The organism is Sodalis sp. RH20, from assembly GCF_047324205.1.
In the GTDB taxonomy this organism is placed as follows: Bacteria; Pseudomonadota; Gammaproteobacteria; order Enterobacterales; family Enterobacteriaceae; genus Acerihabitans.
Map to the genome: position 1 here is coordinate 5,530,436 of NZ_CP178733.1, position 56,651 is coordinate 5,587,086.

51 protein-coding genes, 1 tRNA gene, 1 other RNA gene, 4 pseudogenes and 1 riboswitch (2 of these 58 running past the window's edge) are annotated in these 56,651 nt (G+C 56.8%); of the genes and pseudogenes, 27 read left to right on the forward strand and 30 right to left on the reverse strand.

Translation table 11 applies throughout. From position 1 onward, the window contains the following. On the forward strand, positions 1-171 hold the 3' end of the coding sequence (gene elbB, locus ACL2XM_RS25260) for an isoprenoid biosynthesis glyoxalase ElbB (protein WP_410013377.1). It extends 483 nt beyond the left edge of the window; the window shows 171 of its 654 coding nt (coding positions 484-654); its start codon lies beyond the left edge, outside the window; the stop codon is at positions 169-171. Continuing rightward, positions 168-896 (forward strand): monofunctional biosynthetic peptidoglycan transglycosylase, encoded by a 729-nt coding sequence (mtgA, locus tag ACL2XM_RS25265; protein ID WP_410013378.1) that lies wholly within the window; start codon positions 168-170, stop codon positions 894-896. Before elbB ends, mtgA begins: the two co-directional genes overlap by 4 nt. 41 nt (positions 897-937) lie before the next feature. Here mtgA and dolP read toward each other — a convergent pair whose 3' ends face one another. The 4 genes from dolP to ACL2XM_RS25285 are packed head-to-tail and all read right to left on the reverse strand — an operon-like array spanning position 938 to position 4,459. Further along, complete coding sequence (gene dolP / locus ACL2XM_RS25270) at positions 938-1,513, reverse strand: division/outer membrane stress-associated lipid-binding lipoprotein (RefSeq protein WP_413721520.1); 576 nt, start codon at positions 1,511-1,513, stop codon at positions 938-940. Between the two features lie 9 nt (positions 1,514-1,522). Further along, on the reverse strand, positions 1,523-2,113 hold the full coding sequence (gene diaA / locus ACL2XM_RS25275) for a DnaA initiator-associating protein DiaA (RefSeq protein WP_410013380.1): 591 nt from the start codon (positions 2,111-2,113) through the stop codon (positions 1,523-1,525). Between the two features lie 37 nt (positions 2,114-2,150). Next, positions 2,151-2,546: a YraN family protein gene (locus ACL2XM_RS25280; protein WP_413721519.1), complete on the reverse strand. Its 396-nt coding sequence runs from the start codon at positions 2,544-2,546 to the stop codon at positions 2,151-2,153. After that, positions 2,504-4,459: a penicillin-binding protein activator gene (locus ACL2XM_RS25285; RefSeq protein ID WP_413731873.1), complete on the reverse strand. Its 1,956-nt coding sequence runs from the start codon at positions 4,457-4,459 to the stop codon at positions 2,504-2,506. The genes ACL2XM_RS25280 and ACL2XM_RS25285 overlap by 43 nt, the downstream gene beginning before the upstream one ends. Positions 4,460-4,521: 62 nt before the next feature. Here ACL2XM_RS25285 and rsmI point away from each other — a divergent pair, with 62 nt between their 5' ends. Both rsmI and rnpB read left to right on the forward strand, forming a co-directional pair. Further along, positions 4,522-5,391, forward strand: a complete 870-nt coding sequence (gene rsmI, locus ACL2XM_RS25290) for a 16S rRNA (cytidine(1402)-2'-O)-methyltransferase (protein ID WP_413721517.1) — start codon at positions 4,522-4,524, stop codon at positions 5,389-5,391. Between the two features lie 25 nt (positions 5,392-5,416). Beyond that, an RNA gene (gene rnpB, locus ACL2XM_RS25295) (RNase P RNA component class A) lies at positions 5,417-5,793 on the forward strand. A gap of 65 nt (positions 5,794-5,858) precedes the next feature. Here rnpB and ACL2XM_RS25300 read toward each other — a convergent pair. Further along, positions 5,859-6,587 carry a pirin family protein gene (locus tag ACL2XM_RS25300; protein ID WP_410013384.1) on the reverse strand — a complete coding sequence of 243 codons (729 nt, stop codon included), beginning with the start codon at positions 6,585-6,587 and terminating at the stop codon, positions 5,859-5,861. A 196-nt stretch (positions 6,588-6,783) separates the two neighbouring features. Here ACL2XM_RS25300 and ACL2XM_RS25305 point away from each other — a divergent pair, with 196 nt between their 5' ends. Continuing rightward, positions 6,784-7,674 (forward strand): LysR family transcriptional regulator, encoded by an 891-nt coding sequence (locus ACL2XM_RS25305; RefSeq protein WP_410013385.1) that lies wholly within the window; start codon positions 6,784-6,786, stop codon positions 7,672-7,674. A gap of 44 nt (positions 7,675-7,718) precedes the next feature. On the opposite strand, the gene ACL2XM_RS25310 is transcribed toward ACL2XM_RS25305, so the two are convergent. The 9 genes and pseudogenes from ACL2XM_RS25310 to ACL2XM_RS25350 form a co-directional block, all read right to left on the reverse strand. After that, complete coding sequence (locus ACL2XM_RS25310; protein ID WP_410013386.1) at positions 7,719-8,720, reverse strand: glutathione S-transferase family protein; 1,002 nt, start codon at positions 8,718-8,720, stop codon at positions 7,719-7,721. 612 nt (positions 8,721-9,332) lie between these two features. Further along, positions 9,333-9,725 (reverse strand): DoxX family protein, encoded by a 393-nt coding sequence (locus ACL2XM_RS25315; protein ID WP_413731874.1) that lies wholly within the window; start codon positions 9,723-9,725, stop codon positions 9,333-9,335. A gap of 228 nt (positions 9,726-9,953) precedes the next feature. Then, entirely contained in the window at positions 9,954-10,238 is a 285-nt protein-coding gene (locus ACL2XM_RS25320) for a YqjK-like family protein (protein ID WP_410013388.1), read from the reverse strand. A gap of 74 nt (positions 10,239-10,312) precedes the next feature. Further along, positions 10,313-10,696 (reverse strand): annotated as a pseudogene (locus ACL2XM_RS25325) (phage holin family protein); the annotation flags it as partial. Positions 10,697-10,700: 4 nt separating this feature from the next. Then, the gene (locus ACL2XM_RS25330) at positions 10,701-11,006 is read right to left on the reverse strand and encodes a DUF883 family protein (protein WP_162366294.1); all 306 of its coding nucleotides are present in this window, start codon (positions 11,004-11,006) and stop codon (positions 10,701-10,703) included. Between the two features lie 153 nt (positions 11,007-11,159). Next, positions 11,160-11,549, reverse strand: coding sequence for an EnvZ/OmpR regulon moderator MzrA (mzrA, locus tag ACL2XM_RS25335; RefSeq protein ID WP_413723560.1), 390 nt, complete (start codon positions 11,547-11,549; stop codon positions 11,160-11,162). Further along, positions 11,546-12,226 (reverse strand): DedA family protein, encoded by a 681-nt coding sequence (locus ACL2XM_RS25340; RefSeq protein WP_413721516.1) that lies wholly within the window; start codon positions 12,224-12,226, stop codon positions 11,546-11,548. Before ACL2XM_RS25340 ends, mzrA begins: the two co-directional genes overlap by 4 nt. Positions 12,227-12,637: 411 nt before the next feature. Continuing rightward, a complete protein-coding gene (exuR, locus tag ACL2XM_RS25345) occupies positions 12,638-13,414 on the reverse strand; it encodes a transcriptional regulator ExuR (RefSeq protein ID WP_410013392.1) in 777 nt (258 codons plus the stop codon). Positions 13,415-13,686: 272 nt separating this feature from the next. Continuing rightward, positions 13,687-14,985: an MFS transporter gene (locus ACL2XM_RS25350; RefSeq protein ID WP_413731876.1), complete on the reverse strand. Its 1,299-nt coding sequence runs from the start codon at positions 14,983-14,985 to the stop codon at positions 13,687-13,689. 555 nt (positions 14,986-15,540) lie between these two features. Between ACL2XM_RS25350 and uxaC the strand changes: the two genes are divergently transcribed. From uxaC to ACL2XM_RS25370, 4 genes are all read left to right on the forward strand, one after another. Continuing rightward, positions 15,541-16,950: a glucuronate isomerase gene (gene uxaC / locus ACL2XM_RS25355; RefSeq protein ID WP_410013393.1), complete on the forward strand. Its 1,410-nt coding sequence runs from the start codon at positions 15,541-15,543 to the stop codon at positions 16,948-16,950. A gap of 84 nt (positions 16,951-17,034) precedes the next feature. Beyond that, positions 17,035-18,486, forward strand: a complete 1,452-nt coding sequence (locus ACL2XM_RS25360) for a tagaturonate reductase (RefSeq protein WP_413731877.1) — start codon at positions 17,035-17,037, stop codon at positions 18,484-18,486. An 18-nt stretch (positions 18,487-18,504) separates the two neighbouring features. Further along, positions 18,505-19,992 (forward strand): UxaA family hydrolase, encoded by a 1,488-nt coding sequence (locus tag ACL2XM_RS25365; RefSeq protein ID WP_413731879.1) that lies wholly within the window; start codon positions 18,505-18,507, stop codon positions 19,990-19,992. Between the two features lie 96 nt (positions 19,993-20,088). After that, positions 20,089-20,631, forward strand: coding sequence for a YgjV family protein (locus ACL2XM_RS25370; RefSeq protein WP_413729371.1), 543 nt, complete (start codon positions 20,089-20,091; stop codon positions 20,629-20,631). Here ACL2XM_RS25370 and ACL2XM_RS25375 read toward each other — a convergent pair. The 3 genes and pseudogenes from ACL2XM_RS25375 to ACL2XM_RS25385 all read right to left on the reverse strand — a co-directional run. Then, positions 20,628-21,569 carry a TerC family protein gene (locus tag ACL2XM_RS25375; RefSeq protein WP_413721515.1) on the reverse strand — a complete coding sequence of 314 codons (942 nt, stop codon included), beginning with the start codon at positions 21,567-21,569 and terminating at the stop codon, positions 20,628-20,630. The two genes, ACL2XM_RS25370 and ACL2XM_RS25375, sit on opposite strands and share 4 nt — an antisense overlap. Positions 21,570-21,851: 282 nt before the next feature. Continuing rightward, complete coding sequence (locus tag ACL2XM_RS25380) at positions 21,852-22,583, reverse strand: glutamine amidotransferase (protein ID WP_413731880.1); 732 nt, start codon at positions 22,581-22,583, stop codon at positions 21,852-21,854. 77 nt (positions 22,584-22,660) lie between these two features. Further along, a pseudogene (locus ACL2XM_RS25385) lies at positions 22,661-23,635 on the reverse strand (Gfo/Idh/MocA family protein); the annotation flags it as partial. 212 nt (positions 23,636-23,847) lie between these two features. On the opposite strand from ACL2XM_RS25385, the gene rlmG reads away from it, so the two are divergent. Together rlmG and ACL2XM_RS25395 are read left to right on the forward strand one after the other, a co-directional pair. Further along, positions 23,848-24,975, forward strand: coding sequence for a 23S rRNA (guanine(1835)-N(2))-methyltransferase RlmG (gene rlmG / locus ACL2XM_RS25390; RefSeq protein WP_413721514.1), 1,128 nt, complete (start codon positions 23,848-23,850; stop codon positions 24,973-24,975). 139 nt (positions 24,976-25,114) lie between these two features. Continuing rightward, a complete protein-coding gene (locus ACL2XM_RS25395) occupies positions 25,115-25,420 on the forward strand; it encodes an MbeD/MobD family mobilization/exclusion protein (protein ID WP_410013400.1) in 306 nt (101 codons plus the stop codon). 2 nt (positions 25,421-25,422) lie between these two features. Here the strand turns inward: ACL2XM_RS25395 and ACL2XM_RS25400 are convergent, their stop codons facing one another. Continuing rightward, complete coding sequence (locus tag ACL2XM_RS25400) at positions 25,423-26,748, reverse strand: hypothetical protein (protein WP_413731881.1); 1,326 nt, start codon at positions 26,746-26,748, stop codon at positions 25,423-25,425. Between the two features lie 630 nt (positions 26,749-27,378). Here ACL2XM_RS25400 and ACL2XM_RS25405 point away from each other — a divergent pair. Beyond that, complete coding sequence (locus ACL2XM_RS25405; RefSeq protein WP_413731882.1) at positions 27,379-29,043, forward strand: methyl-accepting chemotaxis protein; 1,665 nt, start codon at positions 27,379-27,381, stop codon at positions 29,041-29,043. 435 nt (positions 29,044-29,478) lie between these two features. Continuing rightward, positions 29,479-29,940, forward strand: coding sequence for a DUF5680 domain-containing protein (locus ACL2XM_RS25410; RefSeq protein ID WP_413729376.1), 462 nt, complete (start codon positions 29,479-29,481; stop codon positions 29,938-29,940). A gap of 355 nt (positions 29,941-30,295) precedes the next feature. Here ACL2XM_RS25410 and tnpA read toward each other — a convergent pair whose 3' ends face one another. Both tnpA and ACL2XM_RS25420 read right to left on the reverse strand, forming a co-directional pair. Further along, positions 30,296-30,589, reverse strand: coding sequence for an IS66 family insertion sequence element accessory protein TnpA (tnpA, locus tag ACL2XM_RS25415; protein WP_410013404.1), 294 nt, complete (start codon positions 30,587-30,589; stop codon positions 30,296-30,298). A 302-nt stretch (positions 30,590-30,891) separates the two neighbouring features. Next, a complete protein-coding gene (locus ACL2XM_RS25420; protein WP_413731883.1) occupies positions 30,892-31,533 on the reverse strand; it encodes a glutathione S-transferase family protein in 642 nt (213 codons plus the stop codon). Positions 31,534-31,928: 395 nt separating this feature from the next. Between ACL2XM_RS25420 and ACL2XM_RS25425 the strand changes: the two genes are divergently transcribed. The 5 genes and pseudogenes from ACL2XM_RS25425 to ACL2XM_RS25445 all read left to right on the forward strand — a co-directional run bounded on the left by ACL2XM_RS25425 (position 31,929) and on the right by ACL2XM_RS25445 (position 35,442). Continuing rightward, entirely contained in the window at positions 31,929-32,333 is a 405-nt protein-coding gene (locus ACL2XM_RS25425; RefSeq protein WP_413731884.1) for a YybH family protein, read from the forward strand. Between the two features lie 97 nt (positions 32,334-32,430). Continuing rightward, positions 32,431-32,925 carry an N-acetyltransferase family protein gene (locus ACL2XM_RS25430; protein ID WP_410013407.1) on the forward strand — a complete coding sequence of 165 codons (495 nt, stop codon included), beginning with the start codon at positions 32,431-32,433 and terminating at the stop codon, positions 32,923-32,925. Between the two features lie 19 nt (positions 32,926-32,944). Then, positions 32,945-33,070, forward strand: a pseudogene (locus ACL2XM_RS25435) (ogr/Delta-like zinc finger family protein); the annotation flags it as partial. A 437-nt stretch (positions 33,071-33,507) separates the two neighbouring features. After that, a pseudogene (locus ACL2XM_RS25440) lies at positions 33,508-34,823 on the forward strand (tyrosine-type recombinase/integrase). A gap of 4 nt (positions 34,824-34,827) precedes the next feature. Next, positions 34,828-35,442, forward strand: coding sequence for a Fic/DOC family protein (locus tag ACL2XM_RS25445; RefSeq protein ID WP_410013408.1), 615 nt, complete (start codon positions 34,828-34,830; stop codon positions 35,440-35,442). On the opposite strand, the gene ACL2XM_RS25450 is transcribed toward ACL2XM_RS25445, so the two are convergent. Continuing rightward, positions 35,439-35,597, reverse strand: coding sequence for a hypothetical protein (locus ACL2XM_RS25450; RefSeq protein WP_410013409.1), 159 nt, complete (start codon positions 35,595-35,597; stop codon positions 35,439-35,441). The genes ACL2XM_RS25445 and ACL2XM_RS25450 overlap by 4 nt on opposite strands. A 243-nt stretch (positions 35,598-35,840) precedes the next feature. On the opposite strand from ACL2XM_RS25450, the gene ACL2XM_RS25455 reads away from it, so the two are divergent. Beyond that, positions 35,841-36,997, forward strand: a protein-coding gene (locus ACL2XM_RS25455) for an IS3 family transposase (RefSeq protein WP_413731885.1) whose coding sequence is annotated in 2 segments (ribosomal slippage) — positions 35,841-36,093 and positions 36,093-36,997 — 1,158 coding nt in all. Because the reading frame shifts where the segments join, the coding sequence is not laid out codon by codon here. Positions 36,998-37,107: 110 nt separating this feature from the next. Here the strand turns inward: ACL2XM_RS25455 and ACL2XM_RS25460 are convergent. Next, positions 37,108-37,184, reverse strand: a tRNA-Ile gene (locus ACL2XM_RS25460). Between the two features lie 133 nt (positions 37,185-37,317). Between ACL2XM_RS25460 and mug the strand changes: the two genes are divergently transcribed. Next, a complete protein-coding gene (gene mug, locus ACL2XM_RS25465) occupies positions 37,318-37,824 on the forward strand; it encodes a G/U mismatch-specific DNA glycosylase (RefSeq protein ID WP_410013411.1) in 507 nt (168 codons plus the stop codon). Positions 37,825-38,020: 196 nt separating this feature from the next. Here the strand turns inward: mug and rpoD are convergent, their stop codons facing one another. From rpoD to rpsU, 3 genes are all read right to left on the reverse strand, one after another. Next, complete coding sequence (gene rpoD, locus ACL2XM_RS25470; protein ID WP_410013412.1) at positions 38,021-39,862, reverse strand: RNA polymerase sigma factor RpoD; 1,842 nt, start codon at positions 39,860-39,862, stop codon at positions 38,021-38,023. A gap of 154 nt (positions 39,863-40,016) precedes the next feature. Further along, on the reverse strand, positions 40,017-41,765 hold the full coding sequence (gene dnaG / locus ACL2XM_RS25475; RefSeq protein WP_410013413.1) for a DNA primase: 1,749 nt from the start codon (positions 41,763-41,765) through the stop codon (positions 40,017-40,019). Between the two features lie 124 nt (positions 41,766-41,889). After that, a complete protein-coding gene (gene rpsU, locus ACL2XM_RS25480) occupies positions 41,890-42,105 on the reverse strand; it encodes a 30S ribosomal protein S21 (RefSeq protein WP_001144069.1) in 216 nt (71 codons plus the stop codon). 450 nt (positions 42,106-42,555) lie between these two features. Here rpsU and tsaD point away from each other — a divergent pair, with 450 nt between their 5' ends. Next, a complete protein-coding gene (gene tsaD, locus ACL2XM_RS25485) occupies positions 42,556-43,569 on the forward strand; it encodes a tRNA (adenosine(37)-N6)-threonylcarbamoyltransferase complex transferase subunit TsaD (RefSeq protein WP_413731886.1) in 1,014 nt (337 codons plus the stop codon). Between the two features lie 11 nt (positions 43,570-43,580). Here tsaD and plsY read toward each other — a convergent pair whose 3' ends face one another. Continuing rightward, the gene (gene plsY / locus ACL2XM_RS25490; protein ID WP_413729384.1) at positions 43,581-44,276 is read right to left on the reverse strand and encodes a glycerol-3-phosphate 1-O-acyltransferase PlsY; all 696 of its coding nucleotides are present in this window, start codon (positions 44,274-44,276) and stop codon (positions 43,581-43,583) included. Between the two features lie 105 nt (positions 44,277-44,381). Between plsY and folB the strand changes: the two genes are divergently transcribed. Both folB and bacA read left to right on the forward strand, forming a co-directional pair. Further along, on the forward strand, positions 44,382-44,741 hold the full coding sequence (folB, locus tag ACL2XM_RS25495; protein ID WP_413721506.1) for a bifunctional dihydroneopterin aldolase/7,8-dihydroneopterin epimerase: 360 nt from the start codon (positions 44,382-44,384) through the stop codon (positions 44,739-44,741). A gap of 144 nt (positions 44,742-44,885) precedes the next feature. Beyond that, a complete protein-coding gene (gene bacA, locus ACL2XM_RS25500; protein WP_410013417.1) occupies positions 44,886-45,704 on the forward strand; it encodes an undecaprenyl-diphosphate phosphatase in 819 nt (272 codons plus the stop codon). A 108-nt stretch (positions 45,705-45,812) separates the two neighbouring features. Here bacA and ACL2XM_RS25505 read toward each other — a convergent pair whose 3' ends face one another. Then, positions 45,813-47,066 (reverse strand): multifunctional CCA addition/repair protein, encoded by a 1,254-nt coding sequence (locus ACL2XM_RS25505; protein ID WP_413731887.1) that lies wholly within the window; start codon positions 47,064-47,066, stop codon positions 45,813-45,815. A gap of 158 nt (positions 47,067-47,224) precedes the next feature. After that, a complete protein-coding gene (locus ACL2XM_RS25510) occupies positions 47,225-47,845 on the reverse strand; it encodes a TIGR04211 family SH3 domain-containing protein (RefSeq protein ID WP_410013419.1) in 621 nt (206 codons plus the stop codon). Positions 47,846-48,263: 418 nt separating this feature from the next. Between ACL2XM_RS25510 and ACL2XM_RS25515 the strand changes: the two genes are divergently transcribed. The 3 genes from ACL2XM_RS25515 (at position 48,264) to hldE (ending at position 54,019) form a co-directional block, all read left to right on the forward strand. After that, on the forward strand, positions 48,264-49,571 hold the full coding sequence (locus ACL2XM_RS25515; protein ID WP_413721504.1) for an inorganic triphosphatase: 1,308 nt from the start codon (positions 48,264-48,266) through the stop codon (positions 49,569-49,571). A gap of 45 nt (positions 49,572-49,616) precedes the next feature. After that, positions 49,617-52,481 carry a bifunctional [glutamate--ammonia ligase]-adenylyl-L-tyrosine phosphorylase/[glutamate--ammonia-ligase] adenylyltransferase gene (gene glnE, locus ACL2XM_RS25520; protein ID WP_413731888.1) on the forward strand — a complete coding sequence of 955 codons (2,865 nt, stop codon included), beginning with the start codon at positions 49,617-49,619 and terminating at the stop codon, positions 52,479-52,481. 104 nt (positions 52,482-52,585) lie between these two features. Further along, complete coding sequence (gene hldE / locus ACL2XM_RS25525; protein ID WP_410013422.1) at positions 52,586-54,019, forward strand: bifunctional D-glycero-beta-D-manno-heptose-7-phosphate kinase/D-glycero-beta-D-manno-heptose 1-phosphate adenylyltransferase HldE; 1,434 nt, start codon at positions 52,586-52,588, stop codon at positions 54,017-54,019. Between the two features lie 85 nt (positions 54,020-54,104). Here the strand turns inward: hldE and ubiK are convergent, their stop codons facing one another. Continuing rightward, positions 54,105-54,506: a ubiquinone biosynthesis accessory factor UbiK gene (ubiK, locus tag ACL2XM_RS25530; protein WP_413721502.1), complete on the reverse strand. Its 402-nt coding sequence runs from the start codon at positions 54,504-54,506 to the stop codon at positions 54,105-54,107. 129 nt (positions 54,507-54,635) lie between these two features. Next, positions 54,636-54,811: riboswitch (FMN riboswitch) on the forward strand. A 109-nt stretch (positions 54,812-54,920) separates the two neighbouring features. Here ubiK and ribB point away from each other — a divergent pair. Next, positions 54,921-55,574, forward strand: coding sequence for a 3,4-dihydroxy-2-butanone-4-phosphate synthase (gene ribB, locus ACL2XM_RS25535; protein WP_410013424.1), 654 nt, complete (start codon positions 54,921-54,923; stop codon positions 55,572-55,574). 214 nt (positions 55,575-55,788) lie between these two features. Here ribB and tehB read toward each other — a convergent pair whose 3' ends face one another. Next, a protein-coding gene (gene tehB, locus ACL2XM_RS25540) for an SAM-dependent methyltransferase TehB (protein ID WP_410013425.1) crosses the window boundary here: on the reverse strand, positions 55,789-56,651 show its 3' portion. The gene runs 1 nt beyond the window's last position; only the last 863 of its 864 coding nucleotides appear in the window; only part of the start codon is in view: it crosses the right edge, with 2 bases visible at positions 56,650-56,651; its stop codon occupies positions 55,789-55,791.

The following is a 56,651-nucleotide window of genomic DNA, read 5'->3' on the forward strand; positions in this document are numbered from 1 at the left end:
ATGATCGAAGACATGGGGGGCATCCATGTGGTGTGCCCGGTGGATGATATTGTGGTCGATGCCGACAATAAAGTGATCACCACGCCCGGCTATATGCTGGCCACCTCCATCACCGAGGCGGCGAAGGGCATCGATAAACTGGTGGCGCGGGTACTGGAATTCACCGCATGAGGATCGCAGGCGGCCGGTTTTCCGCATGGCGCGCGGCGAAATGGCTGCTGGCGGGGTGCGCTGCGCTTGTCGGCGCGTGGCTGGCGGCGGTGGTGCTGTTTGCTTTTCTGCCGGTGCCCTTTTCGGCGGTGATGATGGAACGGCAACTGGGCGCCTGGCTGCACGGCGATTTTGCCTATGTCGCCCATTCCGACTGGGTCGGCATGAGCGATATTTCGCCGAACATGGCGCTGGCGGTGATTGCGGCCGAGGACCAGAAGTTCGCCCGGCATTGGGGATTTGATATCGACGCCATCCAGGCGGCCGCGGCGCATAATGAACGCAGCCAGCGGATGCGCGGCGCGTCCACCATTTCCCAGCAGACGGCGAAGAACCTGCTGTTATGGAACGGACGCAGCTGGACGCGCAAGGGGCTGGAAGCCGGTATTACCCTGGCCATGGAAGGACTCTGGACCAAACGGCGTATTCTGACGGTATATCTGAATATCGCCGAATTTGGCGAGGGGACCTTTGGCGTGGAAGCGGCGGCGCAGCGTTTTTTCCACAAGCCCGCCAGCCGGTTGACCGCTGCGGAAGCGGCGTTGCTGGCGGCGGTATTGCCGAATCCGCTGCTTTTTCGCGCCAATGCCCCGTCGCGTTATGTGCAGATGCGCCAGCAATGGATCATGCGCCAGATGCGCCAGATGGGGGGAGAGGACTACCTGAGGGAAAATCGCCTGCGCTGAGCGCCAGGGGAAAGGGCGGGCGGGAGAACCCGCCCCGCTATTTATTTGATATAGGTAAACGCGGTGGTGACGTGCTTGACGCCGCTGACCTGGCTGGCGGTTTGCGCCGCCGCCTTACCCTCTTCATTGGTCACCAGTCCCAGCAAAAAGACTTCGCCATTCTCGGTGGTCACTTTGACATTGGATGATTTCACCGCATCGCTGGCCAGCAGCTGCGAGCGGATCTTGGTGGTGATCCAGGTATCCATCGAGGCGCGTCCCAAGCTGACCGGCTGCCCCAGGCGAATTTCGTTATACACTTCCGTGGCGCCGTCCACGCCTACCACGATTTGTTTGGCCCGATTGGCCAGTTCCGCCGTGGGCGCCTGGCCGGTCAACAACACCTTGCCCTGGTAGGCGGTGGCCACAATACGCGCTTCTTTCTTGATCTGCGCGTCTTTGGCCAGGGCGTTGCCGACGCGGGCTTCCAGCGTGCCGTCATCGACCTGGGTGCCTACCGTGCGGGGATCGGTGGCGGTTTTCGTTGCCACCGCCGCGCTGCCGACGACCACCGCACCGACACATCCCTGCAGCAATAGGGCGGTGAACAGCAGTACAAAGGGGAAACGAACCTTCATGTAAGCTCCTTAATCGTCCTGGTGAGGAAACAATGAATTGTCAATAAGATCGCACAGGCAATTAACCGTCAGCATATGCATCTCCTGTATGCGCGCGCTGCGGTGTGAAGGAATACGGATTTCAACGTCCTGCTGCCCGAGCAGGCCGGCCAGTTCGCCGCCGTCGTAACCGGTCAGGGCGATAATGGTCATATCGCGCGTTACCGCCGCCTCCACCGCCTTCACAATATCACGGCTATTGCCCCGGGTGGAAATGGCGAGCAGGATATCGCCGGCCTGGCCGAGCGCCCGCACCTGCTTGGCATAGATTTCCTGATGCAGGCGGTCGTTGGCGATAGCGGTCAGCACTACGCTGTCGGCGTTTAACGCCACGGCCGGCAGGCTTGGCCGCTCGGTTTCATAACGGTTGATCATGCTGGCGGCGAAATGCTGCGCGTTGGCGGCGGATGTCCCGTTGCCGCAGCACAGGATTTTATTGCCGGTGAGCAGCGCTTGCACCAAGGCCGTGGCGGCGCGGGAGATGGCGTCGGGCAAGGCCTCCGCCGCCGCGATTTGGGTTTGGATACTTTCTGTAAAACAACCTTTGATTCTTTCCAGCACGGTAGTTAAGCCTAATCTGTGATAAATGAAGTAGCGGTTATCCCGCTGCGCCGAAGGCGTTTACCAGCCATTCTACGCGGCAACCGGTAATGGCCAGGACATCGAAACGGCAAGAGGATGTTTCCAGGCTTTCGCCCCGACGCGCCAGCCAGACCGCCGCCGCCAGCAATAACCGGCGCTGCTTGCGGAAGGTGACGCTTTCAGCGGCGCTGCCGAATGCGTTATTACGGCGATAACGCACTTCGACGAATACCCAGGCGCGGGATTCCCGCATGATTAAATCGATTTCGCCGCCGCGCACCCGCATATTGGCGGCGACGAAGCGCATGCCAGCGTTTTCCAGATACCGGCGCGCCAGATATTCCGCCCGCGCGCCGGACCGCTGCCGGTTTAGAGTGCCTGTACCAGTTTTCCCTGTTGGTATTTCAGCCAAGATAGCTTCCTGTTGATGACACAATCCGGTGTCGCCGAGAGCTGGCCGGTTTCGCCCGCCACCTGGAAGCCTGGGATCTGGCGCATTTCGGAGAAATGGTTAACCAGCGTCCAGGCGTCCATGCCCATGGCGTATAGCCTCACCAGTGAATAATCTTCCTTGAACTGCGCGCTGGTTTGTTGCAACAGTCCGGGATTGGCGCCCGCCAGCAGCGGGATATCGCTGAATTCCAGCCCTTCCATTTCCAGGCGGTAATCCGGGCCGGCCTCGGCCTGGTAGCTGCGCGAACTGGCATACAGGCCCAGGCGCGAGCGCGAGCTGGTGCGCATGTCGATCATGGGCTTGATCAGCGCCAGCTCGGACGGGGTGGCGATAATATACACCGCGTCGACGCCGCCGCCGGCGGAAGGCGAGATCGCCGCATCGCTTGGCGGCGCCGGGATGGTCAGACCGGCAATGGTCACCGACTGCGGTTCCGACGGCGCCGCGGTGGATACCGGCTGGCCGGAAAGCTGGATGCCGGCGCCGCTGTTGATGGCCTGTTTCAGCTCGCCGACGGAACCGATACGCTGCTCAAGCACGGTGCCGCCGCCGGCTTTGGTCCAGGCCTCGGCAAAGGCCTTGACGACGCGATCGCCCAGCGACCCACGCGGCACCAGCAATAACGGCTGTTGCCGGTGCTGCTGGAAGATATGATTGGCGGCGTCGCGGGCTTCATCTTCCGGCGAGAGGGAGAAATAGCAGATATTCGCCCGGTTCTGCAGATGCTCGGGCTGGTTGAGGGCCAGGATATTCATCGTGCTCTGGCTGCTGTAGAGTTGTTCCACCTCATTTTTCAGCAGTGGCCCGACAATGAGGGTGGCGCCATCCTGCTGCGCCTGTGCCAGCAGCGCCGGCAGCGGCTGGCTGGAGGTATCATAGACCTTCACTTGCGCATTGCTTGCCGGTCCGGCGGCAACGGGCGCGGTGACCGCCTGCGAGGTTTGGCCCGCGGAGGCATCGGTGGGCGGCACCGGGGCGGCGGCCGTATTCAGGCCGTTTTTCGCGGCGTTGAATCCCTGCTGGATGGCATTGGAAAACACCTGGGCCTGGCCGTTCATCGGCAGGAACAGGGCGATTTGCCCGACCGACGAGGGCTGGTAGTTCAGGACCTGGTTGAGCTGGGTCGGCAGGGTCTTGGCCGCCGGGTTCTGCGGATAACGGGTCTGCCAATCCTTGATGCCGGCTTTCAGCAGGGCGGGATCCTGTTTATTGTCCTGGTAGACATGCTGCAGATCCAGCCAGCCCTGGAGAACATTTTCATTGGCGTTAATCACCAGGCTTGCCTGCGGCTGGGCTGAAAAGGCCAGCAGGGCTTGCCAGGTCTGGTCGATATTTTGCTGATGCGCCGCCGGGTCGGCCAACAGCGGCTCCTGGGCAATATAGGCGCGCAGCAAATCCAGCGACGGCTGTTGGCCGGCGCCCGCGGCAATACGCACCTGCAGGAAGCGCGCCTGTTGCTCCTGGGAAAGCTGGCCGGGGTCGAGTTTTTGCAGCGCGGCGGCTGCGTCCTGCGGCCGTTTTTGCGCGGCGGCAAGCTCGGCGGACAGCAAAAGCTGCTCGCGCTGTTGGACATCGGTCATCGCTTGGGGTAGCGTGCCGAGCAACTGCTGCGCCCGATCGGTCTTGCCTTCGCCGATCAAGGCGTGAATGGCGAGTAATTGAAAGTCGGTCTTGCTATTATCATTGCCCGCCTGCTGCATTTGCTGCAGGTAATAATCGGCGTTGGCGCCGGCATTGGCGCCGGGCTTGGCCTGGCCGCCGCCGGCAGGGGCCTGCGGCGCCTGGCTGGAACACGCGGCGAGGATCAGCGCAGCCAGCACGACGGGTAGAACACGCCCTGTTTTAAAACCCATGACATATGAGTAAAGCATTCTGTATCCAGTGATGTTTTTTTCAAGATGCTCAATATTAAATCGGCAATCCGGATGAGACAATGAATCAACACCAACAAGCAGATATTTCCGCATCAACGCTTTATGTGGTACCGACTCCCATTGGTAATCTGGAAGACATCACCCAGCGGGCGCTGTCGACACTCCAGCGGGTCGACTTGATTGCTGCTGAAGATACCCGTCATACCGGCCTATTGTTACAACATTTTGCCATAAATGCGCGCCTGTTCGCGTTACATGATCATAACGAACAGCAAAAAGCGGATGTTTTGCTGGCAAAGCTGCAGGAAGGACTGAGTATCGCACTTGTCTGCGACGCTGGCACGCCGTTGATCAACGATCCGGGCTATCATTTGGTCCGCCGCTGCCGCGAGGCGGGTATCCGGGTGGTGCCGCTGCCGGGTCCCTGTGCGGCCATTACCGCGCTGTCCGCCGCCGGCCTGCCTTCCGATCGTTTCTGCTACGAGGGTTTCCTGCCGGCGAAGCGCAAAGGCCGCCAGGATACGCTGCTGGCCCTGGAACAGGAACCGCGCACCCTTATCTTCTACGAATCCACCCATCGGCTGCTTGAGAGCCTGCAGGATATGGTTACCGTATGGGGGCCGGCGCGCTATGTGGTGCTGGCGCGCGAGCTGACCAAGACATGGGAAAGCATCTACGGCGCGCCGGTGGGCGAACTCCTGGCCTGGGTCGGCGAGGATGAGCATCGCGCGCGCGGCGAAATGGTGCTGATCGTCGAAGGTTTCCAGGTCAAGGACGACGCCCTGCCGCCGGAGGCGCTGCGTACGCTCGGCCTGCTGCAAAAGGAGCTGCCGCTGAATAAAGCCGCCGCCCTGGCCGCCGAAATCCACGGCGTGAAAAAAAATGCCCTTTATCGTTATGCCCTGGACCAGCTTGGGGATGACAATTGATCGAAAAGCTTTTATACTCCGCGCCGGAGTTGACCAGACAATCGCCGCTTGACCGACCTTCCTTCGGGAAGCAACGTCATGGGGAGGAAAGTCCGGGCTCCATAGGGCAGGGTGCCAGGTAACGCCTGGGGGGTGCAAACCCACGACAAGTGCAACAGAGAGCAAACCGCCGATGGCCCGCGCAAGCGGGATCAGGTAAGGGTGAAAGGGTGCGGTAAGAGCGCACCGCGCGGCTGGCAACAGTTTGCGGCATGGTAAACTCCACCCGGAGCAAGGCCAAATAGGGGTTCACAAGGTACGGCCCGTACTGAACCCGGGTAGGCTGCTTGAGCCAGCGCGCGAGCGCTGGCCTAGATGAATGATTGTCCTCGACAGAACCCGGCTTACCGGTCAACTCTATTATCGCGTTAGCCCCATGCTTATTTATGGCATGGGGTTTTTTTTTGCCCGGCAACCCCCCTTCGCGTTTATTCCGCCAGGTCGATCAATAACGCCCGCAGCGGCGTTTGCGCCTGTAGCCGGACGCGGCGCTCATTGTGGATAAAAGCGCCGTCGCCGCAGGTCAGCAAGGTGGGATTGGCGGTGTCCTCGCGGTGAGCGGGGCTATCTGTCGCCGGGTTATCGATGTGAATCGTGCCATGCACCGATTGCAGGTAAGCGCGCGATCCCCTTAATTCCAAGGTCAGGCTTTGGCCCGCCGCCAGTTCCACGTGATGTATCCAGGCCTGTTGACGCAATTGGAGGCTGCCGCCTTCGCCATCCGGCGAGGCCAGCAGCAAATGGGGCTGGTCGGGTATCGCCAGGCGCTGGACCGCGGCGTTTTCCCGCGTCGGGCAGGCGTCCATCCACAGTTGCAGCCGGGTCAGCGGCGTCGAACCGGTGTTTTGTTCGCTATAGGTGACGCCGTTGCGTGCCGACAGCAGCAGGGCGTCGCCGGTGGCGGCCTGGATATGGCGGCCCTCGCTGTCGCGGTATTCCGCCTGTCCCTGAAGGATCAGGTTAAGAATATCCACCTGCGGATAGGCGCGCGGCTGAAAGGCGGCGCCGACCGCCAGCACCTCCTGGTTCAGCACGCGCAGGGAAGCGTAGCCGAGCATCTTGGGATCGAAAAAATGGCCGAAGGAAAAGGTGTAACGCGCCTGGAGCCAGCCGTAGTCGGCATGGCCGCATTGTTTTGCCGTTCTGAATGTAATCATGGCTCTGTCTGCTTATTTTCTATGGACAAACTGCCCATTTTTTATGTGTAGGGTCGGATGGCGTGTTTATTATCCGCCTGGCGGCATAGGGACGGCGGCGCCAAAACTTTACTCTATAAATAGTAAGGGTATGGACGGCGGATTGTTAGCAAGTTAATCTGGTCAGTATATTCAAATTTCCTGAATGAGACCGGGCATGGCTAGAGAACGGGCGTTAACGCTGGAAGCATTACGGGTGATGGATGCCATCGACCGGCGCGGCAGTTTTGCCGCGGCGGCGGATGAACTGGGCCGGGTACCTTCGGCGCTAAGCTATACCATGCAAAAACTGGAAGAAGAGCTGGATGTGGTGCTGTTCGACCGTTCGGGGCATCGCACCAAGTTTACCAACGTCGGGCGCATGCTGCTGGAGCGCGGGCGGGTACTGCTGGAAGCGGCGGATAAGCTGACCACCGACGCCGAGGCGCTGGCGCGCGGCTGGGAAACCCATTTAACCGTGGTGACGGAAGCCCTGGTGCCGAGCGAGAAGCTGTTCCCCTTAATCGAGAAGCTGGCGCGCAAGGCCAATACCCAGGTGTCGATTATTACCGAAGTGCTGGCCGGTGCCTGGGAACGGCTGGAGCAGGGCCGGGCTGATATCGTTATCGCGCCGGATATGCATTTTCGCACCTCGTCGGAAATCAACAGCCGCAAATTGTATAAAATCCTCAACGTGTACGTGGCCAGCCCGGATCATCCCATTCACCAGGAGCCGGAGCCGCTGTCGGAGTTGACGCGGGTAAAATACCGCGGCATCGCCATTGCCGATACCGCCCGCGAACGTCCGGTGCTGACCGTGCAGCTGTTGGATAAGCAGCAACGCCTGACGGTAAGCTCCATGCACGATAAGCGCCGGGCGCTGCTGGCCGGGCTGGGCGTGGCCACCATGCCCTATCCGCTGGTGGCGGAGGACATTGCCGCCGGACGCCTGCGGGTCGTGGGCCCCGAGTACAGTATGGAGAACGATATCATTATGGCCTGGCGCCGCGACAGCATGGGCGAGGCCAAATCCTGGTTCCTTCGCGAAATCCCGAAATTATTCGCCTGAGATCCGGCCGCTGTTAACCTGACGCCGCCGCATCCCGGCGCCGGTCAGTCCTCGTCCGCCGGGCCGAAACGATCGTCGCGGCCGTGCGGTTCGTCCAGATCCTGCCGCGGTCCGATGGAAATGATACCGTGGGGATTGAGCGTGGCGTGGCTGCGGTAGTAGTGGTTGCGGATATGGGCGAAATCTACCGTGTCGCTGATGCCCGGCATTTGGTAGATATCGCGCAGGAAGCCCGACAGGTTGAGGTAATCGCCAATCCGGCGGCGATCGCATTTGAAATGGGTGACATAGACCGGATCAAAACGGATCAGGGTGGTCCAGAGGCGCAGATCCGCTTCGGTCAGCCGGTCGCCGGTGAGGTAGCGATGGCGGCCCAGTATCGCCTCGAGCCGATCCAGCGCGGCGAATACGCCTTCCACCGCGTCATCATAGGCTTGCTGGGACGTGGCGAAGCCCGCTTTATAAACGCCGTTGTTGACCTGGTCGTAAACCCAGCCGTTAATCTCATCGATTTGCGCGCGCAGTTCACGGGGATAATAGTCGCCGGCGCGGGCGCCGACGCCGTCGAAGGCGCTGTTGAACATGCGGATGATATCCGCCGATTCATTGCTGACGAGGGTTTTCCCCGCGGTATCCCATAGCACCGGTACCGTGGTGCGCCCGCTGTAGCGGGGGTCGGCCTCGAGATAGAGCTGGTAGAGGTAATCCTTGTGGTAAAGCGGGTCGCCGGTGGCGCCGGGAAAATCAGTGCCGAAGGTCCAGCCGTTTTCCAGCATGAGGGGATGGACCACGGACACCGGGATCAGGTTCTCCAGGCCTTTGAGTTTGCGCATCAGGAGTGTGCGGTGCGCCCAGGGGCAAGCCAGCGAGACATAGAGGTGGTAGCGGTGGTTCGCCGCGGCGAATCCGCCGCGGCCGGTGGGGCCGGGCGCGCCGTCAGGGGTGATCCAGTTGCGGAACTGCGCGGCCGAGCGTTCGAAGCGTCCGCCGGTGGATTTGGTGTCGTACCAGCTGTTTTGCCATTGGCCTTCTACGAGCAGTCCCATATGCGAGTTCCTTATAGTCAGTGGATAATTGCGGCCGGTGCCAGCGGGCCTGCGGTGTGATGGAACACTCCCCCTTTAACACGGCTTATGTGAGCTCGATGATCGCGGGCCTACCATGCCATGGGGCGCTCGGTCGGGCGGGAAAACCACGCCCGATTCAACCCCATTGGCACGCTCTCCCTTTAACACGTCTGCGTTGAGCTCGGCGTTGGCGGGCATAGCGCACCATGGGGCGCTCGGTCGGGCGGGAAAACCACGCCCGATTCGACCCCATTGGCACGCTCTCCCTTTAACACGTCTGCGTTGAGCTCGGCGTTGGCGGGCATAGCGCACCATGGGGCGCTCGGTCGGGCGGGAAAACCACGCCCGATTCGACCCCATTGGCACGCTCTCCCTTTAACACGTCTGCGTTGAGCTCGGCGTTGGCGGGCATAGCGCACCATGGGGCGCTCGGTCGGGCGGGAAAACCACGCCCGATTCAACCCCATTGGCACGCTCTCCCTTTAACACGACTTATGTGAGCTCGATGATCGCGTGCCTACCATGCCATGGGGCGTTTTCCCTTGAACACTGCTTGTGTTAAGTGTAGTCAGCTTTGCCTTCTGCGGCCTGTTACCACTTTTTGTTAAGCAGGCGATCGATGCTGAAATAACCGGCGCCCAGCACCGCCAGCAGTAAGTAGCCGCCGGAGATGGAGAGGTTCTTCATAAAGTTGATCTGGTTGCCAGCCTGGGAGAAATCGCTATGGAAAATAAAGGCGGTCAGCAGGACAAAGACCACGGTGATCAACGCAACCGTGCGGGTGAGGAAACCGAACAGGATGGCGAGGCCGCCGCCGAATTCCAGCAAGATGGTCAGGGGCAGCATAAAGCCGGGCACGCCCATGGCTTCCATATATTGCTGCGTAGCGGCGTAGCCGCCTATTTTGCCGAAGCCGGAAACGATAAATAGGATCGGCAACAGGATCCGGGCAACCAGGATGGAGCTATCATCTAATTTTTTCATCTTCTTCCCATCTTATTTTAAAGGACGGCCTTCAAAACGAAGGCCAGATTACAGCAGGTTTTAAAGCAGGTTAGACGGCTTAATGAACCCGTTGCGTTTGATGAGGGAGATGTTATCCGTAAGAAAGGTTGGGTGATAGCGATTAAAACTGTCGGTTATTATCAAAAAAATTGAGTAAGGGGCGGGGCGGTGGAGATTCCTGCGGGCTTTCGCCCGCGGGAGAGCGTATTAACGTGATTGAAGCGTGGTGCGAATCAGTTTAAGCGTACCGACAATGCCGAGCGCGCGTTTTGTCCAGCGGATAAAACGGCTGGGATGGCGGATATTGTACAGCGCCAGTATGCTGGAACCGGCTATCAGATACTTGCGCAGGCTCAATACCGTGTTCCAGCCGCGGTCGTAGCGGGCGGTGGCAAAATACCAGGCGCGTTTTTCCGCCCCCAGATCCAGCCGCTGCTGGTGTATGGTGCGCAGGAGTTGGGTTTTAGTCATTTTAGGCTGATGGTCGCTCATCTGTCCTCCCTGGCTCTTTCCCTTTCCTTTTCGCGCTTGCGGGCTTTCTCTTCTTCCTGAATTTCGTCCTGGACCTTTTCCAATATATTCCGGTCAACCTGCAGTTCTTCGCGCGTGGAACCCAGCAGGGTGGAACGCTTAGCCTTGCCCAACGTCCAGATGGCGCCAATAATCGCCAGCGCGAACAGCACCGCGGTGGTAGTGGCTATCGCCGTCAGGCGGTATTGCGGATCGATGGCCCAGATCAGCAGCACCAGCAGGCTCATCAAGCCAAAAGCGGCCAGTAACAACGTAATACCGGCCATCATCAGCATTTGGATAATATTGGATTTTTCTTGTTCCAGCTCTACCACTGCCAAACGCAGGCGGGTCTCCACCATACTGACAATAATGGTAATAATACGCTGGCCTATGGTGAAAATGCCCTTGCCAGGGCCCTGGCTTTGCTGTTCAATCATTTTATCAACGCCGCATAATTAACGCACCAAGGACAAACCCGACTACGGCGCTGATGCCGATACCCGTCCAGGGGTTGTCATGTACATATTCATCGGCCTTTTCCGCAACCACTTTGGTCTGTTCGGCCAGGCGCTCGCCGCCATCGCCGAGACGGGTCCGGGTTTCCTTGAGCGCGCTTTCCGCCTTGCTGCGCAACTTGTCAAATTCAGCCTTGGGTTTCTGAGAGGAGCCACGCAGCACTTCTTCCAGCGTATCCGCCAATGACTTTAATTCGGCGCGTAAATGTTCAGAGGTCGTATCTTTAACCATCTTTTTTACTCCTTCGACGTTTACGAATCAGTGTTAGCCCGTATTAATCCATCATTACTACCTAGGCGTCTAATATTTAGCGCTTGTTGTAAGCGTAGCCCCGGATTTGGCAAACCGCAAAAAACTTATAGCAATTTCTTAGGGTTAATAGGGTTAGCCTACCCGGGCATTGCCGGTATGCAGATAGGGAAGCCAGTGCCATCGGGGATAGTGCCGGCTGCGTGAAACCGAATAATTTTCCGGCAGCAGATCTTCCAGGGCGCGCTGCGCCGCCAGCGCCTGTTCGGGCGTATCGAGCAGGATAATCAGGCTGTCCCTGGCGGGAGTGATGCTTTTGATCCTGATGCCGCGCTCGTCAAGGCGCTGGTAGATATAAAAACCGTCGGGCAGGGAACCGCGTTCGCTGGCAAGGGTAATCTCCAGCGCCGTCTCTTTGGTCATCAGCGCCGGCAGCAGCAATATCAAGACCAGCAGCGAGGCTGTCGCCACCAATACCGCTCGCCATGTCATCCACCCGCGCCGCCATTTTACGTTCACATTCACTTTCTTAACCTTTTTACGGCGTCCGTGGCGCGTTTTTTACGCCACAATATCAGCAGCGAGCCGACCAGTCCCATCACCAGGAAGATCAGCGGCAGTAACATCAATCCCAGCATGAGCTCATCTTCGTAATGCTTGAACAGGGCGGTTTTGCCAAGCAGGAAACCGACGGTGGTCAGGATAAATACCCAGATAAACGCGCTCAGCCAGTTAAACAGCTGGAAGCGGGTATCGCTCAGTCCGGCCAGGCCGGCGATGGTCGGCAGCAGGGTGCGGACAAAGGCGACAAAACGACCGATAAGCAGCGCCGAAAGCCCGTGCCGGTAAAACAAAGAATGCGAGCGCTGGTGATATTGCGCCGGCAAATGGGACAGCCAGCTTTGCACCATGCGCGTATTGCCCAGCCATTTACCCTGTATATAACTGATCCACGATCCCAGGCTGGCGGCCGCTGTCAGTATCAGCAGGGTCAGGGGAAAATTCATGGTGCCTTTGGCTATCAGCACGCCCACCAGGATCAGCAGGCTATCCCCGGGCAGGAAAGCCGCGGGCAACAAGCCGTTCTCCAGAAATAAAATGACAAACAATATCAAATAGAGGGTCCAGACCAATGTAGGGTCGGCAAGTGTTTCAAAATCCTGTTGCCAGAGGGCATGTACCAGGGATTTTAGTATATCCATTCAGCATTCCTAACTTGAAACAGCAGCTTACAACCTGGTTAAAATGTAAAAAAAGCCATCTCACTGTAACAAAATCAGACATCGTGAGACAGGGAAATATAACCGACAATCGTCCCGTCGCGAGGATATATTGCAATAAAAACGCCTGGCAAAGGCTTCTTTTACATGGGCTGACAGAAAAACGACACTTACTGACGTGGTCCGGCCGTCGGGCGCAAGCGCTTGGCAAGACTAAAAAAAACAGGAGGTTGAAAACGCGCACATCCGCCTGGGACGGGGTAAGGAGAGTCAAGGATGGCGCGCCATTGGCCTGAAATGAACGAACGCCCCCGGCGTGGCGCCAGGGCACCTACACGGATGCGGGCCCTCAATGGCGCGCCGCGGCCTGATCATCACATGCAACGCGAGGGTTTATTTGGTGCCGTTGGCCAGGCTATCAAGGTGTACGACCGGATTTTCGGTAAACATGTAACGGTCGACGTTAAATTCGAAATCATCGGTGGTGGCGTGGAACAGCATTTGCTTGGTGTTTTCCAGATGTTGCCACATCGCCAGTTTGGCCGCGTAGGGGTCTTTGCGGATCAAGGCCTTGAGGATATGATCGTGATCTTCGCACCAGCTTTCGATGGATTTATCATCGATATGTTCATGCAGCTTGCGCCAGTACGGGTTGTGCAGCCGTTGGCTCCACATCTGCTCGACAATGGTGGCCATGGCGGTGTTCTGCGTCGCCAGGGCGACCTGGACATGGAATTTCAGATCCCATTTTGAATCGCGGAAACGATCTTCCAGGCGGGCATTTTCCTGGATATCCATTAATAACACGATATCCTGGCGGGTAACCTGCGTGGCGGCGAATTCGGCGATATTGCTCTCGATCAGCTGGCGCGCCTGCAGGAGTTCAAACGGACCTGCGGTGGTGAACTGAAACTCGCCGCTGGGCAGCAGCAGGTTTTTTTGCTGACTGGAGATGACGTGGATGCCGGAACCTTTGCGCACTTCAACGTAGCCTTCCACTTCCAGCATGATGATGGCTTCACGCACCACGGTGCGGCTGACATTCATCTCTTCCGCGATATAGCGCTCCGCCGGCAGTTTTTCACCCACGGGATAGACGCCGGTCTCGATGCGTTGTTTCAGCTCGGCGGCCAGCTGTTGGTATAATCGTCGGGTTTCGGTGAATTCCATGATACAGGCTCTTAAATGTTGGGTAACGTTTTAGTCGGTGCCGCGCCATCACTGCGCAACGCGTCAAAAGTTGCTCGTTTAGAACTCACATCGATGACATATTTGTTATACCACTTATTAAATGAAGCGCCTAGATGGACATATCCCATTACACCTACTTTTCCGCCCCGGAATAAAAATCCCCGGCAATGCGTCATGCATGTGCCGGGGATTTCAGGGACGTGCTATTGGTCGCCGCGTCGCGCGGAAAACAGCGCGCGTTGCGGCGTCATTTAGCTATGGGCCGGTTTGAGCGGCTCTTGCCCGGGCAGCAGTTCTACCACCGGACGGTTTTGCAGTATGGTCCATACCGCCAGCACGGCCAGTAAGTCAAATACCGACAGTACCGCGAACAGCGGGCTGAAGCCCAAGGTGTCCGCCAGGGCGCCTACGACCAGGGCGAACATGGTGCTTGCCGTCCAGGCCGCCATGCCGGTAAGGCCGTTGGCGGTGGCGACTTCGTTACGGCCGAAGACGTCGGAGGAGAGCGTAATCAGTGCGCCGGACAGGGACTGATGGGCAAAACCGCCGATGCACAGCAGGCCGATGGCAACGTAAGGACTGGTAAACAGACCGATAAGGCCAGGGCCAATCATCAGGAAACCGCCGAGGGTCACGACCAGTTTACGTGAAACGATCAGGTTAACGCCGAAGATGCGCTGGAAGAACGGAGGCATATAGCCGCCGAGGATACAGCCGAGATCCGCAAACAGCATCGGCATCCAGGCGAACAGGGCGATTTCTTTCAGGTTGAACCCGTAAGCCTTGAACATGAACAGCGGGATCCAGGCGTTAAAGGTACCCCAGGCCGGTTCAGCCAGGAAACGCGGGATGGCGATGCCCCAGAACTGACGGTTGCGGATAATCTGCCAGGCGGACAACTTCTTGGCGTTGTTTACCTGATGCTGTGCTTCCTGGCCGCCCAGAATATATTCGCGCTCTTCGTCGCTCAGTTTCTTCTGGTTTTTCGGGTGCTTATACAGTACCAGCCAGGCGATGGCCCAGACCAGGCTCAGCGCGCCGACGATAACGAACGCCAGTTCCCAGCTGTGAACCACAATCGCCCAGACGACCAGCGGCGGTGCGAGCATCGCCCCGATTGACGAGCCGACGTTGAAGTAACCCACGGCGATAGAACGTTCTTTCGCCGGGAACCATTCGCTGCTGGCCTTCAGGCCGGCGGGGATCATAGCCGCTTCAGCCATGCCGACGGCGCCACGGGCAATCGCCAGTCCGCCCCAGCTGCTGGCCAGCGCGGTCGCCATACACATCAGCGCCCAAACGATGGCGAATACGGCGTAACCGACTTTTGTGCCCAGCAAATCCAGTACATAACCGGCTACCGGCTGCATGAGCGTATAACATGCAGAGTAGGCGGCAATAATATAGGAATATTGCTGTGTGGTGATATGCAGCTGGTCCTGGAGGGTAGGAGCTGCCACCGCAATGGCGTTACGCGTCAGGTAACCCAGCACCGTACCAACGGTGACCAGGGCGATCATATACCAGCGTAACCCTTTTATTTTACGCATTACCACTTCTCCCAATGAGTATGAGCCGTCATCACCACTACCCAGATATCATGGGGACGACGGGTATAGAGCCAGCCGGAGAGCGCGCTCTCCGGGTATTGTTATATTCTGTCGGCCTGTTATCCGGTCTAACGACCCGCGCCTTGCCAACGCCTGCCGCTTTAACCCGATACCGCTTACCGCTGTTTGGACTGCCGGCAAATCGCCGCCGGAAATCCGCATCGCCCTGGCCCGTCAGATGAATTCATGACCCTGAGTGCGGTCATCTAAACAAAATGATTGAGTCCAGACTCAATGTGGCGCTACGATAACTTGTCATACAGATTTAAAAGTTGAGTGACATCACAAAAACCATTTTTATTTTAAGGGATAATAAATCGTCCCGTTAGCCGGGCGTAAGCCCTGTAGCTGACCTATATATGTTGAGTTTTTGTTGAATTTGGCAGGAAATGGTATATCAGCACCGGCAGGATCTGCATTTTCCTGCTAAATTGGTATAACACCTTTCAACATTTAAGAAACATAACTCAAAGAAATGAAGGTGAGGAGCCTGAAATGTCCCAGTTTTTGACTGAAGATTTTTTGTTGGATAGCGAATTCGCTCGCCGTTTGTATCATGATTATGCCGTGGACCAGCCGATTTATGACTTCCATTGCCATTTGCCGCCGGTACAGATTGCGGAAGATTACCGTTTCAAGAATTTGTACGATATCTGGCTGAAAGGCGATCACTATAAATGGCGCGCCATGCGCACCAACGGCGTGGCCGAGCGTTTTTGCACCGGCGACGCCGGGGACTATGAAAAATTCGAAGCCTGGGCCAAGACGGTTCCCCATACCATCGGCAATCCGCTGTTCCATTGGACCCACCTGGAACTGCGCCGTCCGTTCGGCATCACCGATAAACTGCTGAGCCCCGCCACCGCGCGGGAAATCTGGGATCGCGGCAACGAAATGCTGGCCCAGGACAATTTCTCCGCCCGCGGCATCATGAAACAGATGAACGTGAAGCTGGCCGGCACCACCGATGATCCGGTGGATTCCCTGGTTCACCACAAGGCGGTGGCCGAAGACGCCAGCTTCAATATCAAAGTGCTGCCGAGCTGGCGCCCGGATAAAGCCTTTAATATAGAAGCGGAAGGCTTTAACGATTATATGAAGCTGCTGGAAGCCGCTGCCGACACCGCCATCACCAGCTTCAGCACCCTGACCGACGCGCTGAAAAAACGTCTGGACCATTTTGCCGCCCATGGCTGTAAGGTCTCCGACCATGCGCTGGACGTGGTGGTTTATGGCGAAGCGGACGAAAACACCCTGAACGGCATCCTGGCCCGCCGTCTGGACGGCAAGCTGCCCTCCAAGGACGAAATCGCCCAGTTCCGCACCGCGGTGCTGATATTCCTGGGCAGTGAATACACCCGCCGCGGCTGGACCCAGCAATACCATATCGGCGCGCTGCGCAACAATAATACCCGCATGCTGAAACAGCTCGGCCCGGATACCGGCTTCGACTCCATCAATGACCAGCCGGTCGCCATGGCGCTGTCCCGCCTGCTGGATGCGCAGGCCCGTAACAACGCCCTGCCGAAAACCATCCTGTATTGCCTGAACCCGTCGGATAACGAAATTATCGGCACCATGATCGGCAACTTCCAGGGTGAAGGCATGCCGGGCAAAATGCAGTTCGGCCCGGGCTGGTGGTTTAACGACCAGAAAGACGGTATGGAACGCCAGATGCTGCAGTTGGCCAACCTGGGTCTGCTGAGCCGCTTTGTCGGCATGCAGACCGATAGCCGCAGCTTCCTGTCCTATACCCGCCACGAGTATTTCCGCCGCATCCTGTGCCGCATGCTGGGCCACTGGGTGGAAGCGGGCGAAGCGCCGGCGGATATCAACCTGCTGGGCGAAATGGTGAAAAATATCTGCTTTGATAACGCGAAAAACTACTTCGCCATTGAGCTTTGATTCTGGGGGCGGGCCTTAGGCTCGCCCGGTTAAAACGCTATTTTTTATTATCCGCAGCCGGGTAATTTTTAAGGTAAATTTCGCATGCAAACGCTAAATCGTCAAAACTTTCCCGGACCCCAGTACACCACGCGTGTCATCCAGTTCGGCGAGGGAAATTTTTTACGCGCTTTTATCGACTGGCAGTTGGATCTGCTTAATGAACATACCGATCTGGACGCCGGCATCGTTATCATCCGTCCAATCAATACGGATTTCCCGCCGTCGCTCAGCACCCAGGACGGCCTGTACACCACCGTTATCCGCGGCCTGAATGAACAGGGCGAAGCGGTGCGCGAGCCCAGGCTTATCCGCTCGGTTAACCGTGAAATCAATATCTATCATGAATTCGACGATTACCTGGCCCTGGCGCACGACGCCAATATCCGTTTCGTCTTTTCCAACACCACCGAGGCCGGCATCAGCTACCAGGCCGGGGACAAGCTGACCGATACGCCGCCCGCCAGCTATCCCGCCAAGCTGACCCGACTGCTGTTCGAACGTTTCAGCTATTTTGACGGCGCCGCCGATAAAGGCTGGGTGCTGGTGCCGTGCGAACTGATCGACTATAACGGCGACGCGCTGAAAGAGCTGGTGCTGCGTTACGCCCAACAATGGGCGCTGCCGGCCGGGTTCACCACCTGGCTCAATGAACACAACACCTTTTGCTCCACCCTGGTCGACCGTATCGTGACCGGTTACCCGCGTGGCGAAGTGGAAGAACTGCAGGCCGAACTGGGCTACCAGGACACCTTCCTTGATACCGCCGAGTATTTTTATCTGTTTGTTATCCAGGGACCGCAGTGGCTGGCCAAGGAACTGCGCCTGGACCAGATGGACCTGAACGTGCGCATCGTCGACGACATCAAGCCCTACAAAGAACGCAAGGTCGCCATCCTTAACGGCGCGCACACCGCGCTGGTGCCGGTAGCTTTCCTGTCCGGCCTGGACACCGTCGGCGAATCGATGAACGATAAACTGATCAGCGCTTATGTGGAAAAAACCATCGCCGAAGAAATCGTGCCGGTGCTGGATCTGCCCCATGATGAACTGACCTCGTTTGCGCAGGCGGTGCTAAGCCGTTTCCGCAACCCCTTTATCCAGCATCAGTTATTGTCCATCTCCCTGAACGGCATGACCAAATTCCGTACCCGCATCCTGCCGCAGCTGTTGTCCTATCGTGAAAAACACGGCGAGCTTCCGGCCCGGCTGACCTTCGCCCTGGCGGCGCTGATCGCGTTTTACCGCGGAGAACGCAACGGCGAAAGCTACCCGATGCAGGATGATGAAAAATGGATTACCCGTTTCAAATCGCTTTGGAGCGGCGTGGACAAAGGCGAGGTGGCGTTAAGCACCTTAGTAAATGACGTGTTGGGCGATACAGAGCATTGGGAACAGGATCTGCTCAAGGTTCCCGGCCTGGCGAAACAGGTTGAACAGCAGTTGCAGGCCATTATCGACCAAGGCATGCGCACTGCCGTTTCAGCCTATTGCTGAAAGCAAAAAGGTTAATTCATGAATATTATTAAAATTCATTCCTCAGACAATGTGGCGGTCGCCCTGCAAGACCTCGACACGAATGAAACGGTGGAAATCGGGGGCGTGACCATCACGCTGCCCCAGCCTATCGCCCGGGGCCATAAGTTTGCCCTGGCGCCCATAGGCGAGGGCGAAATGATCGTTAAATATGGTCTGCCCATCGGCCATGCGCTGAGCCCCATCGCTCCCGGCCAGCACATTCATTCGCAAAATGCCAAGACCAATCTTAGCGACCTGGATGAATATCAGTACCTGCCGGATTTCAAAACCCTGCCGGCGCAGATGCCCGATCGTGAGATTCAGATATACCGCCGCGCCAACGGCGAGGTGGGCATCCGCAACGAGCTGTGGATCCTGCCGACCGTCGGCTGCGTCAACGGCATCGCCAAACAGATCCAGCAGCGTTTTTTGAAGGAAACCTTTGGCGCCGAGGATATCGACGGCGTTCATCTGTTTACCCATCCGTTCGGCTGCTCGCAGCTGGGGCAGGATCATGAAAACACCAGCACCATGCTGCAAAACATGGTGCGCCATCCCAACGCCGGCGCGGTGCTGGTGATTGGCCTGGGCTGCGAAAACAATCAGGTCGACGTGTTCCGCACCACGCTTGGCGAGTATGATCCGCAGCGGGTGACCTTTATGGTCTGCCAGCAGCAGGATGATGAAGTGGAGGCGGGGCTGGAGTGCCTGCGCGCGCTTTACCTGGCGATGCGCGAGGATAAGCGCCAGCCGGGCAAACTCAGCGAGCTGAAATTCGGCCTCGAATGCGGCGGTTCGGACGGGTTGTCCGGCATTACCGCCAATCCGCTGCTGGGACGCTTCTCGGATTATGTCATCGCCAACGGCGGCACCTCGGTATTAACCGAAGTACCGGAAATGTTCGGCGCCGAGCGTATCCTGATGAGCCGCTGCCGGGACGAGGCGACGTTTGAAAAGACCGTGCATATGGTCAATGATTTCAAACAATATTTTATCGCCCATCAACAGCCGATTTATGAAAACCCATCGCCGGGGAATAAGGCCGGCGGCATTACCACCCTGGAGGAGAAATCCCTCGGCTGTACGCAAAAAGCCGGCCAGAGCAAGGTGATGGACGTGCTGAAATACGGGGAGCGCCTGCATGTGCCGGGCCTCAACCTGGTCAGCGCGCCGGGCAACGACGCGGTGGCCACCAGCGCCCTGGCGGGCGCGGGATGCCATATGGTGCTGTTCAGCACCGGGCGCGGCACGCCTTACGGCGGTTTTGTGCCGACGGTGAAGCTTGCCACCAACAGCGAACTGGCGGCGAAAAAGCCTCATTGGATTGATTTCGACGCCGGCCGGTTGATTCACGGCGTCGCGATGGATCAGGTGCTGGCGGAGTTCGTCGATTTAATCGTCGCCATTGCCAATGGCAAGCACACGCGCAACGAAGTGAATGATTTCCGGGAACTGGCCATATTTAAAAGCGGCGTAACGTTGTAAAAACCGGCCTGAATCCTTACTATAAGAACGGCGTTTCATAATTATGAAGCGCCGTTTTCATTTTATTCTTTCCCCAAATTACAGGAATGCCGTGCCATGAGCCTTTACTGGGTCGCTCAGGGCGTGGGGGTGTTGGCATTTTTTGTCGGCATCACCATGTTTATCAAACGTGACGATCGCAAGTTCAAACTGCAGCTCGCGCTTTACAGCTTTATCATCGGTTGCCATTTTTTCCTGATGGGCGCCAACGCCGCGGGCATGAGCGCGGTGCTGAATGCGCTGCGTACGGTGATCTCAACACGTACCCGCAGCATTCTGGTGATGTTTGCATTCATTATCCTCACCCTGGCGCTCGGGCTCTCCGAGGTCAAGCACGCCGTGGAGCTGCTGCCCATTATCGGTACGGTTATCAGCACCTGGGCGCTGTTCCGCACCCGCGGGCTGACCACCCGCTGCGTGATGTGGTGTTCCACCGCCGGCTGGGTCATCCATAATATCTGGCTTGGCTCTATCGGCGGCTCGCTTATCGAAGGCAGCTTTTTGATTGTCAACGGCATTAATATCGTGCGCTTTCGCCGTATGCAATTACGCGGCATCGACCCGTTCGCCGCGGAACATAAAGCCGTCTCGACGCGTTAACCCCCTTTACGCTGGTTAACCCAGGCGTTAATCAGCAGGGTGGCTGCCAGAATAGAGGCCACCACGCCCAGGGATATCGCCACGGGAATATGGATAATATCCACGATCAGCATCTTGGCGCCGATAAAGACCAGGATCAGCGCCAGGCCATATTTCAGCAGCGAGAAGCGTTCGGCCACGCCCGCCAGCATAAAATACATGGCGCGCAGGCCCAGAATAGCGAACAGGTTGGAGGTCAGGACGATAAAGGGATCGGTGGTGACGGCAAAAATAGCCGGAATACTGTCGACGGCGAAAATGACGTCGCTGAATTCCACCAGGATCAGCACCAGGATCAGCGGCGTGGCGAACAGTACGCCGTTTTGGCGGACAAAAAAGCGCTCGCCGTGGATTTCACCGGTCATGCGCAAATGGCCGCGCAGCCAGCGTACCAGCGGTTTTTGGTCAAGCGCGGCGTCATCCTCTTTTGACCAGGCCATTTTAATCCCGGTAAACAGCAGGAAGGCGCCGAAAATATACAGCAGCCAGTCGAACCGGGTCACTAGCCAGCTGCCGCCAAAGATCATCAGGGTGCGCAGTACGATGGCGCCCAATACCCCGTAGACCAGTACCCGCCGTTGCAGCTGCGCCGGTATGGCGAAATAACCGAACAGCATTAGCCAGACAAAGACATTATCCACCGCCAGCGCTTTTTCAATCAGGTAACCGGTAAGGAATGCCAGCGCCTGCGGGTCGGCCACGGCGCGCCCCTGGGTGGTGGCGAGATACCACCAAAAGGCGGCGTTAAACAGCAGGGATAGGGAGACCCACACCACGGACCAGCAGGCGGCGCGTTTCAACGTCATGGTTTTGCCCTGGAGCAGCAGGTCGATGGCCAGCATGATAACGACCACCACGGAAAAAACGCCCCACAGCAAAGGTGTGCCAACGGTATTCATCAGGGATATCCTCAAAAAAAAACGGCTAACGTCGGAAGACGCAGCCGTTTTTTCCTGATCCAGGATGCAAACATACCTCGCCTTCCGGCAAGGTCTCACTTACAACGCAGGACAGGATTGATTCCGCTGTCCTGATTGCCCGGTAGCCGGATGCGTTGGCATCGTATTGACGGCAAACCGACGAAGAAGTTACTCCCCTTTGCTAGGCGCAACATTAATGTAAAAATTTGCGACAGTCAATCTCCCGTCCGGTTAACCTCGCGCTACCCCGGACGCGCCGCGTTATCCCGCCCGCAGGCATTGCCGGACAAACGCCGCCATCAAGGCCTCGCTGTCGGGCGTATCGGCGATCCCGCGGCCGATTTGCGCCAGCTCCGGTCCGCGCATCGGCTCCTCGGCCGTCATGCCCGCTAAAAAATCATGCATCACCGCGGCGGAAAACTCCGGATGGAACTGGGTGGTGATCACATTATGGCGATAGCGCAGGATCTGGTGGGGATCGCGCGCCGATCGGGCCAGCACGGTGGCGCCCGCGGGCGGCGTGATCACGGTCTGCGAATGGATCAGATTGGCCTGGAACCGCTCCGGCAGCCGGGCGATCAACGGGTCGTTAACGGCGGCGGGCAATACTTCAATCGCCTGGGTGCCCACCTCCATGCCGTCGGCAAGATAGTCCACCTCGCCCCCCAGCGCGTAGGCCAGCAGCTGGTGGCCGTAGCAGACGCCGAAAATCGGTATCCCGGCCGCCATCGCCCGGCGCAGCCACGCGGCGGCGAATTCGCTCCAGGCCAGCCGTTCGGTCACCATGGCCGCCGACCCGGTAATCAGCACGCCGCAATAGGCATCGGGCGTGTCGGGCCGTTCGCCGCCCGGCAGGTGGACAATCCACACCTGCCGTGGGTCCAGGTCGGTCGCCTGCAGGAACATCGTGTCGTAATTGCCGTTAGCCGCGATCACATCCGGCGGCGCGTCGCCGGTTTGCAGGATCAGAATGGGTTTGGCCGCGGTCGTCATGCCACCGTCCCCCCATCCCGGGCGTTTATCGCCAGGCCGCCGGCGCGTGCGTCAACGGCATGGCTGCTAGCCGTGGGATTATCGGCGGGAAATACCACGCCGGTCTGGCGGCGGATTTCGGTTAACAGGGCGGCGGTGGCGCGCGCATGCGCCAGACCGGCGTGCTCCACCTCGTTGTTTTCCACCAGCGCGGCAAAATGTTCCGCTTCGTAGAGCATGGTATTGATATGCTGCGGCTGGGTAAGATCCTGCTTATTGCCGCTGCGCGGCACCCAGGTGATCTGCTGGCATTCGGACATTTTTTCAATCACCAGGGACCCGTCTTCCCCCTGGATTTCGCTTGGCAACGCGGTCTGGCTGACCTTTGAATGGCTAAGCGTCACGTCAAAATCGCCATAATCCAGGCACACCGTGCCGTGGCCGTCAACGCCGCTGGCCAGCAACGAGGCGGTGGCGTACAGGCGCAGCGGCTCGCCCCACAGCGCCACAGCGCTCGCCAGCATATAGAAGCCGATATCCATGATGGAGCCGTTGGAAAATGCCGGATTAAAGGTATTGGGCTGTTCACCGGCCAGATATTTCGGGTAGCGCGAGGAATATTGGCAATAGTTAAGCAACACCTTGCGCAATTTGCCCACGCGCGGCAGCGCTTGTTGCAAAGCATGAAAATTAGGCAGGCTGGCGGTTTTAAACGCCTCGAACAGCACGACGCCATTGGCGCGCGCGCAGGCAATCATGTCTTCCACCTCGCGCAGGTTGGAGGCCAGCGGCTTCTCGCAGATCACATGTTTTTTATTGCCCAGGAGCAACAACGCCTGGGAGCAGTGCATGGCGTTGGGGCTGGCGATGTACACTGCGTCTACGGCATCGGATTGCGCCAGGGCCTCCAGCGAGTCGAAATAGTACTGGACCGGATAATCGATCCCAAGTATTTGCGCCTGTGGGAGGGTGCGGGAATAGATGGCCGTCAGTTTAAGCTTGCCGCTCTCATGGGCGGCATCGATAAATTGCCGGGTAATCCAATTAGTACCTATCACAGCGAAGCGAATCATACTGAATCATTATCCTGCGCAGTGGTAAACGAAGCCTCAGATTAGCACGCTAATAGTAGAAGGAAAACATCCCTGCGGGCAGGTTAACCCCGCCCGTCCGGCGTTAAATCGCCCCGATCGGCGCGGTTTTTGCCCGGCGGATGAAAAAAGAGTTTACTGCGGTGGCGTTTTCAGGGATAAACACCCCAATTTGACTGTTTCAGGAAAGGCCTATGAGCCGCTTTGACTATGCTTCCGGCACGCTGGAGCTTGACAGATATCCGCCCGGCGCGGCCGATGACAATTTACAGGCCTGGGATGCGGCGGACGAATACCTGCTGGCCCATATCGCCACCCTGGGCGCCGTCGCCGGGCCGACGCTGATTCTCAACGACAGCTTCGGCGCGCTGGCCTGCGCGCTGCGCGCCCTCTCGCCCTATAGCAGCGGCGACTCCTACCTCAGCCAGTTGGCGACCCGGCATAATGACCGGCAAAATCCCGGCGACGACGGTGAAATCCATTTTCTGGACAGCCTGTCCCCGCTGCCGGACGCCCCCGGCCTGGTGGTGATGAAAATTCCCAAGACCCTGGCGCTGCTGGAGTATCAGCTCTATGCCCTGCGCCGGGTGGCCACCGCCGCCACGCAGGTTATCGCGGCGGGAAAGGTTAAGGATATCCATAACTCCACCCTGCAACGGTTTAGCGATATCCTCGGGCCCACGCGCACGTCCCTGGCCAAAAAGAAAGCCCGGCTGATTTTCAGCCAGGTGACCGCGCCGGCGGCGGACAGTCCCGATCGGCGCTGCGTCTGGACCCTTGAGGAGAGCGGATACCAGATCCATAATCATGCCAATGTGTTTTCCCGCGCGTCGCTTGATATCGGCGCCCGGTTCTTTATGCACCATCTGCCCAAAGGGCTCGACGGCACCCTGGTCGATCTGGGCTGCGGCAACGGCGTGCTGGGTTTAACCGCCCTGGGACAAAATCCCGGGTCCGAAGTGCATTTTGTCGATGAATCCTATATGGCGGTCGCATCGAGCCGGATTAATATAGAGATTAACCGCCCCCAGGATATGGCGCGCTGCCGGTTCAGCGTGGAAAATTCGCTGGCGGGTTATGACGCCGGCAGCGTGCAGGCGGTGTTATGCAACCCGCCGTTCCACCAGCAGCAGGCGATAACCGATCACATCGCCAGGGAAATGTTCCGGGATGCGAAGCGCACCCTGCGCGTCGGGGGGGAATTACGCGTCGTTGCCAACCGACACTTAGATTATTATCATCAGATCAAACAGTTATTCGGCAACTGCACTACACTTGGTTCGAATCCAAAATTCGTGGTGTTGCGCGCGGTAAAAATCTGATGCCGCAAGCGGTTTCCGGCCTGCTTCCCAGGACGTTTTGGTAAGCATTTAACCGGTGAAAAAAGGCGGGCACTAATGCATTCGTTGGCTATGCCGACAGTGATTATACTTCGCCAAAGGTCATTTTTAAGGAACGATTATGTTGTTGCAAGAGTTCGAAACACGGTTAAACGATGCGTTGACGGAGCTGGAGCAAAGCTTTGGCCGCCACCATAAACTGTGGCAGCTGGACCATCAGACTTTGCAGCAACAACTGGATTTGAGCCTGCGCCGCGAAGCAAAGCTGCGTGAACAAAATGCGCTACTGATAAGCCAGCTCAACAACCTGGACAGCTCGCCCGATCGCAATCCGTTAATCCACAAAATCAAAATATTAGGCACCCATATTGACGCGCTGGCCAGGGATGCGGCGGCGTTCCGCCGGTCCCTGCCCGGCGCTAATTAATGTCACGCCGGCGATGTGCTATTTTTGCCGCTCCGCTTCCAGGGCCTCAAGGTCAATGATGGGTTACGGCGCAATCGTTGCCAAAAGCCGGGGGGACGGGTGGCGTTGCCGGCAACGGCGCCGCCTTCCTGTACATCATAGATCTTGCCCAGCAATTCGAAATCATGGGTCATCCCCTGCGTATAACCGCTTTTAATCCCGTCCAGAACAAAAAACGTACGTAACATCTGGCTTGTTGCGTTGTCATCTCTCCCGAGCAGTTGCTGCAATGATTTGATATTGAGTATATAGCGTTCGGTCATCTGACGAATTTGATGCTGTTCAGATAATGCGGCGGACGGCGCCAGAGTGCATAATCTGAGAAAATTATACGTATGAATACTACAATCATTATTAAATTGAAACTGCTGGCCAAAATAGCGAATTTCGTTATCACTTGATTCGTCAATAAGAGCGTCTAGTAATTTTTCTTTATCTTCATTCTCCTCTCCTGAGTCGTAACTGTCGAAGATATTAAAAACAAAACCCCTTGATTTTTTTTCCACTAAAATAGCGCTGAAATGATCACCCTGGGATAAAACACCATCTTCTCCTCTTTGCATAGATAATAAAGGCATCATCAGATAATGGCCTATAGCGAGTGTTTCCATCCTGACGCGGGCAATGTGAAAACGCTTCTGCGTATCCTCCCTTAAATAAAGAGGAAAGTGGTTATTGATTCTATTCGCCTGATGTCCATAAAGCAGGGTCGGGGTACAAAAAAAATCCGTTTTCTCTTGCGAAAGTAAATAAATCATCGTTTCCAATATGATTTTTTCCACAAATACTCCCGGCGGCAGGATACATTTTAATTCCTCCGGCAGGACGAAGGTCTGTTCCAGCATGGCATGGTCGGACAACGGCGTGCCAGAATAGTGATAGTTCTCATATTCATGCAAAAATAAACGCATGCATTGGGTAAGTTTTATCTTAATATTTTCCTCAACGTCTGCTTCGTACCACTGAAACCAGGTATTTAGCATGAACCTGAATAAATTACGCTGGCAGGTATCCGGACTTGGCCTTATCTCATGATTGCGCGCCGGCAGGCAGGGGGGCGAGTCAGATGACGCATCGACACATACGGTCAGGTAATCATTCACGAATGCATGAGGTGTGATATTGGTTGTTGGCTGATACTTAGCTCGATAAATTTCTTTAATAAAATTAATGTTTTCGGTAAATTTTTTATGATCATATAAACTAACGTCTGTGCGATTTTTTTCCGGTATCTCGCTATATGTTATATTATTGCAATATGATTTATCGTTGGCATTAACGCTGAGCATACTTTCCTCTTGAACCGATGGAATATTAATAAGTGATATATAATAGGTTTTTGTACACAGTCATGTTTTTTCTTTTAGCCATTTCAGCATGGTACGAAAATGACGGCCTGTATTTTAGCCTATATCATGTTAAACGCGGTATGCCGCGCAGGGTAATAGAGTCAATATATAAATAACTGTTCTCAATAAACAAGCGTGATGCCAAAAGTAACGTCATTTTTTACCTCTAATTACAATGCCTTAAAATATACTTCCTTAGGTCACTATCAGGATGGGAACGCCTTATCAAAGATGGTATATAGTTCGATGTCTAATAATACCTTCATACAGTACATGTACGCTTTGCGCGCCTAAACGGCCATCCTGACGGCTATGGCAATACTTTTATCTTTACCTTAAACCCAATTTTAACGCCGTTGATTAATAATGCGGATAAATATTCTCCGCACTATAAACCTTGGCCTGCTTTTGCCGATGATTAGGGTATTGCCATTAACAGAAGGCATATTTTCATAAGGCCCCGTCCTGAACCTGATTTACCGGCGCCAAGAGATAAGCCGACATGCCAAGGCAACCGTCAAGAGGATGCCCGGGCAAGGAATAACAAAGAGAGCACGAAAGGAAAAGTAAATGAATATATTGAAAAATTTTAAAATCAGGTGGGTATTGGTCTTCATCCTCATTATTTTTTCGTTGCTCTGGGCAGCGGTATCGACGTTTACGCTATTTTCCTTAAATCAAGTTAACGAAACCCTGAAGCTTAGCGATAATCAACAGGTTAACGGTGACGTCATCAACGGCGCCAACGATCACTACTACCGCGTGGTCACCACGCTGGAGCGGGCCGCCAAGCAGGCCAAGGCCGGCAATAAGCAGGCTTTTGACGATGAAATGGCTGCGGTCTCGGAAGAGATGAACGCCATCGATGCGGGATTAAAACAGTTTAAAGTCATGGATCATGGGCTGCTGGAACCGGCACTGGTAGATAACATCTATAACTCATCCTTCGATTTGTTTACCAAGGGCATTCAGCCGCTCGCCCTGGCGGTGCAAACCGGACGGCTGGACGATGCCGAGCGTCAGCTCGCCGACCCGTATCTGACATTGCGCAAACAGTTCACTACCGCTATGCATTCATATAATGCCTCGATAGAAAAAATCAAGGCGGACTCGAGTATCCGCATAAACCTGCTGGTCTCCTGGTGTCAGCGCACGCTAATGGGCGCGCTACTGGCGGGAATTCTCCTTATGGTGATTACCGATCGTTACCTGGTGCGTTATCTGGTCAAACCCCTCGACACCATAAAATACTATTTCACCGAACTGGCGGCCGGGCGGCTTGATGTCGAGATCAAGAATTTCGGGCGCAACTGCGTTGGCCAGTTAATTCCGTTCCTGCTGGAAATGCAAAACAGCTGGGTCACCACGGTGACCAGCATCAGGGCCAGCGCCGAAGCGATTTACCAGGGATCAAGCGAGATCTCCATGGGGAATACCGATCTGTCGTCCCGTACCGAACAGCAGGCCTCCGCGTTGGAGCAAACGGCGGCCAGTATGGAGGAACTCAACTCGACAGTGCAGCAAAATACCGGCAATGCGCACCAGGCCAGCAAACTGGCGGAATCGGCCTCGCAAACCGCCAGGAAAGGCGGCGCCAGCGTGCAGGAAGTGGTCGCCACCATGGGCAGTATCGCCTCCAGTTCGCGGCGCATAGTGGATATTATCGGCGTGATTAACAGTATCGCCTTCCAGACCAATATCCTGGCGCTGAACGCCGCGGTGGAAGCAGCCCGCGCCGGCGAACAGGGCAGGGGATTCGCCGTGGTGGCCAGTGAAGTACGCAACCTGGCCAAACGCAGCGGCGAAGCGGCGAAAGAAATCGAGACCCTGATTAACGAATCGGTGGAACGGGTTAACGTCGGTTCAACCCAGGTGGCGCACGCAGGCGAAACCATGGAGGATATCGTAAAGGCCATCACCCATGTGACCGATATCATGAGCGAAATCGCCTCGGCTTCGGATGAGCAAAGCAAAGGCATTCAGCAAATCGGCCAGGCGGTAACTGAAATGGACAGCGTCACCCAGCAAAACTCGGCGCTGGTACAGGAATCGGCGGCCGCGGCCGCCTCGCTTGAAGAACAGGCGCGTCATCTGACCGAGATGGTTTCAGTGTTCAAGTTAAAACAGGCCGGTATCTCCGCTCCGGGCCGGCCGGTGCCGGCAGGCAAAGCGCCGCGGGCCATTGCCGGCCGCAAGACGCCCTCCAGCCAGGATGAGCATTGGCAGACATTTTAATGATGGTTTTCCTGTAATGAGATAAATACTTCGCCCGGCCTTCAGGCCGGGTTTCTTATGACTAACCCGCAAAAGGCGATTATCCTTACCGTTCCCTACTTTCTTCGTCATGACATTCTGCGGACATGCGTTTATTCGGCAAAATGCCGCTTTCCCTTCATTTAGATCCTCTTGCTTTTTCTGGCAAAAACATAAAATAAATAAATAATATGTATATTAATTATTGGCATGCGTTGCGATTGGGTAAAAGCTATATTTAAATAGACGATTTAACAAATATAATGCCTTGCTAAGACAAATAATATGATGCTAGTCTGGCGTTGTGAGGTGCTCTTTGGGTTGATGGGCAAATATTTTGATCTTTTTCTTAATATAATGCCAAGGTAGCGAATTTATTATAACGCGCCCTCTTTTCCAAGGACTTGTACAAATATAATGATTAAATTTTTAGTCGAAGCAAATAAGTTCCTCTATAAATTTCCTGATAATATCCTTATCAGGGACACCCTTAGCGGTGACATGAAAGTAATCGAGCATTGCAGTGATAATTTTATTTATCGGAATTATTATGTAGGTTACCGCTCGTTAAATGGCAAAATTTTAATACTTAAAGATAATAAGCCCATTTGGATCATGACATACGAAGGCGGGGTAATCAATCATGAGGATTCAGACGATTCTGTCAGGAAAATCTATGCGTTTGTCAGGCAAAACCTGGCAAGGTCGACGCTTGAACAGCCTATCCGGGGCCCATCCGAATTCCAGGATGGCAAAATGATCTATAACAATCGTTTTTTTGGTACCATTAATAAGTTTAACGGCACCGAAACCGTTACGTTGGGTGACCTGCGGTTAATTTATAGCCTGAGCTACTCGGGCGGCGATGTGATATATTAGCCCGGCGTTAATCCGCCGCTGACCAAGCCCTTGTTCATGTTACGGGGGCTTTTTATCCTGCTGCGATACACAGTTTCTTTACTCTTATTATTAACCTTCCCATGCGCTATTCTACAAAGGCAATTCCCAGGCATACAGCGACCACCCCGGCGGCCGGAAACAGCCAATTTCAGCTAAGTTGCTTTACCGCCATCGTATAAAACAGCCTGTCTTGAGCGCTATCCGCGTTACCCATCGGGTAAGTCGCCTGCTGACCGGTTATGAGGTAGCAATGGCAGTGGCCGAACCGTACTTTTGCAACCGCAGGCAACGGCCTGACCCCGGACGGCCGGTAAATTCCGCGGCGGCGCCGCCGTTATGCCAGGGCCAACGCTTGCATAATGGTGGTGAGCTGGCCGGGATAACAGCTGACAGAACAGCCATTGGGCAGGTGCAGGGTCACGGTATTGGGGTCGTCTCTCAAGAGCTCGGTGCGCCCGGCCGCCCCGATATTGCCTTTTTCCGCGTCAAACTTGTTTTTATTTAACCAATAATAAAAGGTACTTAACGTCAATTTTTCGCGCGCGCAATAGTCCTGTTTGGACAATCCGCTGAGCAGCCATGCCTGGATATGATGCAGTTGCACAGTCAGGGGATACCGGTTTGCCATTAATTACCTCGATAATGTATTTATAACATGTGATTGGAATTAATTATTAAATAAATTTAATAACAAAATAAATAATCATGAAAATATAATTTATTATTCTTTTTGCTTTATCGCATGATGGCGCGCTGCAACTGAATATACCATTCACATTATCGTTTGGAAATAATTTTGACAATACTAGTTCTATTTACACGGATAAGTAACGAGAACCTTTATCTTGCAGCCATGGCTTGGAGGCGGCGAAAATCAGATAAAGAGCGCAGGCTGAAAAACGGCCCCTGGCGACCGCTGTTTTCGCGACATCAGAAAACGCGTAATTCCTCGTAAGAAATTATCACATGTTTTTTGTACGCCGGCCGGGAAGCTAGCCGTTGATAATAGGCTTGCAAATGAGGCAACGCCGGGCGAGGAATATCAATATCATAATAACGATATAGTACATGGCCGAACTGTATATCCGCTAAAGTCAATTCATGACCCGTTAGATAAGGATGCAGGGCTAACTGGCGTTCAGCGATAGATAAAACGGTTGCCAGCGTTTCCACCGCGCGGCCAATCGCCAGCGGATCCCGCTCGTTCGCCGCCGTGCGCACCACGCGCCAGAAAATGGGGGCGGTAAAGTTAAGCGCCACATTAATTTTTGACCACTCCGCCCACATATCCACCTGCGCCCGGCAATTCTCATCCCGCGGCCAAAAAACATCCTTCCCATACCTGGCTGCCAGATACCGCAGTATGGCGCCCGTTTCCCATAACGCCGGGCCAGCGTTATCTTGCAACACCGGCACGGTGCCGTTGGGATTCATGGCTAAAAACGCCGGCGTGTCATTGCCGCCGTATTTATGGCCGATATCGTAACGCTGATAATCGAGTTGCAATTCACCGATGCACCACATCAGCGCCTGGACATTGGATGACGTTTTCCTTCCCCATACTTGCAGCATATCGCTTCACCGCCTCTGTTATTGGAGTGGATAGTTTACCTGCTGTTTGTCCGGTAATAACGTTTTTTTCCCTACTTCGGGTAGCCTTTCCCGTAATAGGGGTGGGCTGATAATGATAAGAGAGAACGAGTTGGGTGATGCCTTCGCGCATGTGGTTTGCTCCGAAACTAACGGCGTACGCATCCGCACCGCCGACCTCATAGAACAGACCCGGGCCAGGGGGATACAATTAACGCCGGAAGAGGCCAAAGCGTGCCTGATGCGAGCCGCCAGCGGGTTGAGGTTGATCGCCGAGGGGCAGCATAACACTACAGAGAAGCGTTAGCGCGCCTTTCAGGGGGCGGGTGTTAGATGTTATGGTAAATAGAAAAGGTTAATTCTCAGGGGAGTAATACATGAATTCACACCCGATCCGGCAGATCATTGCGTCATGTGATAAGGCTATCTCAGCAAAAGATTTTGACGCGCTGATGGCGCATTACGCCGAAGATGCGGCGCTGGTTGTTAAACCGGGCATGATAGCCCGGGGTAAAGACGATATTCGCCGCGCTTTCATTGCCATATCTGACTATTTCCAGGATCGGCTCATTGTGGAGCAGGGGAAAATGCAGGTTATTGAAGGCGGCGGAAATGCTCTGGTTATCATGGAAACGGTGCTTCGTTTCCCGGACGATCAGGGCGGAACGGCCGAGGCCATCCGGCGGGCTACCTATGTATTCCGCCGGGAGGGCGACGGCCGGTGGTTGTGTACTGTCGATAATTCTTACGGCACCGCCCTTCTGGATAATAATATCGTCTGAAAACAGGCAATGATGGGCAGGCGTTGCCGGGGGTGGTGTTAAATTCAGCCCCGCCGAGGATAACGAACATCATCATTGCGGCAGTAGGGAGCGGGAAATGGACGTATTTACGGTACGCCGCGTTACCAGAAACCATGTTGGCGATTTCAGGTATGTCAGACTCGAAGCTCTCAGGCTTTACCCGGAGGCATTCGGCGCTTCATTTGCAGATGAAAGCCAGAAGCCTGATGAGTTCTTTGCTGAGCGCCTGCTGTTAAATACGGTATTTGGCGGGTTTGACCTGCACAATAGATTGCAGGGCATCATTGGCATCAGTTTCAGTACTGCGCCAAAGCTGAGCCATGTGGCCACGTTTTGGGGAATGTATGTCCGGGCTGAACTGAGGGGCAGCGGTCTTTCCAGGGCGCTTCTGGCGGCAGCACTGCAGGCGGTTGGAACGGTGAGGACGGTGAAGCTTTCCGTCGTCTCGACAAACCGTCCGGCGCAGGCGCTTTATCGTTCTGTTGGATTCAAAGAATGGGCAACAGATACCGCTGCATTATGTGTTGATGGTGTGTTCCATGACGAGCTTCTTATGAGGCTGGACTTCTAACCCGCTTCGTAACCGGGATACCACCAAAGAACATTATCACCAATGCACTAATATCAATTGCGGCCATACGTTTAAGACTATGGAAAGCATTACGGAATCCATTATGATCCCCGGCCGGGTAAATCCGGCGCCGCCCCATCCCAGGGCCAAGCAAGATGCGTTTGGTTCTGAGCCAAGCCTGCGAGAGCAGGTTTTTTTTCGCCTGCCGTTTGCCTGTTTCCGATGTCTAAACTGCGTCGTCGATGAGGCACGATATTTTCTGGTGAGACACTTTTGAGACACTCGGGTAAAACAGGAAAAATCGAAACGGGGAAGGGTGGTTGTAATAGGATGATTTATATAAGTTTTCTTGGTGGCCCCTGCTGGACTTGAACCAGCGACCAAGCGATTATGAGTCATAAAATCGGCATGTTTCTAATCGTTCGCCATTGGCGCCTATTGTATTTTTAATTTTCTATAATCAATCAGTTATGAGGTTATTTTTGTTTCTGATTGGTTGTCGCGTCTCCCCATTGTACTATCGTTACCTGACCCAAAATGGGCATCGGGTCAGGTAACGCTTATACTCAGAAAGGCAACCTCATGGCCGCTAATCTTACCGAGACTGCTATACGTGGATTGAAGATAAAAAGCACGTCGTACTACGTGTGGAGCAACAGCGCTCAGCGCGGTACCGGCAGGCTTGGTGTCAAAGTTCAGCCTTCAGGCAGCAAGATTTTTTATTTCCGTTACTACATTGAGAAAGGGAAGAAAGAGAAATTCATTCAGCTGGGCATCTGGCCTGAGATGAAACTGGTGACGGACAATGAGCTGGCGAAAAAGTACGGAGCCTGGCTTGTTGAAGGAAAAAATCCCCAGCAAGAGCTTGAGCAACAACGCCTGGCCGAGCAGCACATCATGCAGCTTCATCGCTCGCAGGGATCGTTTAAAGAACTGGTACACGGCTATGTTAACAAGATGAAGCTCGACAATAAGCGGACCTGGGCCGATGTACTGAAGCGTCTTGAAAAAGAGTGCTATTCAGTCATTCCTCGCGAGACCAAAGCGAAGGATGTCACGCCCTTACAGATCAAAACGATCTTGTCTGGCATCATCCAGCGTGATGCGGTGGTCCATGCAAACCGAATTCGTTCCTACCTGATGGCGGCTTTCAACTACGGGCTTAAAGCCGATAACGATCCGATGAATACCAGCGTAGGCATTACGTTCGGGCTTGAAGCTAATCGGTATCGGCCATACCGAAGCAGTCCTCGGCGGAGAAAGTGGGTGATACATGGTTAACGCTGGAAGAGCTACGTTTTGTCATGGAACAGTTCGCTCAGGCAACTAACGTTGGCCCGTTGATGCAGCATCTGATTCGCTTCTGTGTTTATGCTGGCGGGCAGCGCCCGTTTGAAATGATTGCCAGCCAGTGGAACGCGATTGACTGGCAGCAGAAGACGTTACTGGTCATTGCCGATGTATCGAAAAACAAGCGTGAGCACCTGATCCCGCTGACTGAGTCGGCATTAAATGAATTAGCCTCTGTTAAAGAACTGACTAAGGAAAGTGGTAGCCTCTATATCTTCCCACGCTCGACCAACGGCGAGCGACCGGTGCGCACCGATAGTCTGGCGCGTTCCATCATGTATTTCCGGGCCTCTAGTCCTGAGTTTAACGTTTTCACGGCGCGAGATTTACGTCGCACCTGTAAAACGCTGATGGGGGAGGCGGGGATCAGTAAAGAGATCCGCGATCGTATCCAGAACCACGTGTTGAACGACGTTAGCTCGAAACACTATGATCGTTATGATTACCTGACTGAAAAGCGCAGGGCGCTTGAGATCTGGGAGGATCGGGTTAACAACTACCAGCGCCAGCAGGAAAACAACGGTGTGAACTTATTTGGACGGAGGTAAGAGCTTGTCAAAATATGAGCTTAATTCAGCAGAAGAGCGTTATCAGCCGGGCTCTGGAGACTTGGTGCTGGCTAATAAGCTAGGGATCACTGAAGAAGAGGAAATGGAGGCGCTGGAGTCTGGTCTATTGCTGATGCTTTATGAACAGCTATTTATCGAAGGCCAGCCGCCAGCGGCGCTGGCTTTTGAGCATATCAGCGGCTGGCATCGTCAATGGCTGGGGAATGTGTACGACTGGGCGGGGAGGTTGCGTAATGCCAACTTAACTAAGGACGGTTTCCAGTTTGCTGCTGCCGACAGGATTCCGCTTCTTCTTGATGGTTTCGAGAAGCAGTTTCTCTCCCGTTCTGGTGAACTGAAATCCCTGGCTCGTCCGGAGCTGGTTCGTTATCTGGCTGAATGCCATGTGGAATTTATTTTGATCCATCCATTCAGAGAAGGTAACGGGCGTCTGTCGAGATTGCTTTGCGATGTGTTGTCGGTTCTGTCGGGGAAGGGCTTACTGGACTACAGCCTGTGGGATGAGCACAAGGCGTTTTACTTCAAGGCAATACAGGCAGGCATATCAGGGAACTACAGTCCCATGATGCAACTGGTGGACGATATCTTGCCAGATTAACGGGCGAGGCCAACAGCTTTCGCCTGTACCTGATTTTTTTTGAGTTGCTGTTCAATCTTTTGCACGGAAACGCCTGTTTCGATCGCGGTTGAACTGGCGACGGAACGATAGATCTGAGTTCTGGTGATCTGAGTATGTGCTGTTTTTTTTGTCATGCTGAAAGCCTCGTTTTGTTGCAATCATTCTAGTGTGGATAGGGACAGCCCGCAAGGCTGGTACAATGGGATAGCACTGTACATCTCTCGATTTGAGATGATGAAAAAACTGACTTGTCATTAAATAGTTTTTAAACTCATCGCTTTACCTTGTGATCTCTTCCTGATCTCCTCCCATTAAACAGGACCAGGCTAAACGGGAGCTTTCTGCCACACTTCTCATACTAAAGGGGGGATCCGGGCATGAAAAAATCCAAGTTTACCGAGGAACAGATAGCTTTTGCCTTGAAACAGGCGGAAGGCGGCACCCGCGTGGCGGAAGTGTGTCGCACGATGGGCATTTCTGAAGCGACCTTTTTCAACTGGAAGAAAAAATTTAGCGGCATGGGCGTGGCTGAACTGCGGCGCTTGCGTCAGCTGGAAGATGAAAATCAGCGGCTAAAACGCTTGGTGGCGGATCTGAGCCTGGACAAAGAGATGCTGCAGGATGTGCTAAAACGAAAGTTTTAAAGCCTGCCCGTATGCGTGAAATTGTCCATTTTTTGCTTGACGCTTACCGGGTAGGCATTCGTCGCGCCTGCCAGACGATCCCCATGAGCCGCTCGGTTTATTACTACCGTTCTTGCCGTGATGACCGGGGGCTGACCACGCGGATCAGGGAGATCGCTGAAACCCGGATCCGTTATGGCTGCGAGCGATTACATGTACAGCTCAGGCGTGAAGGCTGGCGAGTGAACCACAAAAAAACGCACCGCATATACTGCCAGGAGGGGTTAAATTTGCGGTGCAAACGGCCCCGGCGCCATGTGACGGCGGCCCACCGGCTCGAGAGGCCGCTACTGTCAAATCCGGATCAATGCTGGAGCATGGATTTCGTTGCTGATAATCTATTTAACAGGCGCCGGTTTCGGGCGTTAACTGTGGTCGATAGTTTTAGTCGGGAATGCCTGGCGATCCATGCCGGCCAGTCGCTCAGGGGCGAGGATGTGGTGGCGGTACTGGAGCATCTGAGGTTGATGCACAATCGTGTGCCGTTAAGGATCCAGGCCGACAACGGCAGCGAATTTATCTCAAAAGTGCTGGATAGATGGGCGTACGAAAATAAGGTCACCATGGAGTTCTCACGCCCCGGCACGCCGACGGATAACCCGTTTATCGAATCGTTTAATGGCAGCCTGAGGGATGAATGCCTAAATATCCACTGGTTCCTGTCGATGGAAGATGTGCAGGAAAAGCTTGATCGCTGGCGGGAGGAATATAACCATGACAGGACACATTCTTCATTAAATGATCTGACTCCGGCGGAATTTATCCGAAGTCACCAAAAACGGCAAATCCTCTCATTTAGCCATGATCAGGATATGGGGGGAGGTCAATTTTGGCTACCTCTGCGTGTTTGAAGGATAGAATCAGGATTACTCTGCTGCCATTTTGCTGCCATCCTGTAGCGCCTACAAAAAAGCCACCATGCAATATGGTGGCTTAATATATTGTTCTGTAAGGTTTTTCTTGGTGGCCCCTGCTGGACTTGAACCAGCGACCAAGCGATTATGAGTCGCCTGCTCTAACCAACTGAGCTAAGGGGCCGAGTGGGCGTTGATTATAGAGTAACTGCGGTGACAGATCCATAGTGTCCCGGTTTGCTTGGCTGATTTATCGCCAATTACGCGCTATTATTGGCCGGCGTGTGTAGCGCGTTGCATTTTCAGGAGTTTTCAAGATGATAGAGGACATTCTGGCCCCGGGGCTTCGGGTGGTTTTTTGTGGTATCAACCCGGGATTGTCGAGCGCCCATAAGGGTGTGCATTTCGCCAATCCCAATAACCGGTTCTGGAAAATCATCCATCAGGCCGGGTTTACCGAGCGGCAGCTTAAGCCTGAGGAAGAACGTCAACTGCTGGATACGGGATGCGGCATTACCATGCTGGCAGAGCGGCCCACCACCGAGGCGTCCGAGCTGACGCTGGCGGAGTACCGGGAGGGCGGCAAACGCCTGATCGAGAAGATCCAGGCGTATCAGCCCACCGCGCTGGCGGTACTGGGCAAGCAGGCGTACCGGCAGGCGTTTCGGGTGAGCAACGCCATTTGGGGCAAGCAGGACGTGACCATCGGCAAAACCGAAATCTGGGTGCTGCCCAATCCCAGCGGACTGAACCGTATGGGTTTCGAGACGCTGATCAAATCCTATCGCGAGCTGGATGCCATACTGGCGACGCGGGGCCGGTAACCCGGCCCGGTCAAGGGGCATAACCAGGCCTGGCCGCCGGATGCCCGGGCCAAACGCAGCGCCGATCGTAAGGCGAGCGCCGCGCCGCGGGGAAATAGCACGGGCATCAATCAAAAAAAAAGCCCCGCCTGTCGAGAGCGGGGCTTGTTGCGGCCGTTAACGCGCCGGGCTGGCCCGTTGCCGGGTCCTGCGGGGTTTAGTCATCCAGGAAGCTGCGCAGCACTTCAGACCGGCTGGGATGGCGCAGCTTGCGCAGCGCCTTCGCCTCGATCTGACGGATACGCTCGCGGGTAACGTCAAACTGTTTGCCCACTTCTTCCAGCGTATGGTCGGTATTCATATCAATGCCAAAACGCATGCGCAGGACTTTGGCTTCACGGGCGGTCAGGCCGGCCAGCACATCATGCGTGGCCGAACGCAGGCTTTCCGAGGTGGCGGAATCCAGCGGCAGCTCAAGGGTGGTATCCTCGATAAAATCACCCAGATGCGAATCTTCATCGTCGCCGATCGGCGTTTCCATGGAGATCGGCTCCTTGGCGATTTTCAGCACCTTGCGGATTTTATCTTCCGGCATCAGCATCCGTTCCGCCAGCTCTTCAGGGGTGGGCTCGCGGCCCATTTCCTGCAGCATCTGGCGGGAAATACGGTTGAGCTTGTTAATGGTCTCAATCATATGTACCGGGATACGGATGGTGCGCGCCTGGTCGGCGATGGAGCGGGTAATGGCCTGACGGATCCACCAGGTGGCATAGGTCGAGAACTTGTACCCGCGGCGGTATTCAAACTTATCCACCGCCTTCATCAAACCGATATTCCCTTCCTGGATCAAATCCAGGAATTGCAAACCGCGGTTGGTGTACTTCTTGGCAATCGAGATAACCAAACGCAGGTTGGCTTCCACCATCTCTTTCTTGGCGCGGCGGGCTTTCGCTTCGCCGATGGACATGCGACGGTTGATGTCCTTCACCTGTTCGATGGTCAGGCCGGTTTCTTCTTCGATCTGACGCAGCTTTTGCAGGTTGCGATGGACGTCTTCATCGACTTCGCGCAGTTTTTCCGACCAAGGCTTGTTCATGGCCAGCGCCGCCTTGAACCAGGCTTCGCTGGTCTCGTTGCCGGCAAACAGCGTGACGAAGTTTTTCTTCGGCATTTTGCAGTTTTCGACGCAGAGCTTCATGATCAACCGTTCCTGGGTGCGCACGCGATCCATCATGGAGCGCATGTTGCTTACCAGGTAGTCGAACTGTTTCGGCACCAGGCGGAACTGCTTGAACACCTCGGAGAGCTTGAGGATTTCATCCGCCGACTTGGCGTGGCTGCGGCCGTTGGCTTTGATGACATTGCGCGTGGCTTCGTACTGATCGCGCAGATCGACGAATTTCTGGCGCGCCAGCTCGGGATCGATACTGTTATCGTCCTCCGCGTCGTCGTCATCTTCTTCTTCGTCGTCATCGTTGTCGGCCAGTTCGGCGGTGGTCAGTTCGGAGCCGATATGGGTCGCGGTCGGCGCCATCTCTTCTTCGGCGTTCGGGTCGACAAAACCGGTGATCAGGTCCGACAGGCGCGCTTCGCCCGCTTCGACGCGATCATATTGTTCCAGCAGGTAGGTGATTGCCTCAGGATACTCGGCAACCGAGCATTGCACCTGATTAATCCCGTCCTCGATACGCTTGGCGATATCGATTTCACCTTCACGGGTCAGCAGTTCAACGGTACCCATTTCGCGCATGTACATGCGCACGGGGTCGGTGGTGCGTCCAATTTCGGACTCCACGCTCGACAGGACCTGCGCGGCCGCTTCGGCGGCATCTTCGTCGGTGTCGGAGGTGTTTTCGGCCAACAGCAGGTCGTCGGCATCCGGTGCTTCTTCCATCACCTGGATGCCCATGTCATTTATCATCTGGATGATGTCTTCGATCTGGTCGGAGTCGACGATATCCTCCGGCAGATGGTCATTGACCTCGGCAAAGGTCAAATAGCCTTGCTCCTTACCACGAGTGACAAGTAGCTTGAGCTGTGACTGCGGGTTTTGCTCCATAAGACGGTATCCACACTTCAGATTATAATTCGGTGTTGGTCGGTGAAATTTCATCACCAACAAGAGTGCAGGCCTTTGTTTAACGCCGCAGCCCAATACGGCATCGCACAGGGCATTGCCCTGCCATTTATAGGCAATTAAGCCTCGGTGTCATTCATGTCTTTTTGGCCAGAGCCATATTCAGTGACCAAAGCTCTTTTCGTTCTTCGGTCGTCAATCCGTGCGTTCTATCGCGCGCTATCAGCTCTTCCTGACGTTGTTCCAGTATGGAGTCATAAAGGCTCGTCAGGGTATCGACAAACGTCGCTTCGATCATATCCTCTATGATCATGTGGTTCCAAATCGCCAGCGTTTCAAGCTGCGGGCTGGATTTATTATCCCGGTACAGCTCCAGCAGCTGCCCCGTGGTCAGGCCCGGCTGCGCCTGGCAGGTCTGGACTAATTCAATAAACAGCGGCACACCCGGTTGATTCGCCTGCTCCAATCCCTGTAAGGACGGGATAAGGGCCGACAGGCGCGGGTTTTGCACCAGCAATCCTATAAGTATACGCATGGTTGTGCGTTTTATCCGGGGTTGCGGCGAAATATTTGTATTGCCCGCCTGCTTCGGCAGCAGCTTTTCCAATTGGTTATCGTCCAAAATGCCCAATTTATTACCCAATTGCTGGCGCAGGTACATGCGCAGCGTTTCCCCGGGCACCTGGCTTATCAGCGGCAGCGCCAGGGTGCTGAGCTTGGCGCGGCCGTCCGGGCTGCTTAAATCCACCTGCGGCATCAGCGTCTCGAACAAAAAAACCGATAGCGGCTGCGCCTGTTCCATGCGCTGCTCAAAGGCTTCTTTGCCAATCTGGCGCACCAGGGTATCGGGATCTTCCCCGTCCGGCAGGAACATAAACCGCAGCTGGCGCCCGTCGTTCAAATAGGGCAGGGCGGTTTCCAGCGCGCGCCAGGCGGCTTCCCGGCCCGCGCGGTCGCCGTCGTAGCAGCAGATGACCTGATCCGTGGCGCGGTAGAGCAGCTGGATATGCTCGGCGGTGGTGGCGGTGCCGAGCGAGGCGACGGCATAATCAATGCCGAACTGCGCCAGGGCCACCACGTCCATATAGCCTTCCACCACCAGCAGGCGCGACAGCGCCGGGTGCTTCTGCTGCGCTTCATAAAGCCCGTACAGCTGGCGGCCTTTATGAAAAATCTCGGTTTCCGGCGAGTTCAGGTACTTCGGCTGGCCGTCGCCAAGGATGCGCCCGCCAAAGGCGATAACCCGCCCGCGCCGGTCGCGGATCGGGAACATGACGCGCTCGCGAAAGCGATCATAAACCCGTCCCTGATCGTTAGTCACCAGCATTCCGGCATCGTTCAATGCCGTGCGATCGTCCGCCGAGCGGCCAAAGCGTTTCAACACGTTGTCCCAGCCGGGCGGCGCGTAGCCGATGGCGAAATGGCTGATGATCTCCGCGCTCAGCCCCCGCTTGTCCAGGTACTGGTGCGCCGGCGCGGCGGCGGGCTGCTGCAGCGCCTGCAAATAGTAGTCGCTAAGCTTCTCCATCACCTGGTAGAGGCTCTGGCGCTGGTGGCGTTCCTGCTGGTTGGGACCGGCGCCCGTCTCGGACGGCACTTCAAGGCCGTGCATGGTGGCGAGTTCCTCGATGGATTCGACAAACTCAAGCCGGTCGTAATTCATCAGGAAATCGATGGCATTGCCATGGGCGCCGCATCCGAAACAATGGTAAAACTGCTTCTCGCCATTGACGGTAAACGACGGGGTTTTTTCATGGTGAAACGGACAACAAGCGTGATAATTCTTGCCTTGTTTTTTCAGCTTCACCCGAGCGTCGATCAGGTCGATGATATCGGTGCGAGCCAACAAGTCGTTGATAAATACGCGTGGGATTCGTCCAGCCATAAGCCCTGATTGGTTAGCCTATAAACGAGAACAAGCCGCGCAATCCTTCCGGATCGCACGGCCTTCGTATGCAACTGCTAAGTCTGCGGATTAATCACGCGGTTGGGGTTTTCACCCCGAAAAATTAATACAGACGAGTGCGGCGTGCGTTTTCGCGAGCCAATTTTTTTGCATGACGTTTTACTGCGGATGCTTTGGCGCGTTTACGTTCGGTAGTCGGTTTTTCATAGAACTCACGACGACGAACTTCGGCCAGGACACCTGCTTTTTCGCATGAACGTTTGAAGCGACGCAGTGCTACGTCGAAGGGCTCGTTTTCACGTACTTTAATTACCGGCATGTAACTCTCACCTCGATAGAATTCGGATTTTGCTGCTGACCTTGTGTCAGCCGTTTCAAAATGGTGCGGAATTTTACTTCAACCAGGGCTGCTTTGTAAAGCGCCACGGCCAATGATCTTGCTGGCCGGCCGGCAAACAGCGTGGGTCTTTGCCGCGTCATTCATGATTTCTTGGACTTATTATAGCGCAAAACGGCCAAATTTGCTGCACATGATTGGCGTGCTCGATTAAAAAGCATGAAATTAAGTGGCCTGGCCTGTTGATCCGGGATCCTGAGCGGCCGATCCTGGATCTTCCCGCGGATCCCGCGATCCGCAAGGGGCATACTTGTATCATGGCCCGGGCAATAAAGACACCGAATTTACGCGCCGCGGCACCGCGCCGGCGGGTGCCCGCGGGCCGGAATATGGTAGACTATGCGCCGCACAACGTGGAGTTGATGAAAAATTATGCGAGTTTTAGGTATTGAGACGTCCTGCGACGAAACCGGCGTGGCGATTTACGACGAGCGGTCGGGGCTGCTGGCCAACCAGCTTTACAGCCAGGTCAAGCTGCATGCCGACTACGGCGGCGTGGTGCCCGAACTGGCCTCGCGCGATCATGTGCGCAAGACCGTGCCGCTGATCCAGGCCGCGCTGCGCGAGGCGGGGCTGGAGGGGCGGGATATCGACGGCGTGGCCTATACCGCCGGCCCGGGCCTCGTGGGCGCGCTGATGGTGGGCGCCACCGTGGGACGCGCCCTGGCCTATGCCTGGAAGGTGCCGGCCATCGCGGTGCATCATATGGAAGGCCATCTGCTGGCGCCGATGCTGGAAGATAACCCGCCGGCGTTTCCCTTCGCCGCGCTGCTGGTGTCGGGCGGGCATACCCAGCTGATCGCCGTGACCGGCATCGGCCGCTATGAACTGCTGGGCGAGTCGATAGACGACGCGGCCGGCGAGGCCTTTGATAAAACCGCCAAGCTGCTGGGACTGGATTATCCCGGCGGCCCGCTGCTGTCGAAAATGGCGCGCCAGGGTACGGCCGGGCGTTTTACCTTTCCGCGCCCGATGACCGACCGTCCGGGGCTGGATTTCAGTTTTTCCGGCCTGAAGACCTTTGCCGCCAATACCGTTCGCGCCAACGGGCAGGACGACCAGACGCGGGCGGACATTGCCCGGGCGTTCGAGGACGCGGTGGTGGATACGCTGGCGATTAAATGCCGCCGCGCGCTGGATCAGACCGGCTTGACGCGGCTGGTGATAGCGGGCGGCGTCAGCGCCAACCAAACCCTGCGCGCGCGTCTGGCGGAGATGATGCAAAAACGCGGCGGCAACGTGTTTTACGCCCGTCCGGAATTTTGCACCGATAACGGCGCGATGATCGCCTATGCGGGCATGGTGCGCCTGCAAGACGGCGCTCATGCGGATTTGGGCATTACCGTGCGGCCGCGCTGGCCCCTGGCCGAACTGACGCCGGTATAAGGGAGGGGGCGTTATCTGTCCCTATGGCTGTCCTGCGCGTTGTTTTGCGTGCCGGCCCGCAGATCGGGGTCCCTGTTATCCGGCGCGCCTTCCTGGCGGTCGATATCTTTGTCTTTTTGCCGCTTGCGCCAGATACGGCTTTCCTGGCCGCGCCATAGGCGCTGGATATTGTCGTGGTGGCGCAGCAGCACCAGGCATGACAGCATGGACACCGGGAAGGTAAACTGCGGTTTAAACCACCAGACGTAAAAGGGCGCGATCAGCGCGCTGATAATGGCGCCCAGCGACGAATAACCGCTGAGCAGTACCGTCAGCAGCCAGGTGCCGGCCATCAGGCCGGTCAGGTCCCAGCCGATGGGCGCGATGGCGCCGAACGCGGTGGCGACGCCTTTGCCGCCCTGGAAGTGGAAGAACACCGGGTAGATGTGTCCGATACAGGCGGCGATGGCAATCAGCCCCAGGTAGAAGGGCGGCACCCCCAGATGGTAGCCCAGCCAGACCGGCAGCATGCCCTTGAGTACGTCAAATACCATAACGCCCGCCGCCGCCGTCCTGCCGCCGATACGCAGCACGTTGGTGGCGCCAGGGTTACCTGAGCCGTGGGTGCGGGGATCGGGCAGACGGGCGAGTTTGCATATCAGTATCGCGCTGGACACCGAGCCGCAAAGATAGGCGAAGATTATCATGCCAATCGCAATAGCATTCATAACCAAGTTCCATCCCGTAATCATCGTTTTATTTGCCTGAGTGTGGATAATACGCATATTCCTTTCGAAGTGGTATCCAACATCCACAAAAAGCGGGTATGGCGCATGGACATTGTATTTATAGAACAGCTGACGGTGATGACGGTTATCGGCGTATATGACTGGGAGCAGACCCGGCTGCAAAAGCTGGTGTTTGATATCGAGATGGGGTGGGATAACGGGCCCGCGGCGCGCAGCGACGACGTGGCCGACTGCCTGAGCTACGCCGATGTCAGCGAAGCGGTGCTATCGTTTGTCGCGGGCAATAGGTTTGCGCTGGTCGAGCGGGTGGCCGAAGACGTGGCCGGGCTGCTGCGCCAGCGTTTTAACCTGCCCTGGGTGCGCATTAAACTCAGCAAGCCGGGCGCGGTGCCGCAGGCGAAAAGCGTTGGCGTGATAATCGAGCGCGGTAACCGAAAAGTCTGAAAGTTTATGACTCTTAATCTAAAATTCATGCAGCGGAAACCTTTTTACCGTATGTTTGTCTCATTTTCCGGGTTGTTTTAGCGGCTGGGTTTGACGTCAAACCGCCGCTTTTTTGTTGTCGGTTGCTTGAGGGGAACGTTTTGTATGACAGGACTGCCTGATGTATTTATTGCTTTTATTCTTGGGGTGGTGGAAGGGTTAACCGAATTTTTGCCGGTCTCCTCGACGGGGCATATGATTCTGGTCGGCACATTGCTGGGTTTTACGGATGATAAGGCAAAAACCTTTGAAGTGATTATCCAGCTGGGGTCGATCCTGGCGGTGGTGGTGATGTTCTGGCGCCGGCTGTTCGGCCTGATCGGTATTCATTTCGGCCGGGTGCCGCACGAGGGCATCGGCACCGGGCGCCTGCGTCTGGGGCATATCCTGCTGGGCATGATACCGGCGGTGGTGATGGGCCTGGTGTTCCATGAACAAATCAAAGGGCTGTTCGAGGCGAAATACGTCATGTTCGCCCTGGTGGTCGGCGGCGTGCTGCTGCTGGCCGGCGAGTGGCTGAAGCCGAAGGTGCCACGCGCCGCAGGCATTGATGATATCACCTATTTGCAGGCTTTTTTGATCGGCTGTTTCCAGTGCCTGGCGCTGTGGCCGGGGTTTTCCCGGTCAGGCGCCACCATCAGCGGCGGCCTGCTGGTGGGTGTGAGCCGTTATGCGGCGTCGGAGTTTTCCTTTATCCTGGCGGTGCCGATGATGCTGGGGGCGACTGCCCTCGATCTCTATAAAAGCCTGCCTTTCCTTTCCTGGCATGATTTCCCGATGTTTGCCGTGGGGTTTGTCACCGCCTTTGTCGTGGCGCTGGTGGCCATCAAGCTGTTCCTGCAGATCATCAAGCGTATCTCGTTTGTGCCTTTCGCCATCTACCGCTTTATCCTGGCGGGACTGGTGTACTGGGTGCTGATGTAGCGCCGGGGACGCCGCTACGCTAACGTTTGCCAAAACAACGCCCCGCCGGTCTTGCGCCCGGCGGGGCGTTGTTTATCGTCAGGATAAGGCCGGCTGCGGGGAGGAGGACTAGTCCTGCAGAGTCTCCGCGCGCGATTGTTCCTGGCGTTGCTTCCAGTCCGCCAGCGCTTGCAGCCGGCGCCGGCGGATCTCCTCGCCGATTTCCGCGCCGGTAAACCCCGCCTCGATCACCTCGCGATTGGTCACCGCCGCCGCCGCCCGATATGCCTCGCGCAGGCAGTCTCCCTGCGGATAAGGGTTATTTTCAAAACCGGTGCGCCCCCGGGCGTCGGACTCGCTGGTGATGATCATCTGCTCCAGGCGCTCCGGCTTGCGCCAGACGTCGATGGCGCTGAACAGCTTCATCAGGGTCCTGGGGGTGAGGCGATCTACGGTATGGATCAAATCATGGTATTCGGCGACGATTTTTGCCAGATCGCGAATGTGGTTGGGCACCCGCATGCGGGCGCACAGGGCCTCGACCAGCTTGACGCCGGCCGGGCCGTGGCCGTGATGATGAGGCCAGAGGTTACGCGGGGTCAGCCCCTTGCCCACATCATGGCACAGCGTGGCGAAACGCACGGCGACGTCGGGCGTAAGCTGCGCCGCCATCGAGAGCGTCATCAGCGTATGGATGCCGGTGTCGATTTCCGGATGCCATTTGGCGGGCGCCGGCACGCCGAATAGGCGATCGATTTCCGGGAACAGCGCCGCCAGGGCGCCGCAATCGCGCAGCGCCTGGAAATAGACCTGGGGGTTGCGGGTGGCGAGCGCTTTTTCGGTCTCGGTCCACACCCGTTCCGGCGAGATGGACGGCAGTTCGCCGTTCTCGGCCATTTGCCGCATCAGCGCCAGGGTTTCCGGGGCGATGCGAAAGTTAAGATGGGCAAAACGCGCCGCGAAACGCGCCACGCGCAGTACGCGCAGCGGATCTTCGCCGAACGCGTCCGAGACATGGCGCAACAGCCGCTGCTCGATATCGGCCACGCCGTGATAGGGATCAATCAGCCGGCCGTCTTCATCCTGGGCTATGGCATTGATGGTCAGATCCCGGCGCATCAGATCCTGCTCAAGCGTAACATCCGGCGCGGCATAGACGGTAAAGCCGGTATAGCCTGGTCCTGATTTGCGCTCGGTACGCGCCAGGGCATGCTCCTCGCGCGTGCGCGGGTGAAGGAATACCGGGAAATCCTTGCCCACCTGCTGATAGCCTTCCGCCAGCAACTGCTCCGGGGTGGCGCCCACGATGACCCAATCTTTCTCATGCACCGGCAATTGCAATAATCCGTCGCGGACGGCGCCGCCGACCAGATATTTTTTCACTGTGAACTCCTGACAATGTCGGTTTTGCCATCATCTGTTAAGTGTAGTCGCATCCGCAACGCTGATTACCCTCTTCGTTATCATGCTTACCGCGCTTAGCGTAAACAGCAATACTGCGGCGACGTTAAACCGCCAGGACAACAGGCAAACCCGCGGGATCAGTTCATCCAGCGATTGTCTTTTTTACGGCGCGGAATCAGATGGGGCAGCACCAGGCCAAGCACCAGGCCGACGCCGGCCACGCCGCCGCCGTACAGGAACCACTGCATGATAATGGCGCGCTGTTTATCATCAAGCTGTACCGCCACGGCATCCACCTTTTTCCTGGCCACCACCAGCTGATCTTTCAGGCTTTGGTTTTCGTCGCGCAGGGTCTGGATATTGCCGTCGCTCTCGGTGACCTTCTTTTGCATTTCGGCGGTGCGTTGGTTCCAGCTGGCGTCGATGGTGCTGAGTTTTTGCGTCAGGTCCTGGACCTTTTGCTCCAGCGCCGGCACCTTGACCCGCAGGCTGGGCTGGTCGCTGAGCTGATCGAGCGGGATCCAGGCGGTGCGGCCCTTGGTATCCCTGATCTGGCCGTAGTTGTTGCCTTCGCTGACGCTCAGCAGCGTGACTTCTTCTCCGGAATTCAGCGTGCCGACGATCCGGTACTGGTTGCCCGGCCCGCTGTGAATATAGGTGATGAGCTCATCGGAAACAAAGCGCGTCTCATCGGCATGAGTGCTGGCGGCGAAGCCTAGACTCAATAACGCGAAGCAAATATGGCGTAATTTGTACATAGTTCCGTCGTTTTCAGGCAAATGTGGGTCGATAGTAGTGGGTTCAGTTTGACGACGCAATGCTTAAACAGAAATGGGAACTATCTTACTATCAGGCTGCGCAAGGCCCCGGCCAGGGGAGGAAAGATGCAATAGCGTTATTTAAATGGCCATGTCCGGTCTCTTGAACGGGTAATTTATCCGTTACGGCGCCGATTAACGTTGTAATGGATAAAAACGGCGGCATGTCGCGTTAAGCGCATTAATTTTTTGTTATAAATTGTCATTCAAATCATATCAGTGCTTGTCCATAAGCGGCATTAAGGCGATTATTACGTTCTTCAGCCCGACACCTGCGCGGCATCCCCGTGACAAACGGCGCCGGGCCGGGTGTCGTTCCGCAACTGCTCGTTGAGCAACCAGTGGTGTAACCGAAGCTATGAGTGAAGAAATAGAAATAAAATTTATCGTTCATCCCGATGCGGTGGCGTCCATGGCGGAGCGTGTATCCGCCTGCGGAGGCAGTCATACGGCAGCGCAGCGCCTGATTAACATCTATTTTGACACCGTCGGGCTTGACCTGCGCCGGCACGGCGTGGGTTTACGCGTACGCGGCAATAACGAACGTTACGAAATGACGGCCAAAACCGCCGGCACCATCGTCGGCGGCCTGCACCAGCACCCGGAATATAATATTCCACTGCCCGGCCCCGATATCGATATTACGCTGTTGCCCGCCGACATCTGGCCGCCGGACATGGATGTGGCGACGTTGCAGCAGCGCTTGCAACCCCTGTTTCGTACCGATTATCTGCGTGAAAAGTGGTTGATAACCTACGGTGACAGCGAGATAGAAGTGGCGTTTGATCAGGGCGAAGTGGTGGCGGGTGAGCTGAGCGAGGCCATTTGCGAACTGGAACTGGAAATCATGCACGGCAACGTCGCGGACCTACTGGCGCTGGCCGGCACGCTTTGCGCCGACGGCGGCCTGCGCCAGGGCAGCCTGAGCAAGGCCGCGCGCGGCTATCATCTGGCCGCGGGCAATGAGCCGCGTGAAATCCGCGCCCTGCCGTTGCTGCGTCCCGCGCCCAAGGCGACGGTAGAGCAGGGGTTGAGCGAGGCGCTGTCCCTGGCGCTGGCCCATTGGCAATACCATGAGGAACTGTGGCTGCAGGGCATTCCGCTGGCGCGGGAAAGCATCCTGTCCGCCATTATGCTGATCCGGGAAACCTTTGTGGTGATGGGCAATATGATCCCGCGCAAGGCCACCAACGAGCTGCGCGCCCGGTTGGCGGAGGTGACCGACCGGCTGCAACCGCCGGACAGCGATCCCCGGCGGTTGTGCTATGACGCCGCTTACCTGCAATGTAAGCTGGCATTGACCCGTTGGCTGATTCTCGCCGGCTGGCGGGACAGTCTCGATGATAAGGCGCGCCGGAAACTGGACGGCTCCTTTAAGCGTTTTGCCGATATCATGCTGTCGCGCTGCGCCGCCGAGTTAAAAGTGGCGTTCGGCCGCGTGATGTCCCACGAGGAATACCAGCAGCAGCTGCCGCGGCTGGAGCGGCGGATCATGGCTTTCCATCTGCTGTCGGGCGCCTATCCGGTCAAGAAGGTTTTATCTTATATTTTACACTGGCAGGCGCTGCAGCAGGCGATTATCCTGCCCGGCACCAACAACCTGGAGCATATGCGGCGCCAGGCGCTGACCCAGCCGGGTTTTTGGCGCAGCGTCAATAACCGCTAAGCCCCGCGGGGCCGCAGCGTTGCCCGTGACATCCCCAGGAGATCGATGATGAAATTGCCTCTTCCGCCCCTGCTGGATCGCCAGGCGCAGGCGATGGCCGCCCGGCTGATGCCCGCCCGCCCGGCGGACGGGGAGGCGGCCGCCGGGTCTGCTGTGGTGGACGAAAACACCGCCGTCGCGCTGGCGTTAAGTGATTTTATCAGCGAAGCGCTGATTGCCCGGCCGGACTGGCTGGAGGAATTGCACCGCGATCCGCCCCGCGCGGACGAGTGGCGCGGTTATGCCGCGTCGCTCCAGGCGCGGCTGGCGCAGGTGCAGGACGAGGCGGCGCTGATGCGTGAGCTGCGCCTGTTCCGCCGCCGCGCCCTGGTGCGTATTGCCTGGGCGCAGGCACTGGATGCCTGCGCGACCACCGAGACCCTGATCCAGCTCAGCCAGCTTGCCGAAACGCTGATTATTGCGGCGCGCGACTGGCTATACCAGGTGTGCTGCCGTGAGTGGGGCACGCCGTCTAATGCGCACGGCGCCGCGCAGCCGCTGCTGGTGTTGGGTATGGGCAAGCTCGGCGGCGGCGAGCTGAATTTCTCTTCCGATATCGATTTGATTTTCGCCTATCCGGAAAACGGCCAGACCCGGGGCGGGCGGCGCGAGCTGGACAACGCGCTGTTTTTTACCCGCCTGGGGCAGCGGCTTATCAAAGTCCTCGATCAGCCGACCGCCGACGGATTTGTCTACCGGGTGGATATGCGCCTGCGGCCGTTTGGCGACAGCGGGCCGCTGGTGCTGAGTTTTGCCGCCCTGGAGGATTATTACCAGGAACAGGGGCGTGACTGGGAGCGGTACGCCATGGTCAAGGCCCGGCTGATGGGCGACGGTGACGACGCCTACTGCCAGGAACTGCGAAGCCTGCTGCGTCCTTTTGTGTTCCGGCGCTATATCGATTTCAGCGTGATCCAATCCCTGCGCAATATGAAAATCATGATTGCCCGCGAAGTGCGGCGCCGGGGACTAAAAGACAATATCAAGCTGGGCGCCGGCGGCATTCGGGAAATAGAATTCATTACCCAGGTATTCCAGCTGATCCGCGGCGGCCGGGAACCCCGTCTGCAGCAGCGCTCGCTGTTGCCTACCCTGAGCGCGGTCGGCGAGCTTGGCCTGCTGACCACCGGCCAGACCGAACAATTAAGCCAGGCTTATCTCTACCTGCGCCGGCTGGAAAACCTGCTGCAGGCCATCAACGATGAACAAACCCAGACCCTGCCGGCCGATGCGCTCAACCGCGCCCGCCTGGCCTACGGCATGGCGGTGGCCGACTGGCCGGCCCTTGAGGACGCGCTGTCCGGCCATATGCGGCGGGTGCGGTTAATCTTTGATATGCTTATCGGCGACGACGCGCCCGATCCGGCGGACCCGGTGGATTTCGACCGCTATGGCGCGCTGTGGTTTGACGACGCGCCGGAGCAGGATGCCGGACTTCTGGCGCCGCAGCTGGATGAGGCCGGGCGCGGGCGCCTTCTGGCCCGCTTGGTGGAATTACGGCGCGACATAGCGAAACGTACCATCGGCCCGCGCGGGCGCGAGGTGCTCGATCAACTGATGCCGCGGCTGCTGGCGCAAATCTGTCCGCAGCCGGCCGCCGACGATGTCTTCGGACGGCTGGCGCCGATGCTGCTGAGCATCGTGTCACGCACCACTTACCTGGAACTGCTGGTGGAGTATCCGGGGGCGTTGACCCACCTGATCCGTCTGTGTGCCGCCTCGGCGATGATCGCCACCCAACTGGCCCGCCATCCGCTGTTGCTGGATGAACTGCTGGATCCGGCCACGCTCTACCATCCCCTGGCGCCTGAAGCTTACGGTGATGAACTGCGTCAGTATTTACTGCGGGTGCCGGAGGAGGACGAAGAGCAGCAGCTCGACGCCATGCGCCAGTTTAAGCAGGCGCAGCAACTGCGCATTGCCGCCAGCGATATTACCGGCGTGCTGCCGGTCATGCGGGTCAGCGATCACCTGACCTATCTGGCCGAGGCCATGATTGCCGCCGTGCTCCAGCAAGCCTGGAAGACCATGGTGGCGCGTTACGGCCGTCCCGCCCATCTGGGCGAGCAGGGTGGCCAGGGATTCGCGGTAATCGGCTATGGCAAGCTGGGCGGCTGGGAGCTGGGGTACGGCTCGGATCTGGATGTGGTGTTTTTACATGATTGTCCGGCGGAGGTGATGACCGACGGCGAGCGCAGTATTGACGGCCGCCAGTTCTACCTGCGCCTGGCGCAGCGGATCATGCATTTATTCAGCACCCGCACGCCCGCGGGCGTGCTGTATGAAGTCGACCCGCGCCTGCGTCCCTCCGGCGCGGCCGGTATGCTGGTCAGCACCCTGGACGCTTTTGCGGACTACCAGTTGCATGAGGCCTGGACCTGGGAGCACCAGGCGCTGGTCAGGGCGCGCCAGGTGTATGGCGACGACGCGCTGCGGGCGCGTTTTACCGCCATCCGCCGCGAGGTGCTGTGCCGGGAGCGCGATCCGGCGGCCTTGCGCGCGGACGTCAGCGAGATGCGTGCCAAAATGCGCCGGCACCTGGCCGGTAAAAACGGCGAACAGTTTGATATCAAGGCCGACGAAGGCGGCATCACCGATATTGAATTTCTGGCGCAGTACCTGGTGCTGCGTTATGCCTGCGCCATCCCGGAACTGACGCGCTGGTCCGATAATGTGCGCATTTTCGCGCTGATGGCGCGCCACGGGATCATCAGCCCGGACGACGCCGCGCGATTAAGCGACGCCTATACCACCCTGCGCGACGAAATCCATCATCTGGCACTACAGGACCTGCCGGGGCGCGTGGATAGCCATCGGTTTCAAACCGAACGCGCGCTGATTACCGCCTACTGGAAAAAATGGCTCGACTGAGGGCAAGGGCGGGAAAATGCGTTCCACTATCGGGGGTGGGAGAGAATTGCCGCAGCCTATGCTAGAATCCCGCGCAATAAAATCGTTAAGTCTGGAGCGAGTGGATGAAAGTTACGTTGCCTGATTTTCGCCGGGCGGGCGTGCTGGTGGTGGGTGATGTCATGCTGGACCGTTACTGGTCCGGCCCAACCAGCCGTATCTCACCGGAAGCCCCGGTGCCGGTAGTCAAAGTCGATACCATCGAGGAGCGCCCCGGCGGCGCCGCCAACGTGGCGATGAATATCGCCGCGCTGGGCGCGGGTTCGCGCCTGGTCGGCCTTACCGGCGTCGACGATGCCGCCCGCGCCCTGGGCGAGCGGCTCAACGGCGTCAGCGTGACCTGTGATTTCGTGGCGGTGTCCACCCATCCCACCATTACCAAACTGCGGGTGCTGTCGCGTAACCAACAGCTGCTACGCCTGGATTTTGAGCAAGGCTTCGACGGCGTGGACGCCGGACCGCTGCTGGAGCGCATCAAGACGGCGTTGCCCGCCGCCGGCGCGATGGTATTGTCGGATTACGCCAAAGGCGCGCTGGCCCGCGTGCAGGATATGATCCAGCTGGCGCGCGCCGCCGGGGTGCCGGTACTGGTCGATCCCAAAGGCACCGATTTCGCCCGTTATCGCGGCGCCACCATGCTGACGCCGAACTTATCCGAGTTCGAGGCGGTGGCCGGCCGCAGCGCCGACGAAGCCGATCTGGTCGCCCGCGGCATGAAGATGATTGCCGATTACGGCCTGTCGGCATTGCTGATTACCCGTTCCGAACAGGGCATGACGCTGCTGCAACCCGGCAAGCCGCCGCTGAACCTGCCGACGCAGGCGCAGGAAGTCTATGACGTCACCGGCGCCGGCGATACGGTGATCGGCGTGCTGGCGGCGGCCCTGGCGGCCGGAAATCCGCTGGAAGAGTGCTGTTTCCTGGCCAATGCCGCCGCCGGCGTGGTGGTCGGCAAGCTGGGCACATCCACCGTCAGTCCCATCGAGCTGGAAAACGCCATTCACGGGCGTGGCGACGCCGGTTTCGGCGTCATGACCGAGGCCGAGCTTGAGCAGGCGGTGGCGCAGGCGCGCCAGCGCGGCGAAAAGGTGGTCATGACCAACGGCATCTTCGATATCCTGCACGCCGGGCATGTGACCTATCTGGCCAACGCCCGGCGGCTGGGCGACCGGTTGATCGTGGCGGTAAACAGCGATGACTCGACCCGGCGCCTGAAGGGGGAGTCCCGGCCGGTCAATCCGCTGGCGCAGCGCATGGTAGTCCTGGGCGCGCTGGGCGCCGTGGATTGGGTGGTGGCCTTTGACGAGGATACCCCGCAGCGGCTGATCGCCAAGATATTGCCCGATGTGCTGGTGAAGGGGGGCGATTACCGGCCCGAACAGATTGCCGGCAGTAAGGAAGTGTGGGCCAACGGCGGCGACGTCAGGGTGCTCAACTTTGAAGACGGCTGCTCCACCACCAATATCATTAACGCCATCAAAACCGGCAAACGCGGTTAAAGGCAAGGGCGCCGCGACGGCGCCGTTGCCCCCCGCTTTTCCCGGCGGATAACGTGTCCGCGGCCGCCCGATATTTTGCGACGGCCTACGGCTTCTTGCCTGCGTCCTTAATGTCTGCGGCGATGCTTCCAGCCTGCGTTTCGGCCGGCGGTTCATCGCTTGCCGGCGCGGCGGCCGGGGCCGATACGGCGGCGCCCGGGGTTACAGGTGATGTGGCGCCGGCCACCGTCGGGGCGCCGCCGCTGTTCGGCATGGTTTCAAGCGCATTGATGCGCAGTTCCAGCTGGTTCAGCTTTTCCCGGGTGCGCAGCAATACCTGGGTCTGCACGTCAAATTCCTCGCGGCTGATTAAATCCATCCGGCTGAACTGGCTTTGCAACACCTGGCGGATTTTTTTATCCACGTCATCGCCCAGATCGCGGATGCCTTTTGGCAGGGACTCATGGATCTGACGGGCAAGCTGTTCGATTTTTTTGGTGTCTATCATCTGTAGTTCCCTAACGCGTTAGTTTTGGTTAAGTGTAATGCCAGATCAGCCGAGAAGAAACTAAAAGAGCCGCCAGAAATTATTCGTTTGCTAATTGCTCCGATAATCCAATGGCGTTATAGTAATTCCGCTTATTCTCAGGGCGGGGCGAAACTCCCCACCGGCGGTAAACCCGTGCGCTAATTGCTATTGACGATTATTGCACAGGAAGCCCGCGAGCGCTCAGATTGCCGTAGGATTTGAGGTCAGCAGACCCGGTGTAATTCCGGGGCCGACGGTTATAGTCCGGATGGGAGAGAGTAACGGCCAACAATGAGCTGCCAGCTCATTCTCGTTATCTTTTAGCCTGTTAAGGCTACTCCTAAGTCTGCCCTGGTTCTGGTAATCCATATACTTTATGAGGTTTTTTTTACCATGAATCAGACGCTTCTTTCCGAGTTCGGTACGCCGACCGAACGCGTGGAAAACGCACTTAACGCATTGCGCCATGGTCGCGGTGTGCTGGTGCTGGACAATGAAGATCGTGAAAACGAAGGCGACATGATTTTTGCCGCCGAAAGCATGACGGTTGAACAGATGGCCCTGGCCATCCGCCACGGCAGCGGCATTGTTTGCCTGTGCCTGACCGAGGAGCGCCGCCGGCAGCTGGATCTGCCGATGATGGTGGAACACAACTCCAGCCACTACCAGACGGCGTTTACCGTCACCATCGAAGCCGCGGAAGGCGTCACCACCGGCGTTTCCGCCGCCGACCGCCTGACCACCATCCGCGCCGCCATCAAAGACAACGCCAAGCCCAGCGATCTCAATCGTCCCGGCCACGTGTTCCCGCTGCGCGCCCAGCCGGGCGGCGTGCTCACCCGCGGCGGCCATACCGAGGCCAGCATCGACCTGACCACCCTGGCCGGCCTCAAGCCGATGGGCGTGCTGTGCGAAGTCACCAATGAGGACGGCAGCATGGCCCATGCTCCGGAAATCATCGCGTTCGGCAAAAAGTATGATATGCCGGTGGTCACCATCGAAGATCTGGTGGACTACCGCCGCTCGTTGGCACGTCAGGCCAGCTGACGCGCGGCTGCCGTCGCCCGCGGCCGCAGCTTTCGCCGGGCCGGGACAATAGCCCGGCGCCGTGCGGGCATGCAGAAGGGACCAGGCGGCGCTGGCCCCGCGGGTAGCAGGTTCGCCGCGCGCATTCTGCCCTGAAACGTCCGTATGTACTGGCGATGCCGCTGTGCCGGGAAGCCCCGGCCGCCGGGGGCGCCCGGTTGCTTTCCCGGTTCTGTCAGGGCCGCTTGCGCGCCAGCAGCGTGGCAAAACGCAGCTTAATGCGGTTGCCTTCGGCGTCGGTTTTATGCAGTTCTCCCCTATCCTCGTTATATTTTATTATTTCCCAATCGCGATAATACCCGGACAGTTCCCCGGCGCTGAAAGTAAACGGAAACGGCAGCGGGCAGGGACAATCCTCGGTGGACATGGCGGCGACAATAAGATTCAGCCCGCCGTCGTTGGTGCTTTGCTGCATATTGCGGATAACGCGCTCGATCCGGTCGGCCTGTAAAAACATCAGCACCACGGTCGAGAGAATAAAGTCGTACCGGCCGTTTATCAGCTGTTCGTTGATATCATAAACGCCGGCTGAGATATGATCGCGTTGCTCGATCGCGATAAGGGTATTCAGGGCATCGATGCTTTGCTGGCTTTTATCATACGCCGTGACATCAAACCCCAGCAGGTTCAGATACAGCGCATTACGGCCCGCGCCACAGCCCAGATCCAGCGCTTTGCCCGGCGCCGCGTATGCGGCGGCGTTAATCACCTCGGAATGCGTGCGCGTCATGCCGTGCTTAAGATGATAATAATCCTCCGGCCGGCAGTAAAAGGCCAGTTGGCAACGCATATCCGCCGAGCTGGCGACAATACGGTGCCAGCGCTGCGGCTCCACCAGGGGCGGCGGGTTGTCGCGCGTAAACGCGTGGGATTCCAGCACCTCATCGTTTTCGCTTAAAAACGCAAAGGACAGCGTGCCCTGCAGTACAGTGAGTTTCGCCCATACGCCCTCCTGGGTATTGTGCCGCTGGCGGAAGGCCTCCGGCAGCGTCTGGCTATCCCATTCGGGCAGGGTTTTATAACACATCAAATCTTGCA

Excerpts from the sequence above, each read along its gene's own strand:
- mtgA (WP_410013378.1), top strand. The coding sequence starts at position 168 with ATGAGGATCGCAGGCGGCCGGTTTTCCGCATGGCGCGCGGCGAAATGG.
- dolP (WP_413721520.1), bottom strand. The coding sequence starts at position 1,513 with ATGAAGGTTCGTTTCCCCTTTGTACTGCTGTTCACCGCCCTATTGCTG.
- ACL2XM_RS25285 (WP_413731873.1), bottom strand. The coding sequence starts at position 4,459 with ATGCTTTACTCATATGTCATGGGTTTTAAAACAGGGCGTGTTCTACCC.
- rsmI (WP_413721517.1), top strand. The coding sequence starts at position 4,522 with ATGAATCAACACCAACAAGCAGATATTTCCGCATCAACGCTTTATGTG.
- ACL2XM_RS25300 (WP_410013384.1), bottom strand. The coding sequence starts at position 6,587 with ATGATTACATTCAGAACGGCAAAACAATGCGGCCATGCCGACTACGGC.
- ACL2XM_RS25305 (WP_410013385.1), top strand. The coding sequence starts at position 6,784 with ATGGCTAGAGAACGGGCGTTAACGCTGGAAGCATTACGGGTGATGGAT.
- ACL2XM_RS25310 (WP_410013386.1), bottom strand. The coding sequence starts at position 8,720 with ATGGGACTGCTCGTAGAAGGCCAATGGCAAAACAGCTGGTACGACACC.
- ACL2XM_RS25315 (WP_413731874.1), bottom strand. The coding sequence starts at position 9,725 with ATGAAAAAATTAGATGATAGCTCCATCCTGGTTGCCCGGATCCTGTTG.
- ACL2XM_RS25320 (WP_410013388.1), bottom strand. The coding sequence starts at position 10,238 with ATGAGCGACCATCAGCCTAAAATGACTAAAACCCAACTCCTGCGCACC.
- ACL2XM_RS25330 (WP_162366294.1), bottom strand. The coding sequence starts at position 11,006 with ATGGTTAAAGATACGACCTCTGAACATTTACGCGCCGAATTAAAGTCA.
- ACL2XM_RS25340 (WP_413721516.1), bottom strand. The coding sequence starts at position 12,226 with ATGGATATACTAAAATCCCTGGTACATGCCCTCTGGCAACAGGATTTT.
- exuR (WP_410013392.1), bottom strand. The coding sequence starts at position 13,414 with ATGGAATTCACCGAAACCCGACGATTATACCAACAGCTGGCCGCCGAG.
- ACL2XM_RS25350 (WP_413731876.1), bottom strand. The coding sequence starts at position 14,985 with ATGCGTAAAATAAAAGGGTTACGCTGGTATATGATCGCCCTGGTCACC.
- uxaC (WP_410013393.1), top strand. The coding sequence starts at position 15,541 with ATGTCCCAGTTTTTGACTGAAGATTTTTTGTTGGATAGCGAATTCGCT.
- ACL2XM_RS25360 (WP_413731877.1), top strand. The coding sequence starts at position 17,035 with ATGCAAACGCTAAATCGTCAAAACTTTCCCGGACCCCAGTACACCACG.
- ACL2XM_RS25365 (WP_413731879.1), top strand. The coding sequence starts at position 18,505 with ATGAATATTATTAAAATTCATTCCTCAGACAATGTGGCGGTCGCCCTG.
- ACL2XM_RS25370 (WP_413729371.1), top strand. The coding sequence starts at position 20,089 with ATGAGCCTTTACTGGGTCGCTCAGGGCGTGGGGGTGTTGGCATTTTTT.
- ACL2XM_RS25375 (WP_413721515.1), bottom strand. The coding sequence starts at position 21,569 with ATGAATACCGTTGGCACACCTTTGCTGTGGGGCGTTTTTTCCGTGGTG.
- ACL2XM_RS25380 (WP_413731880.1), bottom strand. The coding sequence starts at position 22,583 with ATGACGACCGCGGCCAAACCCATTCTGATCCTGCAAACCGGCGACGCG.
- rlmG (WP_413721514.1), top strand. The coding sequence starts at position 23,848 with ATGAGCCGCTTTGACTATGCTTCCGGCACGCTGGAGCTTGACAGATAT.
- ACL2XM_RS25395 (WP_410013400.1), top strand. The coding sequence starts at position 25,115 with ATGTTGTTGCAAGAGTTCGAAACACGGTTAAACGATGCGTTGACGGAG.
- ACL2XM_RS25400 (WP_413731881.1), bottom strand. The coding sequence starts at position 26,748 with ATGCTCAGCGTTAATGCCAACGATAAATCATATTGCAATAATATAACA.
- ACL2XM_RS25405 (WP_413731882.1), top strand. The coding sequence starts at position 27,379 with ATGAATATATTGAAAAATTTTAAAATCAGGTGGGTATTGGTCTTCATC.
- ACL2XM_RS25410 (WP_413729376.1), top strand. The coding sequence starts at position 29,479 with ATGATTAAATTTTTAGTCGAAGCAAATAAGTTCCTCTATAAATTTCCT.
- tnpA (WP_410013404.1), bottom strand. The coding sequence starts at position 30,589 with ATGGCAAACCGGTATCCCCTGACTGTGCAACTGCATCATATCCAGGCA.
- ACL2XM_RS25420 (WP_413731883.1), bottom strand. The coding sequence starts at position 31,533 with ATGCTGCAAGTATGGGGAAGGAAAACGTCATCCAATGTCCAGGCGCTG.
- ACL2XM_RS25425 (WP_413731884.1), top strand. The coding sequence starts at position 31,929 with ATGAATTCACACCCGATCCGGCAGATCATTGCGTCATGTGATAAGGCT.
- ACL2XM_RS25430 (WP_410013407.1), top strand. The coding sequence starts at position 32,431 with ATGGACGTATTTACGGTACGCCGCGTTACCAGAAACCATGTTGGCGAT.
- ACL2XM_RS25450 (WP_410013409.1), bottom strand. The coding sequence starts at position 35,597 with ATGACAAAAAAAACAGCACATACTCAGATCACCAGAACTCAGATCTAT.
- mug (WP_410013411.1), top strand. The coding sequence starts at position 37,318 with ATGATAGAGGACATTCTGGCCCCGGGGCTTCGGGTGGTTTTTTGTGGT.
- rpoD (WP_410013412.1), bottom strand. The coding sequence starts at position 39,862 with ATGGAGCAAAACCCGCAGTCACAGCTCAAGCTACTTGTCACTCGTGGT.
- dnaG (WP_410013413.1), bottom strand. The coding sequence starts at position 41,765 with ATGGCTGGACGAATCCCACGCGTATTTATCAACGACTTGTTGGCTCGC.
- rpsU (WP_001144069.1), bottom strand. The coding sequence starts at position 42,105 with ATGCCGGTAATTAAAGTACGTGAAAACGAGCCCTTCGACGTAGCACTG.
- tsaD (WP_413731886.1), top strand. The coding sequence starts at position 42,556 with ATGCGAGTTTTAGGTATTGAGACGTCCTGCGACGAAACCGGCGTGGCG.
- plsY (WP_413729384.1), bottom strand. The coding sequence starts at position 44,276 with ATGAATGCTATTGCGATTGGCATGATAATCTTCGCCTATCTTTGCGGC.
- folB (WP_413721506.1), top strand. The coding sequence starts at position 44,382 with ATGGACATTGTATTTATAGAACAGCTGACGGTGATGACGGTTATCGGC.
- bacA (WP_410013417.1), top strand. The coding sequence starts at position 44,886 with ATGACAGGACTGCCTGATGTATTTATTGCTTTTATTCTTGGGGTGGTG.
- ACL2XM_RS25510 (WP_410013419.1), bottom strand. The coding sequence starts at position 47,845 with ATGTACAAATTACGCCATATTTGCTTCGCGTTATTGAGTCTAGGCTTC.
- ACL2XM_RS25515 (WP_413721504.1), top strand. The coding sequence starts at position 48,264 with ATGAGTGAAGAAATAGAAATAAAATTTATCGTTCATCCCGATGCGGTG.
- glnE (WP_413731888.1), top strand. The coding sequence starts at position 49,617 with ATGATGAAATTGCCTCTTCCGCCCCTGCTGGATCGCCAGGCGCAGGCG.
- hldE (WP_410013422.1), top strand. The coding sequence starts at position 52,586 with ATGAAAGTTACGTTGCCTGATTTTCGCCGGGCGGGCGTGCTGGTGGTG.
- ubiK (WP_413721502.1), bottom strand. The coding sequence starts at position 54,506 with ATGATAGACACCAAAAAAATCGAACAGCTTGCCCGTCAGATCCATGAG.
- ribB (WP_410013424.1), top strand. The coding sequence starts at position 54,921 with ATGAATCAGACGCTTCTTTCCGAGTTCGGTACGCCGACCGAACGCGTG.